Annotated in this window: 43 protein-coding genes, 1 pseudogene and 1 other annotated feature (1 of these 45 running past the window's edge); of the genes and pseudogenes, 12 read left to right on the forward strand and 32 right to left on the reverse strand. The window is 29.0% G+C overall.

All coding sequences use genetic code 11. The annotated features are described in order from the left end of the window. The coding region (locus VJI94_RS06625) for a Cna B-type domain-containing protein (protein ID WP_324008770.1) at positions 1–3,286 on the reverse strand (3,286 nt) is incomplete at its 3' end. 417 nt (positions 3,287–3,703) lie between these two features. Beyond that, positions 3,704–4,396: a Crp/Fnr family transcriptional regulator gene (locus VJI94_RS06630; RefSeq protein ID WP_118059230.1), complete on the reverse strand. Its 693-nt coding sequence runs from the start codon at positions 4,394–4,396 to the stop codon at positions 3,704–3,706. 195 nt (positions 4,397–4,591) lie between these two features. Then, positions 4,592–4,815, forward strand: a binding site (T-box leader). 171 nt (positions 4,816–4,986) lie between these two features. Here VJI94_RS06630 and brnQ point away from each other — a divergent pair. The 4 genes from brnQ to VJI94_RS06650 all read left to right on the forward strand — a co-directional run bounded on the left by brnQ (position 4,987) and on the right by VJI94_RS06650 (position 8,561). Continuing rightward, on the forward strand, positions 4,987–6,321 hold the full coding sequence (brnQ, locus tag VJI94_RS06635; RefSeq protein WP_324008771.1) for a branched-chain amino acid transport system II carrier protein: 1,335 nt from the start codon (positions 4,987–4,989) through the stop codon (positions 6,319–6,321). A 125-nt stretch (positions 6,322–6,446) separates the two neighbouring features. Continuing rightward, positions 6,447–7,358, forward strand: coding sequence for an ATP-binding cassette domain-containing protein (locus tag VJI94_RS06640; RefSeq protein WP_324008772.1), 912 nt, complete (start codon positions 6,447–6,449; stop codon positions 7,356–7,358). Continuing rightward, positions 7,351–8,088 (forward strand): ABC transporter permease, encoded by a 738-nt coding sequence (locus VJI94_RS06645; RefSeq protein WP_324008773.1) that lies wholly within the window; start codon positions 7,351–7,353, stop codon positions 8,086–8,088. The genes VJI94_RS06640 and VJI94_RS06645 overlap by 8 nt, the downstream gene beginning before the upstream one ends. After that, a complete protein-coding gene (locus VJI94_RS06650) occupies positions 8,028–8,561 on the forward strand; it encodes a hypothetical protein (protein WP_324008774.1) in 534 nt (177 codons plus the stop codon). Before VJI94_RS06645 ends, VJI94_RS06650 begins: the two co-directional genes overlap by 61 nt. Before the next feature lie 543 nt (positions 8,562–9,104). Here VJI94_RS06650 and VJI94_RS06655 read toward each other — a convergent pair. The 10 genes and pseudogenes from VJI94_RS06655 to VJI94_RS06700 all read right to left on the reverse strand — a co-directional run bounded on the left by VJI94_RS06655 (position 9,105) and on the right by VJI94_RS06700 (position 24,723). Beyond that, positions 9,105–9,608, reverse strand: a complete 504-nt coding sequence (locus VJI94_RS06655) for a hypothetical protein (RefSeq protein ID WP_324008775.1) — start codon at positions 9,606–9,608, stop codon at positions 9,105–9,107. Positions 9,609–9,641: 33 nt separating this feature from the next. Continuing rightward, complete coding sequence (locus VJI94_RS06660) at positions 9,642–10,457, reverse strand: DUF6612 family protein (RefSeq protein ID WP_324008776.1); 816 nt, start codon at positions 10,455–10,457, stop codon at positions 9,642–9,644. Between the two features lie 125 nt (positions 10,458–10,582). Further along, a complete protein-coding gene (locus VJI94_RS06665; protein ID WP_324008777.1) occupies positions 10,583–11,356 on the reverse strand; it encodes a DUF6612 family protein in 774 nt (257 codons plus the stop codon). 56 nt (positions 11,357–11,412) lie between these two features. Then, a pseudogene (locus VJI94_RS06670) lies at positions 11,413–12,255 on the reverse strand (DUF6612 family protein). 119 nt (positions 12,256–12,374) lie between these two features. Next, positions 12,375–13,166, reverse strand: a complete 792-nt coding sequence (locus tag VJI94_RS06675; protein ID WP_324008778.1) for a DUF6612 family protein — start codon at positions 13,164–13,166, stop codon at positions 12,375–12,377. Positions 13,167–13,263: 97 nt separating this feature from the next. After that, on the reverse strand, positions 13,264–14,436 hold the full coding sequence (thiI, locus tag VJI94_RS06680; RefSeq protein WP_324008779.1) for a tRNA uracil 4-sulfurtransferase ThiI: 1,173 nt from the start codon (positions 14,434–14,436) through the stop codon (positions 13,264–13,266). Then, on the reverse strand, positions 14,436–15,572 hold the full coding sequence (locus VJI94_RS06685; protein WP_324008780.1) for a cysteine desulfurase family protein: 1,137 nt from the start codon (positions 15,570–15,572) through the stop codon (positions 14,436–14,438). Before VJI94_RS06685 ends, thiI begins: the two co-directional genes overlap by 1 nt. Positions 15,573–16,104: 532 nt before the next feature. Then, positions 16,105–20,889: a S8 family serine peptidase gene (locus VJI94_RS06690; RefSeq protein ID WP_324008781.1), complete on the reverse strand. Its 4,785-nt coding sequence runs from the start codon at positions 20,887–20,889 to the stop codon at positions 16,105–16,107. A gap of 348 nt (positions 20,890–21,237) precedes the next feature. Continuing rightward, positions 21,238–22,962, reverse strand: a complete 1,725-nt coding sequence (locus tag VJI94_RS06695) for an ABC transporter ATP-binding protein (protein ID WP_324008782.1) — start codon at positions 22,960–22,962, stop codon at positions 21,238–21,240. A gap of 3 nt (positions 22,963–22,965) precedes the next feature. Next, entirely contained in the window at positions 22,966–24,723 is a 1,758-nt protein-coding gene (locus tag VJI94_RS06700) for an ABC transporter ATP-binding protein (protein ID WP_324008783.1), read from the reverse strand. Positions 24,724–24,949: 226 nt separating this feature from the next. Here VJI94_RS06700 and VJI94_RS06705 point away from each other — a divergent pair, with 226 nt between their 5' ends. After that, positions 24,950–25,912, forward strand: a complete 963-nt coding sequence (locus VJI94_RS06705) for an AraC family transcriptional regulator (RefSeq protein WP_324008784.1) — start codon at positions 24,950–24,952, stop codon at positions 25,910–25,912. Between the two features lie 285 nt (positions 25,913–26,197). On the opposite strand, the gene VJI94_RS06710 is transcribed toward VJI94_RS06705, so the two are convergent. The 14 genes from VJI94_RS06710 to dnaA form a co-directional block, all read right to left on the reverse strand. Then, the gene (locus VJI94_RS06710) at positions 26,198–27,244 is read right to left on the reverse strand and encodes a Fic family protein (RefSeq protein WP_324008785.1); all 1,047 of its coding nucleotides are present in this window, start codon (positions 27,242–27,244) and stop codon (positions 26,198–26,200) included. Between the two features lie 579 nt (positions 27,245–27,823). Continuing rightward, positions 27,824–29,206 (reverse strand): DUF4026 domain-containing protein, encoded by a 1,383-nt coding sequence (locus VJI94_RS06715; RefSeq protein WP_324008786.1) that lies wholly within the window; start codon positions 29,204–29,206, stop codon positions 27,824–27,826. Between the two features lie 934 nt (positions 29,207–30,140). Then, positions 30,141–30,923, reverse strand: a complete 783-nt coding sequence (locus VJI94_RS06720) for an ABC transporter permease (protein WP_324008787.1) — start codon at positions 30,921–30,923, stop codon at positions 30,141–30,143. 1 nt (position 30,924) lies between these two features. Further along, positions 30,925–31,704, reverse strand: coding sequence for an ABC transporter permease (locus VJI94_RS06725; protein ID WP_324008788.1), 780 nt, complete (start codon positions 31,702–31,704; stop codon positions 30,925–30,927). Next, positions 31,701–32,633, reverse strand: a complete 933-nt coding sequence (locus tag VJI94_RS06730; protein WP_324008789.1) for an ABC transporter ATP-binding protein — start codon at positions 32,631–32,633, stop codon at positions 31,701–31,703. Before VJI94_RS06730 ends, VJI94_RS06725 begins: the two co-directional genes overlap by 4 nt. A 1,511-nt stretch (positions 32,634–34,144) precedes the next feature. Then, positions 34,145–34,909 (reverse strand): SigB/SigF/SigG family RNA polymerase sigma factor, encoded by a 765-nt coding sequence (locus VJI94_RS06735; protein WP_248111278.1) that lies wholly within the window; start codon positions 34,907–34,909, stop codon positions 34,145–34,147. A gap of 4 nt (positions 34,910–34,913) precedes the next feature. Further along, entirely contained in the window at positions 34,914–35,261 is a 348-nt protein-coding gene (locus tag VJI94_RS06740; protein WP_324008790.1) for a hypothetical protein, read from the reverse strand. Positions 35,262–35,263: 2 nt separating this feature from the next. Then, a complete protein-coding gene (locus tag VJI94_RS06745) occupies positions 35,264–35,569 on the reverse strand; it encodes an STAS domain-containing protein (protein ID WP_041953165.1) in 306 nt (101 codons plus the stop codon). A gap of 9 nt (positions 35,570–35,578) precedes the next feature. Then, positions 35,579–38,008 carry a DNA gyrase subunit A gene (gyrA, locus tag VJI94_RS06750; RefSeq protein ID WP_324008791.1) on the reverse strand — a complete coding sequence of 810 codons (2,430 nt, stop codon included), beginning with the start codon at positions 38,006–38,008 and terminating at the stop codon, positions 35,579–35,581. 9 nt (positions 38,009–38,017) lie between these two features. Then, the gene (gene gyrB, locus VJI94_RS06755) at positions 38,018–39,934 is read right to left on the reverse strand and encodes a DNA topoisomerase (ATP-hydrolyzing) subunit B (protein ID WP_324008792.1); all 1,917 of its coding nucleotides are present in this window, start codon (positions 39,932–39,934) and stop codon (positions 38,018–38,020) included. Beyond that, positions 39,927–41,027 carry a DNA replication/repair protein RecF gene (gene recF / locus VJI94_RS06760; protein WP_324008793.1) on the reverse strand — a complete coding sequence of 367 codons (1,101 nt, stop codon included), beginning with the start codon at positions 41,025–41,027 and terminating at the stop codon, positions 39,927–39,929. Before recF ends, gyrB begins: the two co-directional genes overlap by 8 nt. 2 nt (positions 41,028–41,029) lie before the next feature. Continuing rightward, a complete protein-coding gene (locus VJI94_RS06765) occupies positions 41,030–41,251 on the reverse strand; it encodes an RNA-binding S4 domain-containing protein (protein WP_029949621.1) in 222 nt (73 codons plus the stop codon). 9 nt (positions 41,252–41,260) lie between these two features. Then, complete coding sequence (gene dnaN / locus VJI94_RS06770; RefSeq protein ID WP_041953172.1) at positions 41,261–42,367, reverse strand: DNA polymerase III subunit beta; 1,107 nt, start codon at positions 42,365–42,367, stop codon at positions 41,261–41,263. A gap of 287 nt (positions 42,368–42,654) precedes the next feature. Further along, complete coding sequence (gene dnaA, locus VJI94_RS06775; RefSeq protein WP_118059254.1) at positions 42,655–44,070, reverse strand: chromosomal replication initiator protein DnaA; 1,416 nt, start codon at positions 44,068–44,070, stop codon at positions 42,655–42,657. A 983-nt stretch (positions 44,071–45,053) separates the two neighbouring features. On the opposite strand from dnaA, the gene rpmH reads away from it, so the two are divergent. The 7 genes from rpmH to VJI94_RS06810 all read left to right on the forward strand — a co-directional run bounded on the left by rpmH (position 45,054) and on the right by VJI94_RS06810 (position 51,247). Continuing rightward, complete coding sequence (gene rpmH, locus VJI94_RS06780; RefSeq protein ID WP_004832453.1) at positions 45,054–45,188, forward strand: 50S ribosomal protein L34; 135 nt, start codon at positions 45,054–45,056, stop codon at positions 45,186–45,188. A gap of 115 nt (positions 45,189–45,303) precedes the next feature. Continuing rightward, positions 45,304–45,645, forward strand: a complete 342-nt coding sequence (gene rnpA / locus VJI94_RS06785; RefSeq protein WP_004832452.1) for a ribonuclease P protein component — start codon at positions 45,304–45,306, stop codon at positions 45,643–45,645. Then, on the forward strand, positions 45,642–45,854 hold the full coding sequence (gene yidD / locus VJI94_RS06790; protein WP_004832451.1) for a membrane protein insertion efficiency factor YidD: 213 nt from the start codon (positions 45,642–45,644) through the stop codon (positions 45,852–45,854). The genes rnpA and yidD overlap by 4 nt, the downstream gene beginning before the upstream one ends. A 9-nt stretch (positions 45,855–45,863) precedes the next feature. After that, positions 45,864–46,565 (forward strand): YidC/Oxa1 family membrane protein insertase, encoded by a 702-nt coding sequence (locus VJI94_RS06795; protein ID WP_004832450.1) that lies wholly within the window; start codon positions 45,864–45,866, stop codon positions 46,563–46,565. A 13-nt stretch (positions 46,566–46,578) separates the two neighbouring features. Then, entirely contained in the window at positions 46,579–47,274 is a 696-nt protein-coding gene (gene jag / locus VJI94_RS06800; RefSeq protein ID WP_029949630.1) for an RNA-binding cell elongation regulator Jag/EloR, read from the forward strand. A 77-nt stretch (positions 47,275–47,351) separates the two neighbouring features. Next, entirely contained in the window at positions 47,352–48,722 is a 1,371-nt protein-coding gene (gene mnmE, locus VJI94_RS06805) for a tRNA uridine-5-carboxymethylaminomethyl(34) synthesis GTPase MnmE (protein ID WP_324008794.1), read from the forward strand. A gap of 1,280 nt (positions 48,723–50,002) precedes the next feature. Further along, positions 50,003–51,247 (forward strand): MFS transporter, encoded by a 1,245-nt coding sequence (locus VJI94_RS06810; protein WP_324008795.1) that lies wholly within the window; start codon positions 50,003–50,005, stop codon positions 51,245–51,247. Between the two features lie 56 nt (positions 51,248–51,303). On the opposite strand, the gene fni is transcribed toward VJI94_RS06810, so the two are convergent. The 6 genes from fni to VJI94_RS06840 all read right to left on the reverse strand — a co-directional run. Continuing rightward, positions 51,304–52,320, reverse strand: a complete 1,017-nt coding sequence (gene fni, locus VJI94_RS06815; RefSeq protein ID WP_324008796.1) for a type 2 isopentenyl-diphosphate Delta-isomerase — start codon at positions 52,318–52,320, stop codon at positions 51,304–51,306. 11 nt (positions 52,321–52,331) lie between these two features. Continuing rightward, positions 52,332–53,402 (reverse strand): LCP family protein, encoded by a 1,071-nt coding sequence (locus VJI94_RS06820; RefSeq protein ID WP_324008797.1) that lies wholly within the window; start codon positions 53,400–53,402, stop codon positions 52,332–52,334. Positions 53,403–53,412: 10 nt separating this feature from the next. Then, positions 53,413–53,955: an isochorismatase family protein gene (locus VJI94_RS06825; RefSeq protein ID WP_324008798.1), complete on the reverse strand. Its 543-nt coding sequence runs from the start codon at positions 53,953–53,955 to the stop codon at positions 53,413–53,415. A 239-nt stretch (positions 53,956–54,194) separates the two neighbouring features. Then, positions 54,195–56,186 carry an ABC transporter permease gene (locus VJI94_RS06830; protein ID WP_324008799.1) on the reverse strand — a complete coding sequence of 664 codons (1,992 nt, stop codon included), beginning with the start codon at positions 56,184–56,186 and terminating at the stop codon, positions 54,195–54,197. Beyond that, a complete protein-coding gene (locus VJI94_RS06835) occupies positions 56,176–56,940 on the reverse strand; it encodes an ABC transporter ATP-binding protein (RefSeq protein ID WP_324008800.1) in 765 nt (254 codons plus the stop codon). The genes VJI94_RS06830 and VJI94_RS06835 overlap by 11 nt, the downstream gene beginning before the upstream one ends. Before the next feature lie 440 nt (positions 56,941–57,380). Then, positions 57,381–57,671, reverse strand: partial view of an MmcQ/YjbR family DNA-binding protein gene (locus VJI94_RS06840; protein ID WP_324008801.1) — the 3' end only. It continues 360 nt past the right edge of the window; 291 of the gene's 651 nt are visible here — the last part of the coding sequence; its start codon lies off the right edge, out of view; it ends in the stop codon at positions 57,381–57,383.

Here is a 57,671-nt window from a genome sequence, read left to right on the forward strand (position 1 = left end):
TATAAACAATCTTCTTTCCCGCTTTGTATTCGTCAAGATCTGTAAAGCTTCCTGTCCAGTTATTTGCTTTTGTTAAAGTAAGTGTCTTGTCAGTTGGTACTCCATCTGCAATCAATCTGACTATTACACTGTTAGGTCTTACTCCGTCTTGGTCATTTTTGTCTTCCCAAGCTTTTGTTACTTTAATACTTGTTTTGCTAGGAGTACGTGAATTTTTAACATTATATCCATCTACAATTTTTGTATATCCTGTTACTTCTTCTTCATCTATACTGTATTTGATTAGTTTGCCTTTTTCATACTTATCAAGATTTTCAAAAGAATAAGTCCATTTACCTGTTGCATCAGCTTCTACTTCTTTTGTTTCTACAACTATAGGAGTTTCATTTTCAACTTGTTTAAGTAATTTAACCTTAATTTTTGTCGGACGCTTTCCGTCTTGGTTATCTTTATCTTCCCAAGTCTTTTCTCCTGCTATATTTACTTTTTCAGGTGTATGAGTGTTAGTAAGATTATAGCCATCCAATGAACCTACATAACCCGCTACTGAATCTTCTTCTATACTGTATTTAATTTCTTTACCTTTTTCATATTTTGGCAAATTCTTAAATTCATATTTCCAACCATTTGCTTTTGTAACATCTTTTTCTTCTACTTTACTTTTTATTCCGTTTACAGTTTTGTATAAAGTAACCTTAATACTTTCAGGTCTCTTTCCGTCTTGGTCATCATTATCGTTCCAAGTCTTTTCTCCTGCTATATTTACTACTTCAGGTGTATATGAATTTTTAATATTATATCCATCTACAGTTTTTGTATATCCTGTTACTTCTTCTTCATCTATACTGTATTTGATTAGTTTGCCTTTTTCATACTTATCAAGATTTTCAAAAGAATAAGTCCATTTACCTGTTGCATCAGCTTCTACTTCTTTTGTTTCTACAACTATAGGAGTTTCATTTTCAACTTGTTTAAGTAATTTAACCTTAATTTTTGTCGGACGCTTTCCGTCTTGGTTATCTTTATCTTCCCAAGTCTTTTCTCCTGCTATATTTACTTTTTCAGGTGTATATGAATTTTTAATATTATATCCTTCTACAGTTTTTGTATATCCTATTACTTCTTCTTCATCTATACTGTATTTGATTAGTTTGCCTTTTTCATACTTATCAAGATTTTCAAAAGAATAAGTCCATTTACCTGTTGCATCAGCTTCTACTTCTTTTGTTTCTACAACTACAGGAGTTTCATTTTCAACTTGTTTAAGTAATTTAACCTTAATTTTTGTCGGACGCTTTCCATCTTGGTTATCTTTATCTTCCCAAGTCTTTTCTCCTGCTATATTTACTTTTTCAGTTTGTCTTGTATTTATTATTTTAAACTCTGTTTCTGATGGCTGTGTGATAAAACCTGCATATCCATTTCCAACATCTTCTTCTTCAATTGAATAATCAATCTTTTTTCCGTCTTTGTATTCATCAAGATTGTCAAAACTTCCCTTCCAACCATTTTCTTTTGTTAAAGTAAGAGTTTTATTAGTTGGTTGTCCGTTTGCAAATAACTTAACTGTTATACTTTCAGGTCTCTTTCCGTCTTGATTATCTTTATCTTCCCAAGCTTTTGTTACTTTTACTTCTATTTTTGTCTTTTTATTCTTAATAGTTGTAATCGTTGCTTGGCCATCTATAATTTTTACCGGTATAGGCTTGTCATCACGCATATAACCGAGAGGTGCATCTGTCTCTATTATTTCATAATCACCTTGAGAAAGTCTTTCTGTTTCCGCCTCTCCTTTAGCATCAGTCACGATATTCCATACCTTGCTGGTATCTCCTTTTTTTATAATTTTAAACTTTGCATTTGCTAGAGGTTTATCAGTATTATCAGAATCTACTTTTTTAATTTTAATTTTGTTTGTTAAGTCACCACCACCTGAACCATTTCCTTCTGCAGATTGATAATAACTAGATCTTTCAATTGTTTCTTCTTTTGACTTAAATTCTGCTTTATTTTTTAATTTTAATCCTTTTTCATAAGTGGATTTGTAAAATAGATACCACTGTGTTGCATTTAACTTACCATCTGTGGAATAACCTTTGTCCTTTAAGAAATCACTCATTCTAAAGGTAAATTTTCGCATATCTTTGTCAAAAGTAATATAATTTTTCAATTCTTCATATTTAATAGATTTATATTTATCTCCACTTATATCATCTCCGGTACTATTAAACTCTACCTGTTTAAGTCTAAATGTATCCGGTTTATATTTTATATTTAAAGGCAATACTCCCGTTTCAGATGTGAGCTCATCACTAATAACAACATTTGCAAAAATACCCTTTTTAAAATTTAACCTAAGAACCCATTCCGCTTCATTTAAACCATCTTGAGTTTTATTCGCCCACTTTACAAAAACCTCATTATTACTTACATTTGGTTTTGGTTTAATATTATGATTATATGTCTTTCCATCAAAAGTATAAGATATAGTATAACTTCCATCTGATTTCTTAATATATTTAGAAACATTAAATGCTGAATCAAAAGAGAATTCACCCTTTATATTCTCATGTGTTTCTACATATTCATTAAAAGTAACTACAACATCAGCACCACCATTGGTATTAGGAGTTGCAACTAAATGTCCCAAAACTTTCCCGTCTTCCGTTTTTAAATCAAACTCTATTTTATGTGCCAATCTGAATTCTTCCGGAATTTTAATTTTGAAAAAATCTCCTTTTTTTAAAGTCTTACCATGTTTACTAGCATCCCATTTAATCTTTATTTTAAATGCCTCATAGAAATTAAATGTGCCGGTTGGATTTTCATTATTATCTCTTACTATCTTAAACTCTACTATCGTAGCATCAACCTCTTTTGGAGTTCTCATAATATCACGAACTTCAGTAATAAAAGTTTGTTCTTTTGATTTATTTCTTTCAGTGTCAGACTTTTTATCCTTCTCTATCTTTTTATTCTCACTCTTATTTTTTTCTAAAGTTTTTTCTGACATAGAATCTGTCTTTTTACCCTCTTTAGATTTAGTATTATTAGCTTTGATACCAGTTTTTATATCCACTTCTTTTTTTGTTTTTTCTATATCGTTTTCATTATGTTTAGAGCTATCAGTTAAACTCTTTTTGGCATCAGAGTTAATCTTTTTGTCAGTATAAACAATATTATTTTCATTACTCTTATTCGCAAAAGACACTTTTTCAAAACTAGGTGCAACAGTACCGAATAATAACACAAATATCATTAATATACTAATTACATTTTTTTTCACTATATTATCCTCCTTATAATTATTCTTTAAAATGGACCTTATATTTACTTTAATATTTTGATTATTTTATACAAGCAAACTTAAGTCTATTTTTAAAAATACCATAACACTCCAACTTATTCTCTCCTTATATTATATTTATTAGAAATTATAATTATGGTATAAAACTCGTGATGTTTTTTATTATACCATATTTTTTTATAAAATTCAACAAAATATGACGATAGAATTAAAAAAGCCATAAAACAAAGATTCTTCCTTTTTACGTCATCCCGACCGAAGTGAAACGGAGCAGAGAGATCTCATACTTTTGCTTTAGCAAAAGTAAATGTATCGTAGATACATATAGAACTTTTGTTTTTTATTTCTTTCAGACATACTATTATCCTTTTTACAATAAAAAAGAGATAATTTCCATTATCTCTGTACTATAATATTTTTTAAGTAGTCAACATCTTTTATTAATATTTTTTTCGTTTCAATCAACTCTATTATTCCTTTTGAATTTAGTTCCGCAAGTTTTCGGGTTACGGTTTCTCTTGTAAGCCCTGCAAAGGATCCCATATTTTCACGGCTTATATTTAATTCTAACAAAATTCCGTCGGCTTTTTTTATGCCGAAGTTTCTAGCCAAACTTAAAAGAAGTGATGCGACTTTTACATCTGCACTGTTTTCTATAAGTCTTGTTACTAAATCTTCTGCATGACGAATTCTTAAAAAGGATTCTTCCAAAATTTTTATTGTAACTTTTGGATATTTATTTATAATTTTATCAAAACATTCTCTGGAAAGAGAAATGACCAAAGTGTCTTCAATGGCTTGTCCATAGTAGATATAAGCTGTCTTTTTTATAAGATTAAGTCCGCCGATAAAATCATCTTTTTGATAGATATATAGCATTTGTTCAATTCCGGAACTGCTTATCGTAAAAACTTTTATTTTTCCACTTGCTATAATATACATTGTATCGGCTTTATCTCCGGGTTTAAATAAAAATGTATTTTTTTTGTATCTCATTATATTTAATTCATCTTTAAAAACATCTATTTCTTCAGTTGATAAATCAGAAAAAATTTGTAAATTTTGTAAATTAATATCTCTCTTTTTCATTTAAACCTCCTTAAACCATTTTGTAATTTTTATTCTAACATTTATTATAAATAAAATCAACAAATATTCATATTTTTTCGCTTAATGAAAAAACAGGTAAATTAATGATATAAAATTTTCCTGATTTTATTAAAAAAACCGAAAAAATATATTGACAAATATTTTTTTAGATGATAAAATTAATGAAAATAAATTTTAAATTTGAAAGAAAGAGTAGAAAATTGAAAGTTTAAGAGAGTTAGTGGTTGGTGTGAACTAATACGGAAAATTTTTGAAAATCATCTTTTACAAAGGATTCGTGAAATGAGTAAGGAATCCCGCAGTGGTTTGCGTTACAAAAACCCGACATTGTTAGATGTTTGAGTGTTTCATTTTTTGAAAAATTAAGGTGGTACCGCGGAAGTTATTTCGTCCTTTGTTCTAAATAGAACAAAGGACTTTTTTTATTGTGAAACAACAAGGTTCCCGGGTACCCACCCGATGCGAAGCATCGTGGAAGGGTGGGATTCTTATTGCGAAATAATTTACCACCATTTATATAATGAGATTATTTAAACAAAATGTCCAAGATTAAATTTTAGGAGGTTTTTATGAAAAACAATTTATCAAGAGAACAATTTTTTAGTGTGGCAATAATGCTATTCGGTTTATTTTTTGGAGCAGGAAATTTAATATTCCCTCCTCTATTGGGAAAACAAGCAGGTTCTGCAAGTTTTCAAAGTTTATTAGCCTTTGGAGTAACAGCAGTTGTATTCCCAATATTAGGTGTTGTTTGTGTTGCAAAGACTAAAGGTCTTTCAAATCTAGCAGGAAAAGTGGATAAATATTTTGCAATTATATTTACTACTATGATATATATGGCAATAGGACCTGGACTTGGAATCCCAAGAGCAGGAAGCCTTCCTTTTGAAATGGCAGTTGCTCCATTTTTACCAGAAAATGTATCAGTAAATGTGTCAAGACTTGTTTACACTTTTGTATTCTTTTTAGTAGCTTATTTAGTTTGTTTAAAGCCAAATAAATTAGTTTCAAGAATGGGAAAATTTTTGACTCCTGCTCTTTTACTTCTTATAACAGTAATGTTTGTTGGAGTTTTATTTAAAAATCCTAATGCTGTAACAAGTCCTGTTGGAGATTATGTGACTTCTTCAACTGTTAAAGGATTTTTAGAAGGATATAATACAATGGATACAATAGCAGCTTTAAACTTCGGTCTTGTAATTTCACTTGCAATAAAATCTTTCCAAGTTGAAAATGAAGAAAAAGTTATAGGTTATACTGTAAAAGTTGGTTTAGTTGCAGGTTCTTTCCTTTTTGTAATATATGCAATGCTTGCTTATATAGGAATGACAACATCAGGTTTAACTGAAAATGTAAAAAATGGTGCTGAAATATTAACAACAGTTTCACAATATGTATTCGGAAAATTCGGAATAGTTTTACTTGCGAGTATATTTACTCTTGCTTGTCTAACAACTTGTATAGGACTTATAACAAGTATAAGTAAATTTTTTAAAACTATGACAAAAGAAAAAGTATCTTATAATAAATGGATAGTATTTTGGACATTTTTATCATTTTTAGTTGCGAACTTCGGACTTAACACAATATTAAAAGTTTCAGTTCCCGTTTTAGTTGCAATCTATCCTGTTTCAATAGTTTTAATACTACTTGGACTTACAGAAAAATATTTTGGATATAATAAATTTACTTATAGATTAATTTGTTATACAGTAACTTTTATAGCTGTTGTAGAATCATTACAAAGTGTAAATTTAACTTTACCTTTTGTTACTAAATTAGTTTCAAGTCTTCCTTTTTATAGTTTAAGTCTTGGTTGGGTAATTCCAATGGTATTAACTTGGTTTGTAGGAATGAGTTCGAAACTTTTAGAAAATTGTAGAAGTACAGCGTTTAATAAATAAAATCTCGCCCTTCCTAAGTGCTCTACACTGCATGAACAAGATTAACCTTATTGCTTCACAATAATATTGATATAGATACTGTTTTGTGTTAAAATATAGTTCAAGAACTTTATAAGGAGGTTTTTATGGATGATATTTTAAAAATAAGAGGTCTTACTAAAATTTTCGGTCAAACAAGAGCCGTAGATAACGTTGATATGAATATCAAACGTGGAGATATTTACGGATTTATTGGAAGAAACGGTGCCGGTAAGACTACTTTAATAAGAATTTTACTCGGTCTTTGTGAAAAAAGAAGTGGAGAAATTGAACTTTTCGGTTCAAGTAATTTATTTGAAGGAAGAGATAAAATTGGATGTATTGTAGAAAATCCTGCAATATTTCCAAAGATGACTGCAAAGGATAATATAATTGCTCAATCCAAAGTTGTTGGAATTAAACTTAGTGAAGGAGAAATTAATAATTTACTTGAAACTGTAGGATTGGATTTTTCAATGAAAAAGAAAGCGAAAGATTTTTCACTTGGTATGAAACAAAGACTTTCAATAGCCCTTGCACTTGTAGGAAATCCTGAATTTTTAGTACTTGATGAACCTACAAACGGACTGGATCCGGAAGGAATTAGAGATATTAGAAACTTAATTTTAAAATTAAATAGAGAAAAAGATATTACTGTTTTAATTTCAAGCCATATTTTAGGAGAACTTCATAAATTGGCGACAAGATATGGAGTTATAGATAAAGGTAGACTCATTAAAGAATTTACTGCTAAAGAGCTTGATGAAAAAACTGAGGACGGTTTTGAGATAAAAGTTAAAGAGTCAGATGTTCAAAATACAGAAGAATTTTTTAAAGAAAATAATGTAGATTTTACATTTGATGGCGAAAAACTTAAGTTTATAATCTCTAAAGAAGAAAATTCCGACGAAATTCTTAAACAAATAACTTCAAAAGGAGTAATTCCAACTGCTTATGGCTTTAAGAATGTTGATTTGGAAGACTATTTTATGGAACTTATAGGAGGCAAACATGAATAGAGTTTTTAAATATGATGGTTTTAAACTGCAAAAATCAAAATTTTGGTGGATTTGTACATTAATCACAATGGCTTTGACTTGCTTTAGTATATTTTCAGCGTCAGCTCTTTCGTCAAAACTAGGGCAAAAATCTTTCTCTTTTTCTCAATATAGAATAATAACAAATCCTACAACTTTTATATTTTTGATAATTGTATGTATATTTATCGGAAGTGATTTTAAAACAGGAACGATTAAAAATGTTGCATCCAAAGGAATTAAGAGACCTGAAATAGTACTTTCAAAATTAATTTGGAATTTTATTTTAGCAATAGCCTTTATGATTCTTTCAGTACTTTCAGGTCTGATTGCCGTGATTTTATTTACAAAAACTTCAATAAAATCAGATGATTTAGTAGAAATTATAAAATTGACAGCTATTGCAATTCTTGCACTTTGTGCATTTGCTTCAATCTTCACTCTAATCAGCTTTATGGTAAAGAGTTCAGGAGCTGCTATTGCGATTTCAATAATTGTAAGTTTAGTTTTAAATGTATTTGTTAGCCTACTTGAAACGATATTTTTTAAATCAGGCAACTTATCAAGACTTTTTCCTTTTTTCATCTCAAATATAACAGGTGGAGGCGCAACACAAAAAAGTACTACGATTTTTATTATTGCAATGTTTGTTTGGATTATAGTTTGTTCAGTTTTAAGTATCTTGTTTTTCCAAAAACAAGATATAAAATAGTAAACAAAAAAGGAGTTTGGACTCCTTTTTTTATTGCGAAGCAACAAGGTTCCCGGGTACCCACCCGATGTGAAGCATCACGGAAGGGTGGGGTTTTTATTGCGAAGCAACAAGGTTCCCGGGTACCCACCCGATGCAAAGCATCGCGGAAGGGTAGGGTTTTTATTGCGAAGCAACAAGGTTCCCGGGTACCCACCCGATGCGAAGCATCGCGGAAGGGTGGGGTTTTTATTGCGAAGCAACAAGGTTCCCGGGTACCCACCCGATGCGAAGCATCGTGGAAGGGTGGGGTTCTTATTTACTTAACTATAATTTTATACAAGCCCTTTGTAGGACATACGATCAAATGTAAATGTATGGTAGATACATTTTGTGGATTTTTTCATAATAATGGAGCTTTAGATTTGCATAGTAATTTTATCCAACTATTTTTTAGTCCTTTGCAGGACTCACTATTATTTGTAAACAAATAATAGTATGAGATCTCTCCATTCCGCTAACGCTACAGTCGAGATGACGTGTTAGGGGCATTTATTCGCAAAGAACTTTAACGTGAATTATTTTATTTTACGGACAATGACTCCGTCAGACCTACTTTTGTTTATAAGTAAACAACGTTAGGGCTAGATTCATTTCACTCAGCTTCGCTTCATTTCAATTAAAATGACGTGTTAGGGGATATTTCTTTTCAAAGTATTGCGACGTGAATTATTTTGTTTTATATAATATATTTAAATATAATTATATGATTTTTTGTTTTTTTCTATTATATTTTTTCATAATATATTTATAAAGATAATTTGAAGTTTATCTACTTTTAACGTCCAGCCATAAAACGAAGATTTTTCCCTTATACGTCATCTCGACTGTAACGAAGCGAAGCTGAGTGCAACGGAGAGATCTCATACTTTTGCTTTAGCAAAAGTAAATGTATCGTAGATACATCGAACATAGAATTATCACAAAAAAAAGCAGATATTTTTTCATATCTACTTTTTTATACATCATTTTCCTATTTATATTACAATACTCCAGCCGTTTCCTAAAATCAAATTTGATATTAGAAAGGCCAATAAATTAGAAAGTATGACCATTGGAAATAGTATAAATATTATCTCAACAAATCCAAAAAGAAGGAAACCACCATCTCTTTGTCCAAAAAGTAAACTGTATAAATTGTACTTAAAGTAATACAAAGAAGTTTTTCCTTTACTATAATCCCCATACTTTTTAAAAAACCATATCCAAGCCATCTCTCTAATATAAACCATAAGTCGATAGGCTGTAGTTGCTGATATAATTATTCCGATAACAAATGTATATGAAAGAAAACTGTATTCAAAATACAGACGCGTTATTGTTATGTAAATAATCAAAACAATTTCTATTGTAAAAATCCATTTTATATATTTTCTCATTATAAATTTATTTTCAACTTTAGGTTTTTTTGCCAAAAGAATAAAAATAACTACTAAAACAACTAAAGCTATGGCTTTTACAATTCCCTCTAAAATATACATTAACTTTCAACTCCCTTTAAAATTGACCTATTGTTACTTATAGGATAAATCCGCTTCTATTAATTTCCCATTTTTTGCTTCTTCAGGTATTATTATTTCTTTAACTTCATTAATTTCAGAAAACTTTGCTGTAAATTCTTCATCTAAAGATACGGAAATAACTCTCTGTCCATCTTTAAAATATGCAAATTTAGCTTTTATTTCACATTCTATCGGCAAAAAGGTCTTTTTATCAATTATATATTTTACTTCAATTTTTTCAGGCAATAGCTGTTTTATTAATCTATCTATATCCGGTTGAATCAAGGTTGTAATTTTTGCCAAGACTTCCTTAACAGAAAGATCACTTCCTGAATAAGTAATTTCATAAAACAAGTCCTGTTCCGATACTTTGATTTTATTTTTAATAGAGTTTAAAAATTCTGTTACACTTTCAAAGTTTGTAAGGCTTATTCTACGGTTATACGATTGTCTAAACTTTTCGTTTATAGCCTTCTTCCAAGTGTTAGTTTCTACATCTTCTATATAGACCGTATCGTCTGTAATATAAAATATATTCTCTACCTTTTGTCCATTTCTTTCTTCATTACGACTAATTTTTACAATTGACGGATTTGTAGTTATGGAGCTGTTTAAAGTTATAATTGAATTTACATTTTTATCCGGATTTGTGAAATTTAGTTTAGTTTCTATTTTTGCATTTGTACTTTTTATTGATTTTGTGGCATTACTAATTTTATTAATTAAATCTTCATTTACAGTATTATCTCTATTAAACGAACAACCTACTGCTATAATAAAAAACGAAAAAATAGTTAAAAATACTAGAATTTTTTGTATTATCTTCATATCACACCTCCAAAACAAATGCTAATTACATTTTAATATATCTTTAATAAAATGTAAATATAAGTTTTGAAGCAAAAATGCAGACATTCAGTCTGCATTAAATTATTTTTCTCTAATTTCTTCAATTATTTTGCATTTTTTACTTCATCAGGAATTGCTATTTCTTTAACTTGGTTGATGTCAAAATAATTTGCTTTTATATCCATATCAAAGGAGATTGTTTTAGTTCCTTGTGAAACCTTAACTGTTGACTTTATTTCACAGTCTGTTGGATAAAATGTCTTTTTATCAACTAGGTATTTTATTTCAAGTTTTTCAATTTCCATATTTTTAAGAATTTTTTCTGAATTTTGTTGAGTTGAAATTATAGCTTTTTTCAAGGATTCTTTAGCTGAATCGTCAATTCCTGAATAAGTAACTTCATAATTTGAGCCCTTTTCTTCTACATTCAAATTCTTTTCAACAGATTTTAAAAGCTCTACCATATTGTCAAATTTAGCAATATTTTTTCTATCTTCAAATGCTTTTCTTAAATTTGCATCTTTAGCAGGTACCCACTGATTGTAAATATTTTTTATATATATCTTTTCTCCCAGCATATACATATTAATATCTCTACTTTGACCACCAGTTTCTACCTTTCCATCTACTTTTACGACAAATGGATTTTCAGTAGCTTCTGCGTCCATTGTAACAGTTGTAACTATATTTTTACCTGAAAGATTAACACTTAATTTGCTTTCCACTTTTGACTTCGAACTTTTTACAGATTTCGAAGATTCGTCAATCTTCTTAACAATCTCTTCATTACTCATCTTACTATTTGATGAACAGCCTACTGCTCCAATAGAAAGAGAACAAAGAGCAAGAGCCATTAATATTCTTTGTAATTTTTTCATAATTAACCTCCTTAGTCAATGTGTAACTATATAGTAATATATTTTTAATTGCCTTTTTATTTCATTTCCGGAGCATTTTTAACTTCATCCGGTATTTTTATCGGTTCAACTTTATTTATATCAGAATAAGTTAATTTCGTTTCTGAATCAAATGACACAGAACCTTGCTCTTGTTTAACAGTAGCTTTTATCTTTATCTCACAATCTACCGGATAAAAGGTAGTTTTATCAATTATATATTTTACTTCATAATTTTCAAGAGTCATATTTTCAAATGACTTTGCCAAAGTAGGTTAAATTGAAAGTGATGCTTTTTCAAGTACTTGTTTAGCTGTTTCGTCCTTTCCGGAATAAGTAACCACATAGTTTGAACCCTCTTCAACTATTGAAATATTTTTTTCTACAGCTTTAATTAATTCAGGAATAGTCGCTAAATTTCCAACATCTTTTTGTTTTCCGAAAACATTTTTGAAATTTCCATTTTTAATTTTATACCATTTTTTATCAAATGATGATTGAAAATACATATCTTCTTCATTAAAATACATATTGTATCCACTGGATTTTTGTCCAACTATAGTAGTCTTTCCTTCTAATTTAACTACAAGTGGTTCTAATGAAATTGTTGATTCAATTTCTGAATTACAAGTTGCTCCTTTTCCAAAAATATCACTTTTTACTTTGCTTTGAACTTTAACTTTTGTGCTTTTTACTGCTTTTGAAGCTTCTAAAATTTTATTTGAAAGTTCTTCAGCTGATATTGTATTTTCTTTTTTTTGATTATTATTTGTATTATTATTGTTATTATTGTTATTATCACTTTTTGATGAACAGCCTACTGCTATAAAAGAAACTGAGCAAATAGCAAGAGCCATTAATATTTTTTTTATTTTTTTCATAATAACCCCCTAAATCAATGTGTGTAAGTATATATTAATATATTTTTTTAAAAAAGTAAAGACTTAAAATATTCAAAAAAAATGCAGATAAACTTTCATTTATCTGCATTAAAATTTCTTTAATTAGCTTTATAGTCTTTTGCATTTTTAACTTCATCAGGAATTACTATTTCCTTAACTTGATTTATATCAGAATACTTGATTTTCATTTCCATATCAAATGATATAGTTTGACCAGCTTCTGAAACTTTCATTCCTGTTTTAATTTCACATTCTGTTGGATAAAATGTCTTTTTATCTATAACATATTTGATATCAAGCTTTTCTATTTCCATATTCTTAAGTGCTTTTGCTGCATCCGGTTGACTTGAAACCATCATTTTCTTCAAGGCTTCTTTAGCCGAATCGTCAACTCCTGAATAAGTAGCTTCATAATTCGAACCCTTTTCTTCTACTTTTACATTTTTTTGCATTATATTTAAAAGCTCTACTACATCATTGAAATTAGCTGAATTTTTACGTTTTTCCAATGTTTTTTTTATATTTTCATCCTTAACATTCATCCACTCTTTAGTATTAATATTTTGAAGATATATATTTCCTTCAGTTATATACATATTCATATCAAAACTTTTTCCAAAAGTTTGTGTTTTTCCGGTAATTTTTACAGTCAACGGTTCTGAAATTGACTCTGCTTCCATTGTTACAGATGTAGCAATATCTTTACCGCCAAGATTAAAAGCTACTTTACTTTCAATATTTGCTTTTGAACTCTTTACTGATTTTGAAGACTCGCTAATCTTCTTAACAATATCTTCATTACTCATCTTTCCATTTGATGAGCAGCCTACTGCTGTAATAGAAAGTGAGCAAATAGCAAGAGCCATTAAAATTCTTTTAATTCTTTTCATTTCAAACCTCCTAAATAAACGCCTACTTATATTTTAATCCCTTTTCAATAAAAAGTAAATACTTACAACAAATCACAACAAAATTTGTGTGTAAAATTTATTGTTCATTTATTTCATACACTTTTTTATTAGCCAACGCTTCGTCAATGAGTCTATCCACATCTAAAAGAGATAAACTGTTATTTATATCTTCAATCTTCGGTTTTGTTACCGGATGTTTTGGTAAAAACACGGTACAACAATCCTCAAAAGGTAAGATACTAGTTTCATAAGTGTCAATCATTCTTGCAATGTCAATGATTTCAGTTTTATCCATTGCAATTAAAGGTCTTAAAATTGAAATTTTAGTAGATTTATCCACAACTGTAATTCCTTGAATAGTTTGACTTGCAACCTGTCCAAGACTTTCTCCTGTAATTAAAGCGTGATAATTTTGTTTAATCGCAAGTTTTTCTGCAATTTTCATCATAAAAATTCTACCTAGAATAGTAATTTCTTTTTCAGGGCATTTGCTTGCAATTTCTTTTTGAATCGGTAAAAGATTTATGCTTGTCATTGTAAATTTTCCAACATAATTTGAAAGTATTTTTGCAAGGTCTTTAACTTTTTCCTCTCCTCTTTCACTTGTAAAAGGATAAGAATGGAAATGTATTGCTCCGATTTCCATACCTCTTTTGCCCATAACAAAACCAGCAACGGGACTGTCGATTCCACCTGAAAGAAGCAAAAGTCCTCTTCCACTTGAACCTATTGGAAGCCCACCAAAGCCCTTATATCTCTTTACATAAACATAAACATATTCTTTAACATCTACGAAAATTGGCATTTGTGGATTATGAACGTCAACCTTTAAAAGATTTCCAAAATTTTTAAGTACAACTCCTCCAAGATCCCTCGAAAGTTCAGGAGATTTTGGAGTAAATTTCTTATCAACTCTATTTACAAAAACTTTAAAAGTCTTTTCTTCATTTATCCCTAAATCACTTACTAAAACTCTTGTCGCCTCTCTTATGTTTTCAAGCTTTTTTTCAGTTCTTAAAACTTCACAGATATAGAAAATTCCAAAAACTTTTTTAATTTGTTCAATCATTTCATCAAAAAGCTCTCTATCTGCCTTTATATAGACTTTTCCCTGCTCCTTGTAAAATTCTTCAACTTCAAAATCTGCTATCGCCTTTTTTATCTTTCTTATTATTCTATTTTCAAAATCTTTTCTATTATCTCCTTTTAAAGTCAACTCTCCAAAGCTGACGCTAATTAAATAATCCATTATCTTCCTCTTTTCATAATCATTCTAATTTCATTTACATACTTTTCTAAATTTTCAATAAAAATTTTAATTTCTTCTTCTGTATTAAACTCTGAAAGAGAAATCCTTACAACTCCGTCATTATATTTATTATCAAGCCCTATTCCGTCAAAAGTTCTACTCTTTTTACCCTTACTACAAGCAGAGCCTGTTGAAATATAAATCTTTTCACTCTCCAAGAAATGTAAAAGCACCTCACTTCTGATATTTTCAAAAGCGACAGTTACAATATTCGGAACTCCGTCTTTAGTAGTTAAAAATTTGTGATTTTCTATTTTTGAAATGCCTGAAATCAGTATATCTCTTAAATTTTCCAAATGTTTTTTTCTATTCTCAAGATTTTCATACATAAATTCAGTAGCGACCTTTAACCCCATTATTCCTGCGACATTTTCCGTTCCTGATCTAAAGTCTTTTTCCTGACCTCCACCCAAAACAAAAGGTCTTAAATTTATATTTTTATTTACATATATTGCACCAATTCCCTTTTGAGCGTGAATTTTATGTCCACTCAAAGTTAAAATATCAATCTTGGATTTTTTTACATCAATATCGACTTTTCCGAAAGCCTGTGCGGAGTCAACATGAAAAATACATTTCTTATTCTTTTCCTTAATAGCTTTTCCAATGCTTTCAACATCTTGAATAATACCAAGCTCATTATGAACATAGGCTATTGAAACTATTTCAGTATTTTCATCAACGAGATTTTTTACACTTTCAATGTCGATATATCCTAATTCATCCAATTTTAAAAATCTAATCTCTTTTTTCTCTTTTAAAAATTTATAGACATTAAAAACAGAGGAGTGTTCAATCTCCGTTGAAACAATATTTTTTCCCTTTGCAGTTGAAATCGCTCCAAAAATTGCAGTATTATTTCCTTCTGTTGCACAGGAGTTAAAAAATACCTCTTCAGCCTTGCAATTTATATATTTTGATATAACTTCTCTACAAGAATTTATATCTTTAGAAACAGAATATCCGAAATCATAAAGAGATGATGGATTTCCGTAATTTTCTTTTAAATATTTTACCATAATATCTATAACTTCATCGCGAACTCTTGTAGTCGCAGCATTATCTAAATAAATCATAAAAACTCCTTAAAAACTCTTTTCATTAACAATATTTTAATATAAAATTGGGAAATAAGCAACTTTATTACTAAATAAGCATTTAGACGACTTACATAATAACTTTATTTTTTAGTCCTTTGCAGGACTTACTATTATTTGTAAACAAATAACAGTATGAGATCTCCGCAGTCGATTGTACTCAAATCAAAGATTTGAACAATCTTTGCGTCAGACCTACTATTGCTTGTAAACAAGCAAAGTTAGGGCTAGATTCACTACGGTCGAGATGACGTGTTAAGGAAAATTTCTATTTAAAGTATTGTGACGTGAGTTATTTCATTTTTATATACAACGACTCCGTCAGACCTAATTTCGTTTACAAGTAAAACAAATGTATCGTAGATACATAAAAGTAAAACTTTCTTGTTAAATATGACTTTAAGAGATTTGCATAATTATTTTATCCTTTTATTTTTAAGTCCTTTAATAAATATTTACAAAAAAACACAAAAAAGTGGTTACATTGTAACCACTTTTTAAATGTTGTTAATTATCTGTCTCTTCTCTTTTTACCTACAACTACTGTCATTCCCAAAGAGCCAATCGCAACTACAACAAATCCCAGAACATTTGAATCAAGATTTGTCTTTACAAGTCCTTTTTTATTTTTAGGAGTTTTTTGACCCGGTTTACCCGGTTGTCCAGGTTTACCCGGTTGTCCAGGTTGTCCAGGTTGTCCAGGTTCGCCCGGTTTTTGTGGATCCGGTTTTGGTTTTTCCGGTTCTTCATTGACTTTACCATAATCAACTGCATAACCTGAGAAGTGAGTTGTTGTAAATGTTACATTTTTATCGTCTTGTTTAAATTCGATATTTTCAAGTTCACCCTTGTCATTTACATAGTAAATAGCTTTTGCTGTCTTTCCTTCAGCTTTTACTATTGAAACATTGTATTCTCCCTTAGGAACGTCAACTCTCTTACAATTTTTATCAAGGAAGTAAATGTCGTATAAATCCGCTTCGGAATCTTTTAACTTATCAACTGAATTTTTATCTTTAACATCAGCAACTAAAGTCCAATCTTCTTTTAAATCATAACTTGAAACTGTAACTTTTTTATCTTTATCTGTTAATGTTACTAACTTCTTGATATTTACAGTCTCTTTAACTTTATCATTCTTAACTGTAATGTCAAATGAATCCCTGTCAACTTTGTAACCTTCAGGAACTTCTATAGTAACTTTGTATTTTCCGTTTGGAATATCTCCGTGGAATACTTTTTTATTAAACTTACTTTGTGTAAGATCAAATTTTTCTTTTGACTCAACATTTTCAAGAGTTACTTTTATTCCGTCAGGAAGTTTATCCAAACCTTCAAAAGCGATATTTACAACATCATTTATAGTTTCTTGTGCCTTAAAGATTACTCTTTTCGGTTTATTTTCTTCAACTGTAAATTTAATTGTTTTTGTTTCAAATTTTAAAGAATCATCACTTGTTTTTATTTCAACAGTATATTCTCCAACAGGTAGAACAGTCATTAAATCTCTGTGGAAATTAACTCCTGTAAGTTTTCCGTTATCATCCTTTATTGGAGATTCATATACTTTAGTGTAAGTTTTCAAATTATCTCTGTTAATTTCTTTTCCGTCTTTATCTTTGATTACATAAGTTGCACCTGCTCCCATATAGTTTTCAGGATAATCATTTATTTGTAATCTGATATTAACTTCTCCATGTCCTGCTTCAATCTTTTCTTCCTTTTGCTTTGTTTCAAAGACAAGATCTGTTGTTTTATCTTTTTCAGCAGTAACATCTTTTTGTTGTTCAGCTAAAGGTTCATAGATTTCCGGAATTTGATCGATATAGAATTTATAATTTCCCGGAGTCATATTTACTAACTCGTTAGAATATCTATAATTTCTCATCGGATTCCAACCTGTTCCATTATAAACATAAACATCTTCTCTCCAATTGATTTCAATCGGGAACATATTTAAGTTTTCAGAGCCTTCTATATGTTTTCCTTCAAAGTCTTTATAATTTGTTACTTTGAATATCGGTTTAACATTTGCTCCCAAATCTTTCGGTTTTATTTGAGGTGCAGAATATTCAGAGCCGTCTAAATTAAGTGATGCGATATTTCCTGCGTGGTCAAAAGTGTGAATATAGATATTTTTGTATTCTACATCTGCCGGAATTTCAAAAGTTCCATCCTCTTTAGCTGTTATCCACTTTGTTTCACCGTTTTTATCAATATATCTTAAAACAGTTTCTTCAACACCGCTTAAATTATCTGTGATTTCAGGTTTATAAATATTTCCTTCAACCTTAGGCTTAGCAATTTTTGGAGCGGTATTGTCGATTTTTACATCGAATTCCATTTTTTGTTCATTTTCAACAGCAGCTCCCGCCACTTCAGAGTTTGCAGTTACTACATATTTGTACGTACCCTCAGGAAGAGATTTTCCGTTTGATGTTCCATCCCAGTAAGTTTGTTCTATAAGATTGGATCTTGAAGCGCCATCACTGTAATTATTACTATTTTTATAAGCATAACCTGAACCGCTTTGGTAAACAAGATTTCCGTCTTTATCATAAACCTTAGCTGTAATATATTGTGAATTTCTAAAGAACATACCTTTGAATGCCACAAAGTCTTTGTTATTATCTCCATTTGGAGAAATTGCCAAATTATTTTTTGAAAATTCAAACTTACCTGCATCAAAGCCTAGAGGAATTTCACCTTTATTTCCAACAAAATTATATCTTACTCCCTTATTATCTGTCCATTGTTTTCCTCTTACATAAGGATTATTTTCGACAGTTACAAGAGATGTGAAGTTCGGTGTAAAGGAACCGTTTTGTTTCATATACATTGGAAGTTCTTTACTAAGATCAAAGTCATAAACAGATTTTTCCCAAAGTGGTACATTTGCCCATTTTCCTTTAAATCCACTAAATGCCATACTAACTTCTTTTGTATTATCTTTCGCATCTTCAAAGAATACAAAACCTTCTAAGAAATAACCGTTAGGCATTTGTTTGCTTAATTCAGCGTCAAATTTACTTGCATCAACAGTTATTTTAACATCTACTGAACCCTTAGCAGGTACAGTTATTTCTTTTCCTTGAATTGTTTCTAAAGTTTTTGTCTTTAAAGCAAATTTTCCCTTTTCAGTTTCATCAGTACCTAAAACTGTTTTATATTTTAAAGTTTTTGCTTCATTTCCAATATTTACAACTTTTAAGTTAATTTCAAATTTACTGTCAATATCATTTAACCAAGTTTTTGGATTATTATTACTGTCAAGCACATAAATATCGCTACTTGTAGCTTTTTCAACATTTATAGCACCGGCACCCTGTTTTCTAGGAGAAACATAATTTTCTGTTCCCTTTTCCTTAACAGGATCTGCTGTACTCATAATCAACGCTTTTATAATGTCGTATTCTTGTTCTCCCTTAATTTCAGAATGTCTTTTATTTAAACTTTCTCTTATAAGAGCTACAGCACCTGCAATATGAGGAGTTGCCATTGAAGTACCGCTCATAGTTGTGTATTTATTATTATTTATTGAAGAATAAATAAGTCCGCCCGGAGCTGTTATATCAGGTTTGAAAGTTCCGTCAGATGCCCAACCGTAAGATGAAAAGTCAGTTAACTGTCCACCATTTGCATAAGGAATCGCACTTAATTGTTTTGTAAACTTTACTTTTTTATCTATATTTTCAATAATTTTTTTACCCGCAGAGTTTCCTATAAATACAGATGGAATCTTGACATCTTTTGTTTGATCTCCAAATGCCATATTTATAATTTCTTCTCCACCTTGTTCGTGGTTGTAGATTATAACGCCCTTTGCACCTTTTTTACCGGCTAAAATAATCTTATCGGCAAAAGTCTTTCCGCCTCTTTTTACTAAGACCACTTTATCTTTAACTTCTTTTCCGTTATAGTCGGACTCTTCATTTCCAAGACCCGCTTCAACTACATCATAACTTTGTTCTTTTTTATCTGCATCTATAAATTGTTTAGCGGGGTCGGGATCTCCCTCATCGTCATAACCTTGGAAATAATCTCCTGATTTTAATACACCACTAACTCCTTCAATGCTGATTGTTCTAACTCTTTCAATATCAGTATACATAGCTGCAACAGTCAAAGCATCTTTTGCAACACCGGGACTCCCAACTGTACCATAGTCCGGATTTGTAACAGGAGGTTTATCACTAAACGCACCAAAATGACCGTCATTACCGGCTGCGATAGCTACGATAACGCCCATCTTTCTCGCATAAGCTATAGCTTTTTCCATAGCTCTACCAACAGATGCGATAGATCCGTTAGGAGCACCCAAACTCAAGTTTATACTGTCTGCACCAAGTTTTACAGAGTCTTCAACAGCCTTTGCATAAATATGAGTATATGTTGATTGTCCTTGGAAAACTCCCATAAAAATAAGTTGTGCTTCAGGAGCAGTTCCTATGATTTTTTCTTTTTTAGTTGTTCCGTCTTCTTTGTTAAATTCAGCTTCCATTTTAGGATTACCTACTGAAATACCGGAAACATGCATTCCGTGAGACTCTTCTCTCATTTCTTCTTTTACATTCTTTCCGTTTGTGCTGTAATTATGAGCGTAAACAACTTTGTCAGTTCTCCAACTACCGTAGTTAATTCCGGCTTCCTTCATCTTTTTATTCATAGAATCTTCAGTTGGATATTTTCCTTTTGTTACATCAGAAACTCTTAAGATGTCGTGATTTACATCGACACCTGTATCCAATACGGAAACAACTCTACCTTGTCCATTATATTTCTTTCTAAGTTCGTCTGTAACTTTCATTAGATTGTTTGAATCTAAACTTCTTTTCTTTCTTTTAGGATTAAATTCCTTTTCGGATTCTTTAACTGTAGGTTTTGAAAATTCATTTGAAACTTCAACGGATTCAACAGAAGCCATTTTTGAAATTTTCTCAATGTTTTTAACCTTAGTTTTTAAAGCAACTCCGGCAAATAACAAGTCATATTCATAATATGTTTCATAACTTATATCAGCTTTGTCAAGTTCAGCTTTAAAAGAATTGATTAAAGCCTTACTTTTAGCTTCTCTAGCCTTTTTTCCTTCTGCAGTTTTCAAACTGGAAAAGTCTGCTTTAGAATCCTCTTTCAAAACTACAATATAAGTTTTTTCCTCATTTTCGTCGGCTTTAATCTTATTTGCAGTTTTTGTAATTTTTGGAGCTGTATTAACTTTTTCATTAGCAAAAGCAACACTTGTGCTACCTAATAATAATGAAAACGTTAATAACAGAGTCAAAAACCTTTTTCTCATAGAAAAACCCTCCTTAAATATAAAAATAAATAAACCTATGCAGTATAAAGAATACTACTTTATCAGTATAACATATTTATTTTGTTTTGTATATACCGTTTAAAGTAATATTTTTTAAAAAATGATAATTTTGTGGTTAATTTTGTAAAAATTAAAAAATTTTTTAAAAAGCAATAAAAAATTAGGGAGTATTTTTTAAAATTTACTCCCCAATCTTAATTACTTAACCTAATATTTACATAAGAAATCTACAAATCCAAGTGTTTAATATGGTAAATGAAAGTCTATTATAATTAAATCCTTGATTTTTAATTTTTCAATTTCCATAATGTCCTCCTAAATAAGTTTTTATTGAATATTTGCCTTTTCAAGCATCGCTTTATAAAATTCCGAGCTTTTACAAAGTTCGCTGTCTGTCCCTACTGCTTCTATTTTTCCGGCATTTAGCAAAATAATTTTATCTGCATTTCTTATTGTTCTAAGCCTATGAGCAATTACTATAACTGTTTTTTCTTTTATAAGTTCAGAAAGAGCTTCCTGAATAAGACTTTCATTTTCGACATCGAGAGATGCTGTAGCTTCATCAAGCAGTATAATCGGTGCATCTTTCAAAATAGCCCTTGCTATTGATATTCTTTGTCTTTCTCCACCGGAGAGTCTTTGTCCATTTTCTCCTATTATAGTATCTATTCCATTCGGCATTTTATTTATAAAATCATCACATCTTGCTATTTTAGCCGCCCTTTTTATTTCCTCATCTGTAGCATTCTTTTTCCCGATTTTAATATTATCTTTTATGCTTGTATTAAAGAGGATAACATCTTGAAATACTATGGAAAAATTTTTAAGTAAAGTTTCCGGATCAACCTCACTTATGTCTTTTCCACCTATCAAAATTTTTCCTCTATCTATATCCCAAAATCTTGCAGCAAGTTTTGCAACTGTTGTTTTTCCACTTCCGCTTGAACCGATTAAGGCTGTGATTTCACCTTGCTTTGCGATAAAACTAACCCCATTTATTACAGAATAATTATCATATCCAAAATAAACATCTTTAAATTCAATGTCATAATTTGTAATTTCCATATTCTTTTTGCCCTCTTGAATAGGCATAGTTTTTATTTCCTTTATTCTTCCAACCACAGCATCAAGCATAACTATCATGGACATAAAAGTAATTATTCCCTCTATTGGTAGATAAATACTTGTTGTCATCATTAAAAATGCAATATAAACCAATATATTTATCTCCCCTGCAATAAGCATATTTACACCAACAACAGCAACACTTATAATACCAAGCTTTAATATTGCAGTCGCTATTCCTGTAAGTGTTCCTGCAACAATTTCACCTTTAGTTTTTTGTTTTGTAGACATATTTAATTTTTTAAAAAAATCTTTTAGCATTTGTTCTTCTAAATTATAAGATTTTATTTGCTCTATCTGCTCAATCTTTTCCTGCAAATTATCAAAAACCTTACGATTATCATCTATCCAGTTTTGCACTACTTTTTTCTGACTTTTTCTTGATAAAAATATTATTAGAAGTGAAATCGGAATCACCCACAATGCTGCAAAAGCCAATTTTGGATTATAGATAATAAGCATTAAAGCAATAACACCTGTGGAAATAGCAGTTGAATATATATGAGGAACGGCATGTGAAAATATAGTTTCATATAAGTTCATATCATTCATCATTGTTTCTGCAAGATCTGCCAAATCTCTTTTTCCAAAATAAGAAAGAGGCAGTTTTTTTAATCTTTCTGCTAAATCAATCCTTGAATTTGCACTCTCGTTATATACATTTGTGTAGAGTCTTACATAATCCCACCTTGCAACTAAAAACATTAATATCATCATTACTATAATTAATATAAGATAATGAAATAAAGTAAAATTATAACTTTCAATTCCCTTTAAAATGCCTATATACTGAAACAAAAACATAAAGGCAATCATTGGTGCAAATAATTTTGTTAAATTAACAAAGGTATGTGAGATGATTGCTTTTTTTAAATTAATCGCTCCTTTTTCAGACATAGCATATCGCTTCATAAAATAAGAAACCATATCTTAACCTCCTATCTTCCAATTTACAGATTTTTGATATTCATCCCAAAGCTTTTTATAATGCCCATTCATATTTATTAAATCTGAGTGCTTACCTTCTTCTACAATTCTACCTTTTTCTATAACAAGTATCTTGTCCACATCTACTACAGTAGATAATCTGTGGGCAATCATTAGCGTTGTCTTGTTTTTTGATAATTTTTTAAAAGACTCCTGAATTAGATGTTCATTTTCAGGGTCCGCAAAAGCTGTAGCTTCATCTAAAATAATAATATCCGCATCCTTAAGAAAAGCTCTTGCTATAGAAAGTCTTTGAGCTTCACCACCTGAAAAATATGTGCCCCTCGTTCCATAAACAGTATCAAGTCCATTTTTCAAACCTTTAATTATCTCTTTACAGCCTGAATTAATCAAAGCATTATCTATTTCTTCATCTGTTGCGTCGGGTTTTGCAATTAGAAGATTATCCCTTAACCTCATCTTAAACAGTTTGGAATTTTGAAAAACAAAGGCTATTTTTTTCATCAAAGCCTCTTTTTCAAAATCTTTTATATTAATCCCGCCAATTAAAATTTCACCTGATTTAATATCATAAAATCTGGCAGCAAGCCTTGCTATAGTGGTTTTACCACTACCCGACATTCCAACTAAAGCAACTTGTTCTCCTCTTTCTACTTTAAAAGAAATATTATCCAAGACATTTTCTTCACCATAAGAAAAACTTACATTTTTAAACTCAATTCCCACATCAGAGCTTGTCTTATCTCCATAAATAAAATCATCATATTCAAGTATATTTTCAATTTTGTCCAGAGCAAGCTCCGCAAAATAACTAAATTGTTTAATTGTCGCCGTTCTCATAATAAAAACGGCAAATATCGGTCCTATCAGAAAATAAATAACAGAATTTGCAACCACATTAGCTAAGTTACCATTAAATTTTATTAACAATAAAGCTACAGGCACTAAGAAAAATGCTGTCGATGTAGAAATAGTCCCAAACCATGACATTTTATTCGTGTAACTCATAGTAAGCTTGAGCACAAGATCTTTTATTTTGATAATTAACGAATATAACTTATCAAAACTTTCAATACTTTGTGCGAATGTTTTTACCACCGGAATTCCCCTGACATATTCTACGGTCTGAGAAGATAAATCGGAAAGATCTTCGTAATATTCTTCTTTCATTTTCTTTGTTTCGGATGTCATCATTGATGACATTAATATCATGCCAATAATTATCGGCACCATACTTACAAGCCCCAATTTCCAATCAAACATAAAGAAAAATACAAACAGAACTATCGGTGATATAACTGTCATTGCCATATCAGGAAGTTGATGTGCTAAGAAAGAATGTGTTTCAGAAGCTCCGGATATGATTACTTTTCTTATTCTTCCACTTTCTTTATCATCAAAATATCCAAGCGGTTTATTCATTAGTTTTTTTACCGAGCTCTTAATAATATTATCTTCTACTTCAAACGCAAAAACATGGGATAAAATGAGACCTATAAGGTATATAAATAAACCTAATCCCGCAAATGTTGCTGCATAAATCGAATTTTCCCTCACATAGACAAAATCTACAATTTCATTTAAAATTAAACTATTTACAATCCTATGAATAAAAACCATAGGCATCAAAACCATAATACCTGAAATAGCAGACATAATCATAGCGACATAAAGCAAAATACTTTTCTTACCGGCATAAGGCATTAGCCTTTTTAGTATTGATTTTTTCTTATTCTTCAATGAATAACTCCTCCTTTTCTTTAAATTAAACAAGCTTTATAAATATCCTGTTTGGACTGACTATAAAAATTGGTATTTTAAAAATTTTTAACAGTATATAACTCTTTGATTGTTTTTATCTTATATTTATTATATAATAAATGAGAAATTCAATCAATTAAGCATAGTTAACTATGTCTATTTGGAATAATGTCTATTTGGGATAAAAATTACAATGGAGGTATATATGAGCGACTTTTACAACTTTGTTAAAAACTTTTTTTCTACAAATGAATGTACTGATAATACAAAATACTCCTCTGTAGGGCATACATTTTGTTTCAATACAGAAGATGCAGAAGGCATATATTGGTTTTATGAAGGTAAAAATTTTACAATTGATATTCACGATGTTTTCATAAAAAAAGAAATTATCCACACAAGTTTTGCCGGTTTAGATAATTTCTATTCCCTTTACTCATCTTATTTAGTTACAGCAAATGGAGAAAGTTTTAATCCTTATCAAAATCTTTCTTCAAACTCACTCTATGTTATAAATACAAAAAATTCTAAAAACTATAGATTTATACTACATAAAAACTCTCCCTATCTAGGAATAGGTATAAATTTCAACCAATCTATGATAGAAGATTGTCTATCCTTATATAAAAACAAAATTTGTAACTATGAAAATTTATTTTTCAACACTAACACAATTATAAACAAACCTTTGGAAAGAATTGCAAAAGATATACTAAATTGTAAGATGATATCTCCTGCTGCTGAAATTTTTTTTGAATCAAAGGCAAAAGAATGGCTTAGTATAACAATAGATGCATTTCTAAATAAGTACAACAATCCAATATCTATCGCAGATGATGAAGCTTTGGAAATTGTTGCTAATTATATAGATGATCATTATGTAACCTCAATTTCACAAAAAACTTTAGAAAAAATATCCACTATGAGCGGTACAAAACTTAAAAAATTATTTAAACAAAAATATCAATGTACAATTACCGAATACACTCAAAGACGCCGAATGAACATGGCAGAAGTTCTTCTATTGAACTCCTCCCTTAAAATTCAGGATATTGCTGAAGCGGTGGGGTATTCTTCTCATAGTAAATTCAGTACTTGTTTCAAAAAATATAAAGGAATGTATCCAAAGGATATAAAAAAATATAATTCTAAAAAAACTTCCCTTTGATTATGTATGTACCAAAAAAATTATAATTTCATTGGGTGGATACTTGGGAACCTTCTTGCTTTGCAATAATTATATCAAATGATACAAATACCACGTCAAACTCACTTTGTTTGTTTACAAGCAAAAATAGGTCTGACGAAAAGATTGTTCAAATCTTTAATTTAATCACAATCGACTGCGAAAATCTCATACTTTTGCTTTAGCAAAAGTAAATGTATCGAAGATACATAACAACAACTTCCCCACAAAAAAACCAACGGAAACCCGTTGATTTTCAACTTTTTACTATTTTAATCTTATATATTTTGTAGCTCTACCTATGCCCTCTCTTTTTATTTCTCCATCATCTACCAATTTCCTTAATGAACCCTCGATAGAACTTAGACTTAGATTTGGACAAAGCTCTCTAATATCTTGTTTTGTAAATCTTCCCATTTTCTGTGAAATTGCCTTTCTTACAAGCTCTATTGCAGGAAGCTTTTCTTCCACAATAGAAAATCTATCTTCAAAATCCTTATATCCTGCAAGAATAATACCTAATAAATATTTCATAAATGGTAAAATATCCTCATTTTCTTCATGCCAATTTAATCCTGATTTTTGAAGTGCTTCATAATAAGCCGATTTATCCTTTGCAATCAAAGCCTCTAAAGATATATATTTACCTACATAAAAACCGCTTCTATAAAGTAAAAGTATTGTAAGTAATCTGCTCAATCTGCCATTTCCATCATTAAATGGATGAATACATAAAAAATCGTGAATAAAAATTGGAATAGCAATAAGCGGATCTATATTGAAATTTCCAATAACCTTATTGTATTCATTACAGATATTTTCCAAAGCTTCAGGTGTTTCAAAAGGTGAAAGAGGTGTGAATAAAATTTCTGACTCTCCATTTGAATAATTTATAGTAATATAATTTTGAATATTCTTAGTCTTTCCTGCAAGTGGATTATCCATATATTTAAACATTATTTTATGCATTTGCAAAATATAATTCTTTGAAATTGAAATGACATCAAAATTTTCGTGAATAATATTAAGAACATCTCTATACCCAGCAATCTCCTGTTCATTTCTATTTCTTGGAGTCGTCTTTTCTTCAACTAACTTTTTAAGTCTTGCACTTGTCGTAACAATTCCCTCAATCTCATTTGAAGCCTCTGTACTTTGAATCTTTGCAATTTCAATAAGTTTATTTAATTCTTCAGGTCTTTGCTTTAAATATAATTCCTGTTTTCCTTGATACTTATAAATTGAAGCAACTAAAGATAGAATTTCAGAGTCCCATTTTTTATCTTTAATTTTGGAATAATTAAAATTTCTCATTGAATTTCTCCTTAAAATAATTTTATCCATTAAAATATACCATATTTTAAGGGATAAATCAATATTTAAGGGCAAAATTGTTTTTATAAAAATTAATAAAAATAATTTGAAGTTTTTTTACTTTTCACGTCTAGCTGTCAAACAAAGGTATTTCCCCTTATACGTCATCTCGACTGTAGCGGAGCGGAATGGAGAGATCTCATACTTTTGCGTTAGCAAAAGTAAATGTATTGAAGATACATCATAATACTGAATTTCGCTATTTTTTATCAAAGCAAAATAGACTATAAAAGTTATTATTTTAAGAATTACGGGGCTTTATGAGATCTCCAGAGCAATTGTATCTAAAGATACAATTACCCCGTCAGACCTACTTTTGTTTACAAGTAAACAAAGTTAGGGCTAGATTCGCTTCGTTTCGCTTTGCTCAACTCCGGTCGAGATGACGTGTTGTGGGAATTTCTTTGCAAAGTACTATGCCGTGAAACATTTTGTTTTCTATTATATTTTAATTTTCTCAAAAAAACCAACGGATTTCCGTTGATTTTAGTTAAAATTTATTTACTTTTATCTGCTATCTTATAAATCAAGCAAATATACAGTCTCTGGACTTATTACACCATTTTCAGTATGAATCATCCAATCACTCACATAATCTATAGAATATATCCCCTCATCACCTTCGTGTAAATTAGGAATATTATAAGGCTCTTGAGTCAATCTTGCCTTAAAACTATCTCCTTCCATATAAAGAGCCTCAAACCAAATATGTTCACGATTTTTACTATCCAAATTACCTTCTTCGTCTATTGTTTCAAGACCTAACTTAATAATAATGCCAATATCTTTGCAGTTTTGTTTTTCCTTAAGCATTCTTTCGACATAAGAAAATCTTTCTCTCGCCAAAGAACTCATTCTAGCAGTTTCTTCATTGCTTAAATAAAATATAGGATTATTCTCCAACTTTTCTGTAAACTCTGAAGGCTTTCTCAAACGCTTTTTATTAAAATCCTCTTCACTTCCATAAAGGAAAAGTATATTTGTTTTAGAATTATGAGAGTCCTTTCTATCTTCAATACCTCCGAGAATATCCTTAGGATAATACTTCAAAGAATTTATCCATTTTTTTGATGTAGCAACTATTGGTTCTCCATCATAAAAAACTCCCATATTTATAGTTTCTTCACCAATTTCATTTCCATCATCCTCTTCAACAGGATTGTTTTCATCTAATAATCTACAAGCATAACTTGAAATTAAATCATAATGTGTTCTGGAGTCGTCCTTATTTGAACCCAAAATCTCAATTTCATGTAAATTACATCTACACAATCCATGTGTATGTAGCCACACTTCATTTTCATCATAAACTGCTTGAACAGTATATAAACTTGTAGGAGAAGGAAGTACATTTGATTTAGCTGCTAATTCAACCCATTTTTTATTTAATAGTCTTTCAGCACTTTCATCACAAAGAGCAACCATTTCCGGAATCATAGCATAGATAAGCTTAAGCTGTAAATGATAACACTTTTTAGGATTACCTTCAAACTTCATATAAACATTTAAAGCTTTCTTTACATTTAAAATTTGTTCTTTTTCCTCTTCTGTAAAATATTGTAGTTGCCATTGATACATTTCTTCTGTATAAAAATCTCCAACATAAAATCCTACATCATATTCTACTCCATCATATAATATAACAAGTTTTCCTGGTAAATCTTCACTTGGCATAATTTTTTCTTTAATTTCAATTCCATCTATGGCTTTAATATTATCAAAAGTATCTTCAGTAATTGTGTAATTTTCAGGTGCTAAAGCCAACATATATGAAAATTCTTCCCAATAAGCAAGGGGAGCTTCTTTAATTAAAGTAGGAGAATACTCTTCATTAGAATGCTCTTCATTTTTTTCCTTTGAACCATTAAATAATCCATTAACAACCTTTTTAAAAAAACTCATTATTTTTCTCCTTTTATATTAATACAATCAATGTCAGTATATCATAATAATTGAGTAGATTCAATATTTTTTCGTATTAAAGATATTGTAATTTTATAAAATTATTTTTCGTTTTCATTAGCTTATTTACCTTTCACGTCTAGCTATTAAACGAAGGTACTTTCCTTATACGTCATCTCGACTGTAACGAAGCGAAGGTGAGTGTAATGGAGAGATCTCATACTTATTCTTGTTTACAAGAATAAGTGAATGTATCGTAGATACATAATAATATTGAATTTTCCTAATTTTTATCCAAGCAAAATAGACTATAAAAGTTGTTTTAAGAATCACAGGGCTTTATGAGATTTCTCCACTCCACTCTACTTTGCTACGCTTCGTTTCGTTCCGGTCGAAATGACGTGTTGGGGGCTTTCCTTTGCTAACTGCTATGACGTGAATTATTTTACGTTATAAAATTACTTATTATTTTTCGAAAGTTTATTTACTTTTAACGTCTAGCTATCAAACAGAAGTTCTTCCCTTATACGTCATCTCGACTGTAACGAAGCGAAGCTGAGTGCAATGGAGAGATCTCATACTTTTGCGTTAACAAAAGTAAATGTATCGTAGATACATAAATTAAGAAAAACTATTCAAAATTTCTTTCAGAAATACTATTGCTTGTGAACAAGCAATAGTTGAGATATTCAGGCTAATTTTATCTAACGATACAATTAGCCCGTCAGACCTACTTTTGTTTACAAGCAAACAAAGTTAGGGCTAGATTGACTGCACTTCGCTATGCTACGTTCCGCTCAAGATGACGTTTTGGTAGCCTTTTTTCACATAGTATTATGACGTGAAATATTTTACTTTACAAAATTATTTATTATTTTAATCAAATGATTTTTTTCATTGACTCTTTATAATCAGCTTAGGAATATTAAAAAATTTAACCACCTTGTGAGTCATATTTATTTACTCCAATTTTGAAAGCAAAATTTGCAATGCTAAATAAAACTGCTATCCAAATAATTTGCATTAAAAACACATATAAAATATCTCCTGACTTTCCTTGTAAAATCATTACCGGATAATAATATATATAACTTATTGGTAAATAATTTAAAAATTGAAATTTCTCAGTTAATAAAAATAACGGAATCATCTCACCACTAAAAATCTGTATTACTATCCATACTATATCCCTAAGACTTAAAGTATTCTCAAACCAAAAGGATAGAATTCCAACTATTTCAAATATGAAAAATAAGATTGTAAATCCTAGCAATGCAGAGATAAAAAAGTAAATTATGTTTAAAAATATTAATTTTTCACCTGTTTGCAAGAATAAATTTGCTATCATTATTATTAAAAATCCAAGTGGAAATGAAATAATAAAATTTGCAAAATTCTCAAAATATTTTTTCTTAATATATGAAATGGGAAGTAATAAGTATCTATCCAAATCACCACTTCTTATATCTTCATACACATAATAACATACTGTTCCGGCAGGCATCATTATTGATTTTAATATCAAAATTGAAATGTAATACATTATAAAAAACGAAAACTTAAATTCTCCCAATTTTTGATATTCATTTAGCCAATAAATCATAAAAATATAAATCATTATTTGAACGGGAAGCGTTGAAATCATCATAATTACATTTAGAAAATATTCTTTCATCTTCTTTAATTCTAAACTTATCAAAACAAAATATTTTTTCATTTTAGCCTCCATTTGATGTATATTTTAATATAGCTTTCTTGTGTATAAATTCATATAACAAGGCAAAAATTATTAAAATAATAAGTTCAAAAACCAAAAATTTAAAATTATCTGCCCTTCCAAAGAAACACATTGTAGGATAATAAGAAATTAATGACATTGGTATAACATAAGTTAAAATTATTTGAATGAATTTTGGGAAAATTGTTAAAGGATAATTTTTTGTAATATTTAAACTGAAAATCAACTCACGTAATCCCTCAAATCTATCAATTAAGAAAGATAACATTGTAAGGCTTCCATAAAATAAGTTAAGTATTAAAACTCCGATAGCTAAAAAAACAATAGCCATTAAAAAATTAAATATACTAAAACTTATTTCATAAGCAAAAATTATAACAAAGAAACCAATAATAAACATTAAAAATTGTTGTATCATATAGACTATCGGTATATTTTCAATTAAAAATAAGAAAATATCTCTTCTTGGAAGTATAAGGTATTTATCATAGCTTCCATCATTTATACAATAAGGCAAATCCCTATATCCAAAGAAAAATCCACCCAGCGAATCTGCAAGCAAAGCAAACATATTTAAAACCATAATTTCTTTTATTCCATAAAGTCCTATTTCTCCAAAGTTGGTAGTTAAAACTAACCAAAATAGTAAATTTAGAACAATACTAAGTAATGCGTATATAAAAGTCATAACGGTATGAATTGGATATATAGTAACTAATTTTAGAGAGTTTTTAAGTGAAATTAAAATTAATTTTCTCATCTCTTATTCTCCCCGTAAAATTTAATTAACAAATCTTCTAAAGACTCATCAGAAATATTTATATCTGAAACCGAATTTTTAACCAAAAATGATACAATTTCATTTACTTTATCTGCAAGAACAACAAGCTCAATCTCATCTCCATCAATCACTTTTTTTGAAATACTTTCCAAATATTCCATAGAAATATTATTCTCATTTTTAAATCTAATAATCTTATCGGACTTAACATTATTGAATAATTTTTTATCTCCGTCAAATACGATTTGACCATTATCCACAATTATTAGCCTACTGCATAATTTTTCTATTTCATCAATATTATGTGTTGTTAAACAAATTGTAGTATTCGAGTTTTTATTGAGATAATCTAAAAATGAAAGTATTTCATTCTTAACAACTATATCAAGACCTATCGTAGGTTCATCCAAAAATATAACTTTGGGATTATGTAATAATGATGCACAAAGTTCACATCTCATTCTTTGTCCAAATGATAATTTACGAACAGGAGTATAATATAGTTCCTTTAAATTCAGAATTTCATTATAATAATCAAGTCTTTCCTTAAAAGTTTTATCGTCAATTCCATAGACTTCCTTATAATATTTCAAAGAATCCTTAACAGGTATATCATAAAGCAAAATTGATTTTTGCCCCATAACAACACCGATACTTTTCAAAAAGCTATTCTCTCTTTTACATGGTACAAACCCATTAACCCTTACACTTCCACTTGTAGGCTTTAATACTCCGGACATCATTTTCATTAATGTACTCTTTCCTGCACCATTTAATCCGATAAGTCCAATTTTTTCTCCTTGATTAATAGAAAAGGAAACTCCTTTTACTGCATTCACAATATTAAAAGGTTTAAATAATCCCTTTCTAATATGATAATTCTTCGTTAAATCTTTTACTTCTATCATAACATTCCCCATCAAAATATTTTTAAAGTACTCTTTGATTTTTTTTTAATAAGATAACTTACTATTGAATTTGATAATAACACACTAATAATTTTATTTCAAGTAATTATACTATTATCCTTTGTTAAAAATAGAAAAATTACTATAATAATTAGAACACTAACTATAAACTAAATATAATAAATTCTAAGAAAATAATTATTTTCTTGATAATAACAAATTCTTAAAATAATATTAAATCAAAAAAATCAATATAAATAACGAATTATCCCTTAAGATATGTTAATTTTTAAGCTATAATTTTGTATTTAATAAAATAGGTTTATCATTTTATTTCTTAAAATAAGGTCCATGATTCAAATAATGTTTCTATTGAAAATACATAATAATATTGAATTTTCCTATTTTTTATCTAGCTAATATAGACTATAAAAATTGTTTTAAGAATTACAGGAATTTATGAGATTTCTCCACTACATTCCGCTATGCTACATTTCGGTCGAAATGACGTGTTGGGGGAATTTCTATACAAAGTATTTTGATGTGAATTATTTTATTTTATAGCCTATCTTTTTAAATAAAATTATATGATTTTTTATTATATTTTTTCTACTATATTTATAAAGATAATTTGATGTTTATCTACTTTTAACGTCTAGTTATTAAACGAAGATACTTTCCCTATACGTCATCTCGAGCGTAGTCGAGAGATCTCATACTTATTCTTGTTCACAAGAATAAGTAAATGTATCGTAGATACATAATAATATTGAATTTCCCTAATTTTTATCCAAGCAAAATAGACTATAAAAGTTGTTTTAAGAATCACAGGGCTTTATGAGATTTCCAGCGCAATTGTATCTAAAGATACAATTACCCCGTCAGACCTACTTTTTGTTGTTTATGAATAAACAACAAAAGTTAGGGCTAGATCCACTCCGTTTCACTCCAGTCGAGATGACGTGTTAGGAGCCTTTATTCACATAGAATTATGACGTGAATTATTTTATTTTTTATGCAACTTTTAAATTCATTTTTTAAAATAATATTTAATACTTATTTACTTTTAACGTCTAGATATTAAACGAAGGTACTTTCCTTATACGTCATCTCGACTGTAACGAAGCGAAGGTGAGTGTAATGGAGAGATCTCATACTTATTCTTGTTTACAAGAATAAGTGAATGTATCGTAGATACATAATAATATTGAATTTCCCTAATTTTTATCCAAACAAAATAGACTATAAAAGTTATTTTAAGAATCACAGGGCTTTATGAGATTTCCAGCGCAATTGTATCTAAAGATACAATTACCCCGTCAGACCTACTTTTTGTTGTTTATGAATAAACAACAAAAGTTAGGGCTAGATCCACTCCGTTTCACTCCAGTCGAGATGACGTGTTTAGGAGTCTTTATTCGCATAGTATTATGACGTGAATTTTTTATTTTAAACCAACAATCTTTCCTAAACAAAAAATCAACGGTTTTCCGTTGATTTTTCTCCTAAATTTACATATTTAATTCTTCTCTAAATTTTGCAAGGGCTTTTTTTTCGAGACGACTTACTGTCATCTGTGAAATGTTTAGCTCTTTTGCAAGGGCAACTTGTGTTTTTTGTTCAAAATATCTTCCAAGTATTATTTGTTTTTCAACTTCAGTTAGTTTTTCTAAAGTTTTTTTAATAAAATCTTGATTGTCAACAAAGTCAAATTCTTTGTCTTCTTCTCCAACAATATCAATTAAGTTTGTGTCCTTGTCTTCACTATCTGAATTTTCAAAACTTTGATCTAATGATTGAGGTGTATAAACTTTACTAGCTTCCATAATTTCCAACACTTCTTCTTCAGAAAGTTCTACATAATCTGCAATATCCTTAATTGTTGGAGTTCTTCCAAGCTCTTGTGTTAAATGATATTTTGCATTATTAACTTTTTTAGAGTTCTCTTGTATTCTTCTTGGAACCCGAATTACCCAACCCTTATCTCTGAAATATCTCTTTATTTCTCCGACGATAGTCGGCATAGCAAAACTTGAAAATTCAAAGCCTTTTGAGATGTCATATCTATCTATGGCATAGATTAATCCAAGACTTGCAACTTGGAATAGATCATCGTAGTCAATTCCACGATTTACATATTTTTTAGCTAAGATTTCAGCCATATATAGATTTTTTTCTATTAATTTGTCTCTAAGTTCTGGTGTGGGATTTTCAAAATACTCTTTAAATAGAGCTTTTATTTGTTCTGAGTCCGGTTTGTTATATACCTTTTTCATTTTTTTATCCTTTATTTTTAACTAAAAGTACACTATTTTCTCTGAATTCTACTTTATCAACTAAATTCTCCAAAATTAGTAAAGCAAATTTATTTTCTTCTTTTTCTTGAATGTCCGGCTGAAAAACATCAGGCATTACTTCAATTGCAACTTTATCTTCAAAAACGTCCATACTGATTTCAAAAAATTCACTTTCATCTACAAATAAATTCATAACTTCAGAAATTGAAACTTTTAAATCTTCAATATTTTCAATATTCATAGAAATTGTATTAGCTATAGAAGATATTGAAAGCCTTAAAGTTGAAATATATTTTTTTTCTGAAGGAATTTTTACAAATATTTTATCCATAATTACCCCTCGATTTCAAAAACTTTATCTAAGTCAGTTATAAGGAAGATTTTTTTGATATGTGGTTTTAAGCCTGTAATAACAAGTTTCTCTCCCTTTTCTTTTATGTTTTTGTAGATACTTATAAAAGCACCTAGCCCTGTTGAATCAATATATGAAAGATTTTCACAATTTACTATTATTTTTTTTACTCCTTGAACGGAATTAACTTTTTCTTTAAATTCTTTATTGGAATTTATATCCAAATCGCCTTGTAAATCAACAAAAAGCAATTCTCCGTCTTTTTTTAAATCAACTTTTAATTCCATAGCATCTCCTTATTCAACATCATTTACATATTTTGCAACTGCAACAATTTTATCTTCATCTTTATTTACATCTTTTATTATAACACCTTGTGTATCTCTACCTTTTACAGGTATGTCTTTAACAAGAAGTCTTATAATTCCTCCACTTTGTGCAAGTACGATAATTTCATCACTTGGATTTACCATTTTTGATGAAACTACAAAGCCCGTTTTATCAGTTACTTTATAAGTTTTAACACCTTTTCCGCCTCTGTTTTGCACTTTGTAATTTGAAGCTAAAGTTCTCTTTCCATAGCCATATTCAGAGATTACAAGTAGATGTTTTCCTTCAGAAGCAAGATTCATTGAAACAACTTCGTCGTCTTTATCAAGTTTAATTCCTCTTACACCCTGTCCTGTTCTTCCTATCTCTCTAATATCTGAAAGTTCAAACTTAATCGCAAGTCCTTTTTTTGTAACCAACATAGCTGAATCTTCAACTGTTGAAACTCTAACTTGGATTAATTCGTCATCGTCAACTAAATTAATCGCCTTCATTCCAACTTTTCTAATCGCTTTGAAAAGTTCAACAGATGTTCTCTTGATTGTTCCCTTCTTTGTAGCCATAATCAAGTATTCATCAGATCCGGCATCTTTTACTGGAATTACTGCATTTACTTTTTCTCCGTGCATTAATTCCAAAAGATTTATAATATTTTGACCTTTTGCCTGTCTTTTTCCTTCAGGAATTTCATAAGCCTTTAATTTATAAACTCTTCCCTTATTTGTAAAGAATAAAATCAAACTATGAGTTGAAGTTACGAAAAGACTGTCAACATAGTCATCTTCTTTTGTAGTAAGAGCAACAACACCTTTTCCACCTCTGTTTTGTACTTTGTAAGTATCAGAAGGGATTCTCTTGATGTAACCTTGTTTTGTAAGAGTTATTACAACATCTTCTTCTTTGATTAACTCTTCAATTTCAATTTCATCAAAATTAGGTTTGATTTCAGTTCTTCTGTCATCTCCAAATTTTTCTTTAATTTCTATTAATTCTTCTTTAATTATATTTAAGATTAATCTTTCATTTCCTAAAATTTCTTTAAGTCTTGCAATTTCTTTAATCAAAGAATTGTATTCATCTTGTAATTTTTCTCTTTCAAGGCCTTGAAGTCTTCTTAAACGCATTTCAAGGATACTTTCAGCTTGAATTTTAGTAAATCCAAAACGTTCCATAAGTTTTTCTTGTGCGTCTGAGTAAGAAGCCCTGATTATCTTAATTATTTCGTCGATATGATCAATCGCTTTTAAAAGTCCTTCAACAATATGTGCTCTGTCTTCAGCTTTTTTAAGTTCAAATCTACAACGTCTTGTGATTACATCTCTTTGATGTTCAACATAATGTCCGATTAATTCCTTTAAATTTAAAACTTTAGGTTCACCATTTACAAGTGCAAGGTTTATTACCCCAAAAGTAGTTTGCATTTGTGTATGTTTATAAAGATTATTTAAAATAATATTTGGATTAGCATCTCTCTTTAATTCGATTACAATTCTAATCCCTTTCATATTACTTTCATCTCTAAGATCCGAAATTCCTTCAATTCTCTTATCCTTGATAAGCTCAACAATCTTCATAATCAAATTAGTTTTATTAACTTGATAAGGAATTTCTGTAACTATTATTCTAGTTTTATTATTATGTTCTTCAATATTTGCAACTGCTCTTACAGTAATTTTTCCACGTCCTGTATGATAAGCCTGTTTAATTCCTTCAAGTCCCATAATATTTGCACCTGTTGGAAAATCTGGACCTTTAACGAATTTAATAAGTTCATCAACGGAAATATCAAAATTGTCGATATATTCGCAAGTTGCATCAATTACTTCATTTAAATTATGTGGTGGCATATTTGTAGCCATACCAACGGCGATACCAGCTGCACCATTTACCAAAAGATTTGGAAATTTACTTGGTAAAACAACCGGTTCTTTTTCATTTTCGTCATAGTTCGGTGCAAAATCAACTGTATCTTTATTTATATCTCTTAACATTTCAAGAGCAAGTTTTTGCATTCTAACTTCCGTATAACGAGGAGCGGCAGCACCGTCTCCGTCAATAGTACCAAAGTTACCTTGACCGTCAACAAGAGGATAACGCAAGTTAAAATCTTGCGCAAGTCTAACTGTTGCATCATAAATTGCAGAGTCACCATGAGGGTGATATTTACCCATTACTTCCCCAACAAGTCTTGAAGATTTTTTATAAGGCTTGTCTGGTAAAAGTCCAAGACCTTGCATTGCATAAATAATTCTTCTATGAACAGGCTTTAAACCATCTCTAACATCAGGCAAAGCTCTTGCAACAATAACACTCATGGCATATTCAAGGTATGACTTTTTCATTTCCTTTTCGATATCTACATCGACTATATTCATTTTATTTTCTATATCAGCCATCTATTCCTCCTATGCGTCAATATTTTCAACATATTTCGCATTTTGTTCTATAAATTCACGTCTCGGTTCAACCTTATCTCCCATAAGAGTTGAGAAAGTTTCATCTATTGACACAAGTTCTTCATCATCAATATTTACTTGTAGGAAAAGTCTGTTTTCAGGATTCATAGTTGTTTCCCAAAGTTGTGCAGGATTCATTTCCCCAAGACCTTTATATCTTTGAATTCTATGTGAATCACGACCAAGTTCATCTAAACTTGCTTGTAACTCTTCATCAGTCCAACAATATTTTACAACCTTAACACCTTTAATAATTCCATAAAGTGGTGGTTGAGCTATATATATATGACCTTGTTCGATTAATTCTTTCATATAACGATAGAAAAATGTTAAAATCAAAGTTCTAATATGTGCACCGTCAACGTCGGCATCTGTCATTATAACTATTTTTCCATATCTTAAATTATCTAAATTAAAATCTTTTCCAATTCCTGTTCCAAAAGCAGTAATCATTGATTTTATTTCTTCATAACCTAAAATCTTGTCAATTCTTGCTTTTTCGACATTCATAATCTTACCTTTAAGTGGTAAAACTGCTTGGAATTTACTATCTCTACCTTGTTTTGCAGAACCACCCGCAGAGTCCCCTTCGACAAGATAAATTTCATTTACAGAAATATCACTTTCCTGACAGTCGGATAATTTACCGGGTAAAGTCGTATTGTCAAGAATGGATTTTTTACGAGTTAAATCTCTTGCTTTTCTTGCAGCTTCTCTTGCTCTTGCACTACTTTGTGCCTTTTCTATAATAATTTTACCAACTTTTGGATTTTCTTCCAAGAAAGTCATTAAATTATCATATAAGAAAGTTTCAACGATACCACGACTTTCACTATTTCCAAGTTTTGCCTTAGTTTGTCCTTCAAATTGTGGATTAGGAAGTTTTATTGAAACAATTCCGGTAAGACCTTCTCTTGTATCGTCCCCTTGAAGATTTGCATCCTTATCCTTAATTAAATTGTATTTTCTTCCATAATCATTTAAAGTACGAGTTAGAGCAGTCCTAAAACCTACTAAATGACTTCCTCCTTCAGGAGTATGGATATTATTTGCAAAAGTTAAGACATTTTCGGAATATCCGTCTGTATATTGCATAGAAATTTCAACTTGTGAATCGCCTCTTTGTCCTTGAAAATAAATAACTTCGTTATGAAGATTATTTTTATTTCTATTCATATACTCAACAAAAGATTTTATTCCACCTTCATAATGAAAAGTTTCTGTAAAATCTTCTCTTTCATCTGTAAAAATAATTTTAACACCTTTATTTAAAAATGCCATTTCTCTAAATCTGTTTCTTAAAATTTCTTTTTCGTAAATTGTTGTATCAAAAATTTCAGAATCAGGTTTAAAAGTTATTATTGTTCCAGTTTCTTTTGAAGTACCTACAACTTCAAGCTTTGAAGTTGTATTTCCCCTTGAAAATTGTTGTTCATAAAGTTTTCCATCTCTTTTTACATTTGCAATAAGCCATTCTGAAAGAGCATTTACAACAGAAACCCCAACTCCATGAAGTCCCCCTGAAACTTGGTAAGCATTGTTATTGAACTTACCACCGGCATGTAGAATTGTCAAAACTGTTTCAAGTGTTGATTTTCCAGTTTGTGGATGCACTTCTACTGGAATACCACTACCATTATCTTCAACTCTTACAGAATTATCTTCAAAAATTGTAACTGTAATTGTATCACAAACACCTGCCAAAGCCTCATCTATACTATTGTCAACAACTTCATAAACTAAATGATGAAGTCCTTTTACTCCTGTTGAACCTATGTACATACCAGGTCTAAGTCTAACTGGTTCAAGACCTGTTAAAACCCTAATGTCTTTCGCCCCGTAATTTCTAATTTTTTCTTTACTCATTTTTTCCCTTTCTCGCTTTTTCCATTTCTATAACATTAATATTCTTAAAATTATTTACAAAAGATTTATCTGTGGTCGTTATAAAGACTTGATTATCCGTTAAATATTCCAAAATTTCATATCTTCTATCTTCATCCAATTCACTAAATAAATCATCAAGTAGAATAATCGGTTTTACTCCCTTATACTCTTCAAAAATATTTTTTTGACACATTTTAATCGTAATTATAATATTTCTCTTTTGACCTTGTGAAGAAAAACTCTTCGCATCATTGCCATTTAGAATAAATTTAAAATTTTCCTTATGAATACCAAAACTTGTAATTTTATTTTCACTATCAATTTTATAGGACTTAGAAAAATTTTCTAAAATTTCCTTTAAACATTCATTTTCCGATCTTTTATGATTTGATAAAATTGATTCATACTCTATGTAAAGAGTTTCTCCCGATAATTGTTGATGAATGAAATTTACTTCCTTATTTATCAAATCAATCAGCTTTTTTCTCTCCATGCTTATTTCATAGCACAAAAGAGCAAGCTTCTTTGTCAATGCATTCATCTCCTGCTTATAAAAACTGGATAAATTCATTCCCTTTAAGAGTAAATTTCTTCTAAAAATGACATTTCTATATAAATTTAATTTTTGTTTATAGCCCTTTGTCATCTTCATAATAAAGCTGTCAAAAAAATTTCTTCTAAAATTCGGACTTTCAGTGATAATCTTAAGCTCATCAGGGAAAAATCCGATAACATTTGAAAAGTCATAAAGCTCATTTACACTCTTAATCTTAATATCATCAATTTTAAAAACTTTTTTCTTATAGTTAGTATATAAAAAGGAAATTTTATTTTCAAATCCTTTTTCTCTTACAAAAGTATCAACTTTCGTAAAATTCTCTCCAAAACTTATAAAATCTTCTTGTTTTGCCTGTCTAAAACTTGACGCAACAAGAGAAATGTAAATTGCCTCCAAAACATTAGTCTTTCCAATTCCGTTTTTTCCGACAAAAACATTTATATTCTCTTTAAACTCAAAAGAAATATCTTTTAAATTTCTAAAGTTGGTCAAATGTATTTTTTCAACTATCAACTCTACCTCTTTTTAACAATCAAATTTACTTCTTCGTCAGCCAATACCTTAACAGTCATTCCGTCATAAATCTTTCTGCCACGTCTTGTTTCAACTTCTCCGTCAACTAAAACTAACCTTTCAGAAATAAAGAATTTAGCATCAGCTCCAGTTTGAACTACAGCTGCATATTTCAACAACGAATCCAATTTTATAAATTCGGTATCAATAATAATTTCTTCCATTTTAAACTCCTAGTATTGAGAATCTTGCAACAAAACAGGTAAAACTAAATAAGTATAATCTATATTTTCATCTTCAGGTTTTATGATACAAGCACCGGCTCTACCGTTAAATGTTATTTCAACAAAATCCTGTTCTATTGTCTTTAATCCTTCTAAAACATATTTTGAATTAAAGGCTATCTTTAAATTATCTCCTTCTTTTTTGATGTCGATAATATCTTTTAAATCTCCAATTTCAGAAGAACCCTCAACCAAAATACTGGTATCATCTATTGTAAAAGTAACTAAATCTCCTTTTTCTGCCTTATAGATAATATTCGCTCTTTCAATCGCATTTATTAAATCACGTCTTGCAACAGTAACCTTTGTCTTATGTTCGTATGAGAATAGTGCCTTGTAATTCAAATACTCTCCATCAATTACTCTTGTTGAAAAGATTGTATTTTCAAAAGTGAAAATCGCACTACCTTTTACAAGTGAAACTCCAACAACAGAACCTTCAGGAACAATTTTTGAAATTTCATTTAAAGCTCTTGGTGGAATTATAACTTTCTTCTCAATATCTTCCTCTATTTTAAAACTTCTCTTTGCAATTCTATGTCCATCAAGTGCGACAAAATCTACATTTTTATTTTCAATTTCAACATCAACACCATTTAAAACTATTCTATAATCATCAATTGCTGCTGCAAAAATAGTCTGTTTAGTCGCAACTTTAAGCAAATTTTCTTGAACATAAAAATCCACTTTATTTTCAAAAGTTGGAAATTCAGGATATGAATAAATATCCATTGCAATTATATTGAATTTTGCATTTTCACTTTGAATAAAAACTTTCTCTCTATCAACCTTTATGTATACTTCATCATTAGGTAATTTTCTTACTATATTAGAAATCATTGAAGCGTTGAGTAAAACTTCTCCCTCTTTTTCAACCTTACATTCAGTTGTAGTTTCAATTGCAAGTTCCAAATCGGTTGACTTTAAAGTTAATCCATTATCCTTTGCAATAAATAAAATTCCTTCTAATATTGAAGTATTATTTTTTAAACTTATAGCCCTTAAAGATATATTTATCAAACTTAAAAGTTCATTTTGCATTATCTTTATTTCCATAATTTTCTCCTTTTTTTCACATATAAAAAATATATAATTTAGTAGTAATAGTAGTAGGGGCTGTGGATATCTTAAACAACCCTTTCAAATGTTTAAATTACAACATTTACCTAACTGTATAACTACTGTATAAATCACAAAATAATTCCAAACTTATGAACATATTAACAATAAAAAAATCTTATAAAGTTATCAACAACTTATCAACAACTTATCAACAGACTTATAAACAGTATAAGTTGAATAACTAAAAATTTCTTTAAAAATAATATTACATTTTTGTAATATTAATCTTCCAACATTTTTTTTATGTTTTCTATATCCTGCTTTACAGATTCTGTCGTCTTTATTTTTTCATCAATCTTTTTAACACCATGCATTATGGTAGTATGATCTTTTTCAAAAGCTGAACCTATATTTCCCAGAGCACAGTCTAACATATTTCTACAAAGATACATCGCAACCTGTCTCGGATAAGCAATTGAATTGGCTCTGTTTTTTGAACTCAAATCGGAAACTTCTATTTTAAAATACTTACTTACAGTTTCTTTTATCAAGTCAATATCCAACTCTCTCCTATTTAGCTCATTAAGTTTTTGAGCTAAAATTCTCTTTACATAATCAACAGTCATCGGAGCATCTTGTTTTAATTTATAATGAGCTAAAACATTAATTAAAGCTCCTTCCAGCTCCCTTATATTCGTCTTTATATTCATTGCAATAAATTCTAAAACTTCATTTGAAAGAGCTATCGGTTCATACTTTACCTTATCTTGTAAAATAGCCATTCTCGTTTCAAAATCAGGAGGCTGAATATCAACGGTTAGCCCCATATTAAATCTACTCTTAAGCCTGTCCTCAAGATTTTTAATCTCCTTCGGAGGTCTATCTGATGAAATTATAATTTGCTTATTTCTGCTGTATAATTCATTAAAAGTATGGAAAAATTCCTCTTGAGTTGCAGTCTTTCCTGCAATGAATTGAATATCATCTATAAGCAAAACATCCACATTTCTATATTTTTTTCTAAATTCTGATTCTGAATTTTGATTTTTATCCCTAATTGAGTCAATCAAATCAATTGTAAATTTTTCACTACTCAAATATAGCACCTTGCAATCAAAATTTTTATGAATTTCATGGCCGATAGCTTTCATAAGATGAGTCTTTCCAAGTCCGGAATTTCCATAAATGAAAAGAGGATTGTAAGTACCGGCAGGATTTTTTGCAACTGCCTCAGCTGCAGCCATAGCAAATTCATTATTCTTACCTTTTACAAAATTGTTAAAAGTAAATCTATCTGAAAAAGTTAAAGAATTGTTTGAAGAAGAAATTTTCTTTAATTTTCCTTTTTTTGCTCCTTTTTCACCGGATTTAGAAAAAAAAGAAGCTTGACCTCTTGAATTTTTAATCGCTTCCAAATAAATTTCATCAGTAGCAACAACAGGTAAAAGCTCAGTTTTTTCTTTAATTATAGGAAAAAGCTGATTATTTATCGCATCTTCAATATAATCTTTAAAATGTCCATTTATAAAAGTTTTAATATAATTCGACTGACAAAGCACCATTAACTTATGATCCTCATAACAAATCGGCTTTAAAACTTCAATCCAAGTCGCAAAACGACTCTCTCCAAGCTTATCTTTAAGTTCATTGCAAACCTCAAGCCATAAGCTGTCAACCACTATTTCATTCTCAAACATAAATTACTCCCCATACTAAGTTATTAACATATTTATCCACAGTGAACAAAATTTTAAAAAGATTGAAATTTAAACATTCTAATAGCTAATTATAAAAAATATTTAAACGAATTAAAAAGTTATCCACATTTTTTAAAAAGTTATATTGTTTATAAAATAAATTGTATTTTTTCAACTTTTGTTAAATTGAAAAATATTTATTAAAAATTAATAAACAATTTATCCACATATTTATTCTACTTATCCACATATTACATTTTTGTAAAAAAATAATTTATAATTAAATTTACATTAGATATTTTAAAAAGCAAACTTAATTTAATCATACTTATCAGTTAAAAAATCTATAAAAATGAAAAGTATGTTATAAAAAACTCTCTTAAAATTTTTACAAAAATTTATTTATCTTTAAAAATTTTTAAACATCTTTTCACAGTTAAATTATACCAAAAATCCAAAAAAAACTCAAATTTATTGCATTTAATGTGCAAATTATTGTAAATATATAAACAAAAATATTATATTAAAAATTTTTTTATAATAAAAACATATTGTAATAGATTTATTTTTATTGCATTATATGTAAACTGTAAAATACAAGTGAAAAGATAAAAATTAAATATAATATTCTTATTAATTTTCTAAATGTATTATTTTCCATTTTTGTTAAACTCCTAGATGTTATATTAATTTAACTTACCAATTAAATTTCAAATTTTGTAGTTTAAAAGCTTGTATTTATAAATTTTTCCCGCTTTCAAAATTACATTATTATTTCAATCTAATGATATCACTTTTTTAATTAATTGTAAATATTTACATTTTAGATTAAAATTAGTTAAATTGCTATGTATCGATGTAAAAAAATTTCTAAAATTTTTGTTTTTTTACTTGACAATTATACTTAAAATAGCTTATAATCTATGGTAGTGTTTTATTGAATAACCTAAAGGTGATTGTAATAAGGAGGTGTCATCTATATTATGAAAAGAACTTATCAACCGAATAGAAGAAAAAGAAGTAAAATTCATGGTTTTAGAAAGAGAATGAGTACAAAAGCAGGTAGAGCTGTATTAAAGAGAAGAAGACTTAAAAATAGAAAAGTTTTATCAGCATAGGCCAACGTTAGTGTGGCCTTTTCTAAAATTCAGCTTTTTATTTTTTGTTTAAAGTTATTATACTTTTCAATTTAGATATTTTTTGTTGTAAGTATGATGAATAGAAAGATGATATATGAATAAGGAAATTAGATTAAGAAAAAATAGAGAATTTCAAACTGTTTATAGACGTGGAAAAAATTTTTGGAATAGAAATTTTACCATTTTTATCCGACCGACAAATAGGAAAAAAGTTAAGTTCGGTGTTTCCGTTACTAAAAAGTTTGGAAAAGCAAATAAACGTAATTTGATTAAGAGAAGAATAAAAGAGATAATAAGACTTAATGTTTGTGATTTAGGATTAGGTTATGAAATGGTAATTTTACCGAAAAAAAACACTTTAGAAATTGATTACATTGAACTTGAGAGGTCTTTGTTAAGACTTATTAATTTTGCTTTAAAGAAGGTTTTAAATTGAGAAAATTAATGATTTTATTGATTAAATTTTATAGAAAATATATTTCCGGTCTTTATGGACATGGGAAATGTAAATTTACTCCGACCTGTTCGGAATATGCGATTTCAGCATATCAGAAATACAATTTTTTTAAAGCAAGTTTTTTAGTTATTTGGAGAATTTTAAGATGTAATCCTTTTGGAAAAGGTGGGTATGACCCGCTAAAGTAGGAGGAATGAATGGCATTTTTAAGAAATTTAATGGGATCTGTATTGAAATTTATTTATGAAGGAGTTGCTTCAATTTTACCTAACGAACCTTCAAGTATTTCATATTTAGCGATTAGTATTATTATAATTTCAATAATTTTTAAGGTTGTACTTTTCCCAATATTTTTAAGTAGTATAAAAAATCAAAAGATTCAGGCAAAGTTTGCTAAGGAACAACAAAAGATAAGAGAAAAATATAAACATGATCAACAAGCTATGAATCTTAAACTTATGGAATTTAATAAAGAGCATGGAATTAAACAACTTGGCGGTTGTTTGCCTATGATTTTCAACTTGATTTTAGTTTTAGCAATGTTTGCAGTAATGAGAGAGCCTTTGTTATACATTTTTGGGGATGCAAATGCGAATGTTATGAAAAATTTCCTTTGGATTAAGGATTTATCAGCACCGGATCCTCTTTTATATGGACTTCCTTTGATAAATGCAGTTACTCAATACATTTATCTTGATTTGAGTAATAGAGATCAAAAGGATAATCCGGGTGCAAAGTCTATGGAAACTATGAAATATATATTTCCTTTTATAATATTTATTTCAGCCAAGAGTTTCTCTGCGGGTCTTGCACTTTATTGGGCTATGACAAATATTGTAGAAATTTTATTGAGATTAGCTTTGACTGCTTACGAAAATAAAAAAATGAGTAATCAGTAGAAAGGAGCAAAAGATGAGTGTTATAAAATCAGCAAAAACTGTTGAAGAAGCTGTTAAACTTGCATTGAATGAATTAACAGCTGATATTTCAGATGTTGATGTTAAAGTAATTGAAAAACCTAAGAGCGGTTTTTTGGGCTTCGGGTCAAAAGATGCTTTGGTTGAAGTTACATTAAAAGACGAAAAAGGAAAAGATATTAAAGAAAATAAAGATAGTATCGAAGAAACTTGTTGTAAGGATGAAGTTTTTGTTAAAAGTGATGATTTAAAAAAAATTGAAGACTTTTTAAAGGATTTAATTTTAAAAATGGGAGTTGACGGTGAAATAGCTTCTGATGAAGATGAAGAAGCTGTTAATTTGTATATAAATAAATCTGATGATTTTAAGGCTTTGATTGGAAAATCTGGAGAAACTTTGGAAAGTATTCAATATATTGTAAGTATTTTTGCAAGAAGACATACTTCTTTGGAAAAGAGAGTTTTTTTAGATATAAATGGATATAAGAAGAGAAAAGAAGAATCAATCAGAGAAATGGCAATGACTTTTGCTAAAAAATCTATAAGATATAAAAAAGTTATGAGACTTAGACCTATGAATGCTTACGAGAGAAGAATTGTTCACTCAACTTTACACAATATGAAAGGTGTATTTACAGCGAGTGAAGGTGAAGAGCCACATAGAAAGGTTGTTATCAAACCGAAATTTTAATATGCAATTATAAAGAACGTTTATTACGTTCTTTTGCTTTATTGTGGAACAACAAGGTTCTTATAGAAGGAGAAAATATGGAAAATACTATTGTTGCTATTGCTACTGCTACAGGTGAATCAGGTATTGGAATTGTAAGACTTAGTGGTGAAAAGTCGATAGATATTGTAAAAAATTTTTTTAAGCCTTATGATAAAAAAGAAATAGATGAAAAATCCAATAGAATGATGAAATATGGACATATTTACGATAAAGATGAACTCATTGATGAAGTTATGGTTTGTTTTATGTTTGCACCTCATACATATACGAGAGAAAATATTGTTGAAATTTTTACTCATGGGGGTATTGTTTGTCTTAAAAGGGTTTTGAATTTATGTCTTGAAAACGGAGCAGATTTAGCAGAAAAGGGAGAATTTACAAAGAGAGCTTTTTTAAATGGCCGTCTTGATTTATCTCAAGCTGAAGGAGTTATTGACTTAATAAAGGCAAAGACAGAATTTTCTCATAAGAGTGCAATTAATCAACTTGAAGGACATTTGAGTAAGAAGATTAAAGAGTTTAGAGAAGAACTTTTAGATATTTTAAGTTTCGTCGAATATTCTATCAATTTTACAGAAGATATGCAGGAGGAATTGCCTTTTGATAATCTAATTTTAAAGACTGAAAAATTAATGGCTGAAATGGAAGAATTACTTGGAGAGTCTAATAAAGGAAAAATTTTAAAAGACGGCATTAACGTTTCAATAATTGGTAAGCCTAATGTTGGAAAGTCTTCCCTACTAAATAGAATTTTAAGACAGGAAAGAGCGATTGTAACGGATATTGCAGGAACTACAAGAGATTTGATTAAAGAAGACATTGAGCTTTCAGGAATTAAGTTAAATATAAATGATACTGCAGGAATCAGAGATACTGCTGATGTAGTTGAAAAAATTGGAGTACAAAAATCTATCGAAGCAAGTGAAAATTCTGACTTAAATTTGGCTTTATTCGACATTTCAAGAGAGCTTGACGAAGAAGACGAAAAGATAATAAATCTTGCAAATACGACTAAATCTATTGGAATTTTAAATAAAGTAGATTTGGATAAAAAATTGAATGAAGAAAAATTGAAAGAAAAGGTAAATTTTGAGTTAATAGAAATTTCTGCACTTAAAAATGAAGGCATTTCAAAACTTGAACAGGCGATTATAGATATGTTTTTCGATGGAAAAATAGAGATTAAAGATAAGGCTTTAATCACAAATGTAAGACATGAAAACAGTCTAAAGAGCTCATTGGAATATTTAAAATCTTTCTATGCGGATTTAAAAAATATGGTACCTATCGACTGTTGTGAGGTTGATTTAAGAAGAGCTTACGAAGTGCTTGGAGAAATTATCGGAGAAAATATTTCCGAAAATATCTTGGATAATATCTTTTCAAATTTCTGTATAGGAAAATAAAGACGGTGAAAACCGTCTTTTTTTGTGGGATGGATTAGTTTGCTGTAGTTGATGTATCTGCGATACATTCACTTATGCTTGAACACAAGCATAAGTGTGAGATCTCCGCAGTCGATTGTACTCAAATCAAAGATTTGAACAATCTTTGCGTCAGACCTACTATTACTTGTAAACAAGTAAAGTTAGGGCTAGATTGACTACACTTCGCTATACTACGTTTCGCTCAAGATGACGTATAAAGGAAATATCTTCGTTTGATAGCTTAACATTAAAAGTAAATAATCTTTAATTTTCTTATAAAATATTAAAAAAAATTTTTTATATTCTTTAATATGATATATAATTTAATTTTATAGTAATAATTCACGTCATAGCACTTTGAAGAGGAATGCTCCTAACACATCATCTTGATTGTAGTGTAAGCGTAATGAAACCAGCCATAACTTTATTAAAAGTTGCATATAAAACAAAATAATTCACGTCAGAGTACTTTGCAAAGAAATGATTCCTGACACGTCATCTCGACCGAAATGAGTGAAACGAATGAAGTGAATCTAGCCCTAACTTTGTTTACTTGTAAACAAAAGTAGGTCTGACGGGGTCGTTGTATCTTTGATACAATGACTCTGGAGATCTCATAAAGCCACTTAATTGTGAATTAAATATTTTTAGTCGGTTATTCTTAATTTTATTTATGATATTTCCATAATCTATGTATCTATGATACATTTACTTTTCCTAAAGCAAAAGTATGAGATCTTCGCAGTCTATTGTGCTCAAATCAAAGATTTGAATAATTTTTGCATCAGACCTACTATTGCTTGTTTACAAGCAACAGTATTTCTGAAAGAAATCAAAATAAATTATTTTATGTATCTACGATACATTACTTTTGCTAAAGTAAAAGTATGAGATCTCTCCATTTCGCTTACGCTACAGTCGAGATGACGTATAAAGGAAATACCTTCGTTTAGTAACTAGACGTTAAAAGTAAATAAAATTCAAAAATCATTTAAGCATCGCATAGAAAACAAAAAAGTTCATGTCATAGCACTTTGAAGAGAAATGTTTCTAACATGTCATCTTAATTGAAATTAAAAGAATATATACATATCTTTTTTTATAAAGAGTGTAGAAAATAAAAAAACTCATGTCAAACACTTTGAAGAGGAATGCTCCTAACAAATCCACCATTATATAAAAACTCACAAAAAACTATTGACATATTATATTATACGTTATATAATATAATCAAAATAAAGTATTAAGAGGTGAAAACCATGAATATCTTAAAAGAATCAAGAAAACAGATGATAAAATTAATTTTGACAACTATAACCGGAAACTTCGGTAGTTCTATTTTGTCTTTTATAATTGGACTTTTGATTTTGAAAAAGACCGAATCAGCTTTGAATTTCGGTATTTCTCAAATAATAGGCCCTTTGGTTGCACTTGTTTTACTTCCTTTTGTAGGAGGAGTTGTAGATAAATACAATAAGAAGATTGTAATTGTAATTGCTCAGCTTTTTAGCATTGTAAGTTTGATTTTATATGCTCTAAGTTTAAATTCTAATACTGAAACAAATTTAATTAATACCTATATGTTATTAATTTGTTTAAGGGTTGCTGATCAATTTTTAAATAATTCTTTTTCATCTTCTACAAAGAAACTTGTATGTGAAGAGCATATTCAAAAGGTAAAATCTTTTGAGCAAATGGCATCTTCAGGAGTTTATATAATTTCTCCAATTTTAGCTGTTTTTTTACTTACAAAATTGGATTTAATTCATTTTGTACTTTTGGAAGCGGTAATTGAATTTATAACTATATTGATTGTACTTTTTATAAATTTTGATTTTATAAAGACAGAAGTGATAGAGAATAATGAAGAACAAAAAGTTTTAAAGATGTTTGTAGAAGGTTTAAATTATATGAAAGATAAAAAAGCTTTGGTCTTTATTATCTCCTTTGCGATGTTTATAAATTTCTTTTTTTCATCAGTTTCAATTGGCCTTCCCTATGTTTTGATTAATGAAATTAAGATTTCAGATTATCTTTACGGGATTATAAACACAACTTTTCCGGTGGCAGTAATAGTTTCATCAATAATTTTATCAATGATGAAGGACATTAAAGCTCCTTTGGAATTTTCTTTTAAATGTATTAGAGGGCTTTCAGGATTCTTGATACTTTTGGGAATTGCATTATTATTTAAATTTAGTATCTTTTCATATTTTATAATATTTATGATATTTGCTTTTGGAGTTAATTTTATTGCAAATTTTATAAATACTCCGGTAATGGTTTGGTTTACAAAGGCGGTTCCCCTTGAATATCAAGGAAGAGTTTTCAGTATTTTGGGAACAGGTTGTCAACTTCTAATGCCACTTGGAATATTATTTTATTCGTTTTTATTTGATAAATTTAAAAGTGGATATATATTTATATTTTCAGGAATAGCTTTAATGGTGCTTATAGTTCTTCCATATATGTTAAAAGTAGATTTAAAGATAAATAAATTTTAAGAAGTCCCCCTTAAAATAATTTATAAAAAAATGAGAGTTAGCGAAACTCTCATTTTTTAATAATTTAATATATCTTTTAATTTTCCAAATATTTTGTATTCAACTTTTTTAAGTTCTTCAATATTTCTTACTCCAAGAAGCAACATAATCATCTTAGTTTGATAGATTAGAGATTTTAAATAATCTTCGGCGAATTTGTATCCTCCATAAACTAAATATCTTAAAACCTCTCCTGCAATAGCAGTCATATCGCTACCTAGTATAATAGCTTTTGCAATATCTTCTCCGGTTTTTATTCCGCCGGAACCGATTAGAGTAAAGTCTTTTGAAATATTTCTACAATCTATTATACATTTTGCAGTTGGAATTCCCCAACCATAAATATTCGTAAAATCTAAATCCGTTCTTCTTAAATTTTCAATTTCAATGAAATTTGTTCCGCCAAAACCGCTGATATCAATGTATTTTACACCTACATTCAACAACTTTTCACAAGTTTTTTTAGAAATACCGCAACCTGTTTCTTTTACGATAACGGGAACATTCGAGTTTTTAACGATATTTTCAATATTTTCTAAAATTCCGGAAAAATTTCTATCTCCTTCAAACTGAACAATCTCTTGAGCAGGATTCAAATGGAGAGAAATTGCATCGGAATTTAACATTTCAACGGCTTTTTTTACATCGTCAAGGCTTGATAATGCTGAAAGATTTGAAATTACTATATTTTTTTTATCTAAAATATCTTTTACCACTGTAAAAGTTTCTACAAGTTCTTCATCTTGTAGTGCAACTTTTTGACTTCCAACTTCAAATGCTATATTAAAATTTTTGCAAAGTCTCGCTAAATCCTCATTGACATCGTATGAAGTTTCCGCACCTCCGGTCATTGCATTTATGATAAGAGGAAAAGAAAGTTTTTTTCCTAAAAAATTTACTGATGTATCAATTTCTTTAAAATTTAAATCGGTTAATGCAAAATGTTCGATATACACATTTTCAAATAGAGTATTTGACTTAAAGTTGCTCTTTAAAAAATTCTCTAAATGTTCTTTTTTTCTCTCGTTTTCCATATTCACCTAAATTATCTGTTATTATTTTTATTGTTCTTGTTGTTTTTATTATTGTTGTTTTTGCTATTATTACTATTATTTCTATTGTTAGTATTATTGTTTTTATTGTTATTATTTTTTGTATTTGTATTATTTTTATTTTTGTCAGTATCTACTTGAGAACTTCCACTTTTGTTTAGTAGATAATCACTAAACATTTCTTTAACAATAGCATTTAATTTTGAACGATCCGGAATAAAATAACTTGTATTATTTATATATGCAGATTCTCCCGGAACTATTTGAGTATTGATTTTATCTTCACTTAAATTGCTCACCTTTAAAGACAATTTTGCAATTGTTGAAAAAGGAATGTTAGTATTTACAGTCTTTTTAACAACTTCTAAAATTTCAGGAATTTTTGCGATATTTTTAGCTTTAGTCAATTCTTTAACCAATGCCTTTATAAGTATTTGTTGAGCTTTAACACGACCTACATCGCCCTCTTTATATCCTGCTCTAAATCTTGCAAATTGTAGAGCTTGTTTTCCGTTTAGAACTTGTTTACCCGGTTTTAAGTGAACATTGTCTTCAGCAACGTCAACTTGAACAGGCACGTCAACTTCAACACCGCCAAGCGCATCTACAATATCTTTAACTGAGAAGAAATTAACTCTTACATAATAGTCAATATCTAAGTTTAAGAAATCTCTCGTAGTTTTCATAGCAAGTTTAAGACCGCCAAAATGATGAGCATGATTTATCTTATCAAGTTTTCCGTTAACCATAACTCTGGAATCACGAGGGATTGATAAAATATCAATCTTTCCTGTGTCAAAGTTAACTTTACACAAGATCATTGTATCAGTTCTGTTTTGTTCGGTTGTAGCTCCACTGAAATCATCACTGTCTAAACCTAAAACTAAAAATAAAAGTTCATTTTCAACACGTTGTTCAATATTATTTCCTTCTCCTAAATCACTACCTACAAATTCTACCTTTGAAGTCAATTCCATAATATCCAAAACTTTATTTGCAACCCAAAAGATACCTGCAAACAGAGCCAAAGATAGAATAAAAGTTATTATAAATTTCTTTTTCATATAAAACTCCTTACTTTATCAATTTACTAATCACTTTGAAACTAGAATGTTCTGATGTTTTAATTAAATCAAAAAGTATAGTTTCAACATTAGTAATACTTGCTCCCATTTCTTTAATCAAATCCAATCCGTCTTTATAATTTTCCGGATTTCTGGATCCGACTGTTTCAAAAGGAACAAGAATTTCAAAATCTCCCTTTAAATCTTTAATTGTTTGATATACACAAATATGTGTCTCTACACCTACAACAATAATTGAAGTTTTTCCTTCATCTTTAAGTTTTAAAACTTCTTCTTTAATAACTGCATAGGCTGAAAAACTGTTCTTTGAAAAATATTTTGCTTTTGCATCGTTTAAAGAATTTTTAATTTCCAAAACAGTTTCGCCAAGTCCTTTAGGATATTGTTCGGTATAAATTATAGGAATATTAAGTTCTTTACAGGACTTAATTAAGATATCCGTGTATTTTATAATATTTTCATTGTTTTGTATAACCGGCATTAATTTTTCTTGAATATCTAATACCAGCAAAATTGTATTTTCAATTTTCATAAAAATCTCCATATTCTAAATTAAATAATTATTCCATTATAAATCTTTTTTTAATTTGAATTCACAACAAGAACCTCAACCTTCCAAGATGCTTCGCATCGAGTGGTTCCCGGGAACCTTGTTGTTTCACAATAAAAATACAGTTTTACTTATAGTAAAACTGCATTTATTATACATTATATACATTTTTTTTTCAACTAAAAACCAAATATTTTAAAATTTTATGATATTTGAAATGTTTATTTTATTATTTTATAGTAAACTCTTGAAGTTATTGAGTAGATTATAAAGTAAATTACTGAAAAGCATAGTACAATTGTGGCAAAACTCATTGTGAAAATTTTTATGTTATTAAAGCCAAGTCCTCCAAGTATATTGTATAGGATTGGAAAGGCGAATATTGAGTGGATTGTCGCTACTACAAGTGGTAGGAAGAAAATCCACAGTATTTGTACTCTGAGGCTCTTTTTGATAATTGAGTCAGGAAGACCTACATTTTTCATTATGTGGTAATTTTGTTTATCTTCAAAGCCTTCAGAAATTTGTTTATAATATGTGATTAGCACAGTTCCTGTTATGAAAATTAATGCAACTATCATTCCGAAAAATAATAGACCGCCATTTAGTTCATAAGCAAAAGCATCAACTTCAGTTTTTGAAGACAAAGAATGACTAAATATATCTTTTTGTTGAACAAATATGTCATAATCTATGTGTAATCTCGTATAAAAAGCTTCCTTGTCAGCAGACTCTAAATCAAAATTAAAATCTAGGTTATATTTTAATTGTTTTTCATTATAATTAAAAGTATATTCTTCTAACATTTTGATAAAAGTTTCATTATCTTTTACAATAATTATCATCCCTTCAGCAGATATGCTCATAGGAAATAAGTTTTTTACTTTTACTAATTTATAATTCTTTCCGGCAAAATCCATACTGTCATAATTATTAAGCTTTTTAGAGTTAGAGGAATATATCACCTCATCGTCATTAAGAGTATAATTAGTATTGTTATTTTTATTAAAATCTTCCAATGTTTCAACGATTAAAAATGCTGATAATTCTTGTCTTTTACCCAAAGGAGTAATCTTTCCATTTTCATTTATTACAGGATTCATTGTAGTCTTTTTAACTGTTAGATTTTTAATTTTTTCATCTTCTTTTAATACTCTGTTTAAAATATTTAAGATTTCTTTTTTCCTTTCTTCTCCATTTTCTAATATATCTTTATTATTTCCTGTTACTGAGGATGATAAATAAAAATCATTAGGATGGATAGAATCTGTAAGGTCTTTTATACTTGAATTTATAGTCAATGTTGTAGCTAAAGTAACTATAATTGAAGTTGAAAGAAGTGTAATACTTGCAAGTGAAACTGCATTTGATTTCATTCTGTATAACATCCCTGATATTGAAAGGAAATTTTTTGCTTTGTAATATAAATTTCTATTTCTTTTTAATAATTTTAAAACTAAAATACTAAAAGCGATGAATACCAGATAAGTACCGATTATTACAGCAATAACAGCAGGAAAAAACGCAAAAAAGCTACTTAGATTCCCCTTTGATGTAACTGAAAGATAGTATCCGGCACATAGAATTATAAAGCCTAAAGTTCCAAGGATAAACTTACTTTTCGGTTCTCCCTCTGCCCTTTTTTGCTTTGAAAGAAGTTCTATAGGAGTTGATTTTCCAATTCTAAATATCATTGTTAAATATATCAATATAAATATTATAGCTAAGAATATTAAAGTCAATATTGCAGAAGAAATTGAAAAATTATAGTCCATTATTTTTGCAGTCATATTTTTAGTTATTTTGTTAAGTAGAACAAATGCTAATTTTCCAAGAACAAATCCACCTGTTATTGAAAAGAAACTAACTGTCAAAAAGTTTAGTATATATTCTATTGAAATAATTTTAGCAATATGTTTTTTCTCTAAACCTAAAATACCATATAGGGCAAATTCCTTATTTCTCCTCTTTGCTAAAAAGCTGTTGGCATATAGGATAAATATAAATGTGAAAATTCCAACTATAAAAATTCCAAATTTTATAAGGATTGCTACATATTCATGATTTTTTTCTATATAATGATTTTGTCCAAGGGAAGCCATTACGAAAAATAGAGTTCCCATAATACTACTTGCTATTAAAAATGGAGTTAAAAGCAAAGCATTCGCCTTCATATTTCTAAAAGCAAATTTTGAAGCCATTTTACTTTTCATAGTTATTCACCCCGTTTAACATGATTTGAGCTTGATTTATTTTTTCAGCAAAAGTTAAGTTGTCGTCACTACCTTTATAAATTTCGTGATAAACTCTACCGTCTTTTATGAAAATTACTCTTTTTGCAAAAGCAGCACATTTTACAGAATGAGAAACCATTAAAACTGTTTGTCCACTGTTATTTATATCGCAGAAAGTTTTCATAACTATATCTGCGGACTTTGAGTCCAATGCTCCTGTTGGCTCGTCTGCAAGAAGCAAATCAGGTTTTGTGATTATTGCTCTTGCTATTGCAACTCTTTGTTTTTGTCCGCCTGAAACTTGATAAGGATATTTATCCAAAACTTCACTTATCTTTAAGAGAGGAGCTATCTCTCCTACTTTTTCATTCATTATAGCTGGTTTAATATCTGATAAAACAAGTGGAAGATAAATATTATCTCTGTTTGAAAAAGAGTCTAACAAATTAAAATCTTGGAAAACAAATCCCAACTTTTCACGTCTAAAACTTGCAACTTCTGAATTGCTTAAAGAATTTACATTCTTTCCTCCAATAAAAACTGATCCTTCAGTTGCCTTATCCAATGTTGCTATTATATTTAAAAGAGTAGTTTTACCACTTCCTGATTCTCCCATAACTGCAATAAATTCTCCTTTTTCAACAGAAAAATTCACATCTCTAAGGGCTTCAGTCTTTACACGTCCCATTCCTCCATAAATCTTTTTTAAATTTTTAACATCTAATATATTCATAATTACCTCCAAAAAATATTATTTTCGTTTACAATAATATTTTAGCAAAAATTTTTAGGCCAAACATTTATCTAATATTACAAAAACAAAAATAACCTTACAATTTTGTAAGGTTATTGAAATGTTAGGGATAAAAATCCTTTATTTAATCTATCTACGACATTACTTTTGCTAAAGCAAAAGTATGAGATCTTTCGACTTCGTTACACTTCGCTCAAGATGACGTATAATGGAAATATCTTCGTTTGATAGCTTAACGTAAATGGTAAATAAACTTCAAAAATTTTTAAAAATTGCATAGAAAATAAAATAATTCACGTCATAGCACTTTGCACTGAAAATCCCCCAACACGTCATCTCGACCGAAATGAAGCGAAGCTGAGTGCAGTGGAGAGATCTCATAAAGCCCTTTAAATAATGAAATTTCCATTAGTCTTACATTATTTTTCAACTAATTTAAAACTCTCGTCAATTAAGCTCTTGATCAAATCCAAATCCATATCCGAATCCAATAATATTGTAATCCAGTATTTTTTATTCATATGATATGCAGGGAAAAAATGCTTTTTATCAATTAGACTTTCTATAAGTTCCGGATTAAGTTTTACATTCAAAACATCAATCTTTCCACTTTTATCAAGTCCCAAAGTCTTGTATGGAATGGACATAAAAATTCCATACCATTTTTTACTATTTGAAGTCTTTATCGTCGCATGATTATTATCTTCCCA

The sequence above is a fragment of the Parvimonas sp. D9 genome, from assembly GCF_035282565.1.
Taxonomy (GTDB): domain Bacteria; phylum Bacillota; class Clostridia; order Tissierellales; family Peptoniphilaceae; genus Parvimonas; species Parvimonas micra.

Coding starts and splice junctions, on each gene's coding strand:
- VJI94_RS06630 (WP_118059230.1), bottom strand. CDS start 4,396: ATGAAAAAGAGAGATATTAATTTACAAAATTTACAAATTTTTTCTGAT.
- brnQ (WP_324008771.1), top strand. CDS start 4,987: ATGAAAAACAATTTATCAAGAGAACAATTTTTTAGTGTGGCAATAATG.
- VJI94_RS06640 (WP_324008772.1), top strand. CDS start 6,447: ATGGATGATATTTTAAAAATAAGAGGTCTTACTAAAATTTTCGGTCAA.
- VJI94_RS06645 (WP_324008773.1), top strand. CDS start 7,351: ATGAATAGAGTTTTTAAATATGATGGTTTTAAACTGCAAAAATCAAAA.
- VJI94_RS06655 (WP_324008775.1), bottom strand. CDS start 9,608: ATGTATATTTTAGAGGGAATTGTAAAAGCCATAGCTTTAGTTGTTTTA.
- VJI94_RS06660 (WP_324008776.1), bottom strand. CDS start 10,457: ATGAAGATAATACAAAAAATTCTAGTATTTTTAACTATTTTTTCGTTT.
- VJI94_RS06665 (WP_324008777.1), bottom strand. CDS start 11,356: ATGAAAAAATTACAAAGAATATTAATGGCTCTTGCTCTTTGTTCTCTT.
- VJI94_RS06675 (WP_324008778.1), bottom strand. CDS start 13,166: ATGAAAAGAATTAAAAGAATTTTAATGGCTCTTGCTATTTGCTCACTT.
- thiI (WP_324008779.1), bottom strand. CDS start 14,436: ATGGATTATTTAATTAGCGTCAGCTTTGGAGAGTTGACTTTAAAAGGA.
- VJI94_RS06685 (WP_324008780.1), bottom strand. CDS start 15,572: ATGATTTATTTAGATAATGCTGCGACTACAAGAGTTCGCGATGAAGTT.
- VJI94_RS06690 (WP_324008781.1), bottom strand. CDS start 20,889: ATGAGAAAAAGGTTTTTGACTCTGTTATTAACGTTTTCATTATTATTA.
- VJI94_RS06695 (WP_324008782.1), bottom strand. CDS start 22,962: ATGGTTTCTTATTTTATGAAGCGATATGCTATGTCTGAAAAAGGAGCG.
- VJI94_RS06705 (WP_324008784.1), top strand. CDS start 24,950: ATGAGCGACTTTTACAACTTTGTTAAAAACTTTTTTTCTACAAATGAA.
- VJI94_RS06710 (WP_324008785.1), bottom strand. CDS start 27,244: ATGAGAAATTTTAATTATTCCAAAATTAAAGATAAAAAATGGGACTCT.
- VJI94_RS06715 (WP_324008786.1), bottom strand. CDS start 29,206: ATGAGTTTTTTTAAAAAGGTTGTTAATGGATTATTTAATGGTTCAAAG.
- VJI94_RS06720 (WP_324008787.1), bottom strand. CDS start 30,923: ATGAAAAAATATTTTGTTTTGATAAGTTTAGAATTAAAGAAGATGAAA.
- VJI94_RS06725 (WP_324008788.1), bottom strand. CDS start 31,704: ATGAGAAAATTAATTTTAATTTCACTTAAAAACTCTCTAAAATTAGTT.
- VJI94_RS06730 (WP_324008789.1), bottom strand. CDS start 32,633: ATGATAGAAGTAAAAGATTTAACGAAGAATTATCATATTAGAAAGGGA.
- VJI94_RS06735 (WP_248111278.1), bottom strand. CDS start 34,909: ATGAAAAAGGTATATAACAAACCGGACTCAGAACAAATAAAAGCTCTA.
- VJI94_RS06740 (WP_324008790.1), bottom strand. CDS start 35,261: ATGGATAAAATATTTGTAAAAATTCCTTCAGAAAAAAAATATATTTCA.
- VJI94_RS06745 (WP_041953165.1), bottom strand. CDS start 35,569: ATGGAATTAAAAGTTGATTTAAAAAAAGACGGAGAATTGCTTTTTGTT.
- gyrA (WP_324008791.1), bottom strand. CDS start 38,008: ATGGCTGATATAGAAAATAAAATGAATATAGTCGATGTAGATATCGAA.
- gyrB (WP_324008792.1), bottom strand. CDS start 39,934: ATGAGTAAAGAAAAAATTAGAAATTACGGGGCGAAAGACATTAGGGTT.
- VJI94_RS06765 (WP_029949621.1), bottom strand. CDS start 41,251: ATGGAAGAAATTATTATTGATACCGAATTTATAAAATTGGATTCGTTG.
- dnaN (WP_041953172.1), bottom strand. CDS start 42,367: ATGGAAATAAAGATAATGCAAAATGAACTTTTAAGTTTGATAAATATA.
- dnaA (WP_118059254.1), bottom strand. CDS start 44,070: ATGTTTGAGAATGAAATAGTGGTTGACAGCTTATGGCTTGAGGTTTGC.
- rpmH (WP_004832453.1), top strand. CDS start 45,054: ATGAAAAGAACTTATCAACCGAATAGAAGAAAAAGAAGTAAAATTCAT.
- rnpA (WP_004832452.1), top strand. CDS start 45,304: ATGAATAAGGAAATTAGATTAAGAAAAAATAGAGAATTTCAAACTGTT.
- VJI94_RS06795 (WP_004832450.1), top strand. CDS start 45,864: ATGGCATTTTTAAGAAATTTAATGGGATCTGTATTGAAATTTATTTAT.
- jag (WP_029949630.1), top strand. CDS start 46,579: ATGAGTGTTATAAAATCAGCAAAAACTGTTGAAGAAGCTGTTAAACTT.
- mnmE (WP_324008794.1), top strand. CDS start 47,352: ATGGAAAATACTATTGTTGCTATTGCTACTGCTACAGGTGAATCAGGT.
- VJI94_RS06810 (WP_324008795.1), top strand. CDS start 50,003: ATGAATATCTTAAAAGAATCAAGAAAACAGATGATAAAATTAATTTTG.
- fni (WP_324008796.1), bottom strand. CDS start 52,320: ATGGAAAACGAGAGAAAAAAAGAACATTTAGAGAATTTTTTAAAGAGC.
- VJI94_RS06820 (WP_324008797.1), bottom strand. CDS start 53,402: ATGAAAAAGAAATTTATAATAACTTTTATTCTATCTTTGGCTCTGTTT.
- VJI94_RS06825 (WP_324008798.1), bottom strand. CDS start 53,955: ATGAAAATTGAAAATACAATTTTGCTGGTATTAGATATTCAAGAAAAA.
- VJI94_RS06830 (WP_324008799.1), bottom strand. CDS start 56,186: ATGAAAAGTAAAATGGCTTCAAAATTTGCTTTTAGAAATATGAAGGCG.
- VJI94_RS06835 (WP_324008800.1), bottom strand. CDS start 56,940: ATGAATATATTAGATGTTAAAAATTTAAAAAAGATTTATGGAGGAATG.